Raw genomic sequence first — 57,671 nt, 5'->3', positions numbered from 1 at the left:
CTATTATCAGGCAAATAATTATACGTTGAATAGCCTAGGTTCAAACTAGCTTTGAAAATTGCGTCATAAACCGCTTGATTTGGGTCTTTCATTAGTGATTCACCAACCTGTCGATTTCATCAACAAAATCCTGGGATTGAAACATAAATGCCGGTCTAATATGCGGTGTACCGCTCATGAACCGCGTGCCATATTCTTGGTAAGAATCGTAAGGTGCCGTTCCGTCCATCACAGCACTAAATTGTTGCCCTTTATTTGTAAAATTCAATGTAATGGCACGTTTCAAATAACCGGTGCGGACTGGAGCATACTCTTGGGCTTTTTGCTGCATTTTTCCGCCGTTACGTTTCACGACTTCCGCAGCTTTGAAGCCAATAGTTTCTGGAATTTTCAAAAAGTTTTCAAAGGCTTCACCGCCAGTGATTGACACTTTCACATCCAATTAACCATCTCCTTTTAAAGCAATTATTTGCCGACGATTAACGATTTTTTGAGTCACAAAAAAATACTTTCGGTTATTGATTCGGCAATAATCAAAAGTATCTAAATATGGTTGCTTCAAATGAATCAAAATATCGGTAGTCTTTAAATCACCAAATACTAGCGTTGATTTAGCCATGCTTGGGCTAGAAACATGCGCCAACTTAGTGATTTGACTACTCTCACCACCTACTTCTTCGCCTAAATCAGGATCATAATGCGTTTGCGACTGCTTAACAAACGTCACTTGGCTTTCGTATTTCAATAGAAATGAAACGTTGAACTGGCTTCAGTCTCTTCATGATTAGCTAACCAATCTTCAATATCTTTGGCAAATGGCGCCAAGTCATCAGTCTGATAGGTTGCCGAAACATCACTTTCCGAAGCCGTCGTTTTCCCTTCGTCGTTAATTCGATTAAATCTTGAGATACTTGCCTCAATCACAATATAGTCCAGTTCAGGTGGTACCGCAGTCTGATTGAGCTTAGCTTTTAAGCGGGCAATAATTAATTCAATAACAGTCGTGAGTGTCGCATCACTTTCAGCGTTATCAATGCCAATTACTTGTTTAATTTGACCTAAATAATCAGTCATTTAAAATCATCTACTTTGCAGCTTTAGATTGTGCGCCACCAATAGTACCAACTACTACCTTGGTGTCGTCAAACAAGTAAGGTGCATAATGCTCAGTTGCATAGATTTCAGTTGAAGCGGTATTGGCAACACGTTGAGTTTCAACCAAAGCACTGCGTTTCATTACTAACTTCAAAGCACCCTGTTTAACGAATAACGCATCACTATCGGACAATTTACGTGAGCGAACAATTTGCACGCCTAAAATATCAGCATAGGTACCATTAATTAATTCTTTGGCACCAACATCAGAACCAATCTTCTGTTTAACAGCATCGGTACGCAAAGCACTAGCGGTCTTTGGTGAAACTACCAAGACTACTTGCGCAGTGTCTTCATCGTTAAATACATCCAATGCTGATTGAATACCAGCAACAGTAGCTGCAATTGAGACAGTTTGTGTACCTGTCTTTACTGCTGCTAACAAATCATTATCAACCTTATTGGCTAAGGCTAAGCCTAACTGATTGGTTGACTCTTTAACGGGGTCGCCATAGCCACTTAAAACAGCTTCATCGGTAATTGAAGTACCCAAACCAGCTTTTTTAACCTTGACTGATTTATTAGTGGTACCCAATTTGTTAACCGGAATAGGTTGCCCTTCAGGAACATCTTGCGCGTCACCAATGTAGCCAAAAGCGGGCATTGTTAAGGTGTCACCCGGCACACCTGATAAAGTGTTATCAATCGTTGCTAATGGTGTAAACCGCAACGCATTCTTTAAATTATAAGAAATAATTGGTGATAAAACCTGTGGATCGACTAAATCCGCTAACATTGTTTGAACATCTGCCATATTTTTAAATTCCTCCTGTTAATTTACTGAACGTCTCAGGGTCCTTTTTAAACAACTCTGAACGTTCTTGACTACTCATCTGATTGAATTGTTCAATCGTTACTGTTGATTTTGAACTTGCACTCTTTGGCGTGGAACCCTTTAATAACTCATCTTTAACTTGGCCCGATAATCGTTCAACCATGCCTTTGATTACCTCAATATTCTGATTAGTCGTGTTTTCATCAGCACCAACTACTAACTCCAATTCATCAGCGGTTAAATCAATGTTGGACTCTTTCAAAGTTGAACGTGCTTCATCTAGCAAATTGATATGAGCAAGCTTAGTTTCAGCTTCATTTTTAGCATCAGTCAACTTCTTTAACTCAGCGTCTCGCTTTTGGTCCGCTGTCATCTTAGCTTCCTTTTTTGCTTGTTCTAAAGCGTCTTGCTTAGCTTTTTCAATCGCCTCTGCCTGTTCTTCCTTTTCACGAGCTAACCGAGTCTTAACAATTTGGTCTACTTCGGCATCAGAATATTTTTTCTCTGGTTTCTCAGGCTTCGAATCATCTTTTGGTTCGTTAGGTTCCGCGAAATACTGCAAATTCATTTTTAAATCTTTATCCATAATTAAAACTCCTTCCCATTGCTTTTTTAAGTGGCTCAATGCTTGCACTATCCATAGCTTTTAAAGACTTCAATGCTTGGTCAAATTTTGCGCATAATAAAAACGCCTTAATTTGCGTTTTAAGACGTTTTAGTTAATTTAATATAATTATTCAGACTAGTTACTAAAATTAAATCTACCCACCAGAAATACATTTTTAGGTGTGACTTTATTTCTTATCTTTAATCTCATTACCATTTTCATCCAAATGCCAAATTTTACGTAATTGCTTCATGAATTTATCATGCTTTTTTTTAGACTCAACCGTAGGTTTACTATTATCAATAGCTTTCCATTCATTCGGATAGGCATTCCAGCGATCATCAGAATAAAGTTTCTTGTTAACCATTATATCTCCTCCAGAATTACAATTGGCTTATTATCATCAAGATATATATCAAGAACTTTAAATTTTGTTCCACGTTTAAATAGTACTTCCTGTTCACCATCATTATAACCTTTTAAATCTCTTCCGCTATGTGATTTTTTAATAATCATTCTAAGCACGTCATTTTTATCATACGTATCTTTACTAGCTGATATATAAGATTTAGGAGCATATACTTTATCGGTATATAACTGATTCAATAATTTATACATATCATCTTTATGCGTAAAATTAGGAAATGACCGTTTTAAAATTGTATTAGAACCATCAAATAATGGCAACTTGTCTAAAGCGCGATCTAAATTAGTAGTCCATTGCTTTTGTTCATCAGTTAATTCAATATCATTTCTCAAAGAATAATTTACGTAATAAGATTTAAATCCCTTGTAATCGTACAATGCTTTAAGCTCGTCATCATCTAAACCAACGGGGTTACGTTCATCAATTATCTTATCAGGTACATACGCTGCTTTAGAGCATCGACAATTGGCATGAACCGGAATACCTGGGGCCTTAGTTAACTTATAAATACCGTCATGAGCTTCACCAATTTCAACACATTGCGCGCAGGCAGTCGGTTCATAGACCCATTTTACATATTCAATCCCGTAACGTTTGAAACTATCATTTTGCGCTTGGTCTTGAACCCGAGCGGTTTCTGTCCGAGCTAATCTTTGCGCGACATACGTCGCATTTTTAACATTAGATTTCAGTTGATCCTTAATTTTACAAGCTAAATCATCAATGCTTAAACCTTGAATCAAACTTTGCGTTAGTAATGTATCTAATTTAGATTTTAATGCGTCATTATTCGCCCACAACCTTTGTGACCAAGTTGCCCCGTGAAAATCCGCATTAGCTACACTCTCAGCTTTATTTTTAACGTCCGTGACTTGATTGTGATAACCAAGAATACCCGACTGGCGTTTAACTTCCGCACGATAAGCATCGGTTAAATGGTCACCTAACTGTTGTTCAATATCTGAATTAGTCTTAACTAGTTCCAAACCAATCTCAGACTTCAAATACTCCAGCCGATTAATTTTCATAGTAGCGTTGTAAAGCTTTAATTTAGCATTGGCATAATCACTAAAGTCCTTAGCTTTAACCATCTTAGCCGCAGTCTTTTCAAATGACTTCACATCAAATTGTGATACACGCTTAATAGCTTCACTCATCGTAACGTGCTCCACGTTAGCATACTTGATATAGAACTCTTTAATTTGCTTATCAATTGAATTAATCATCTTTTGATATTGCTGTTCAATCTGCTGGGCAAACTCTTGATCATCAGCTAAGTTTTGATTAATCCAAGCTTTCTCGCGGTCTAACCAATAATCATTATTCTTCGTCATCGCTAGAATCTACTTTCGATGATTGAGTGAAGTCATAATTAGCCGGATTAGTGTTCAACGCGCTTAAAGTTTTATCTTTAACCTCGTCTTCCATCTGCTTAATTTCAGCCTTTGGGTCGTTGACAATTGATAAAACTGATAATTGGGTTTCTTTAGACACAATGCCTTCTAAAGTTTGTGCGGTATTGGCTTCATCACTAATATTCTTCGGTAAGTTTCGTGTGAATTTAAATACTAAGTCGTTCACTGGATCATTTGATTGATGAGTAACGGCATTCTTCACACGGCCAATTAAACTTGGAACCGCATTACCTTTTTCGTTAAACCAAATACGATACAAATTTCTTAATGAGTTAGTAAATTTGCGTTCCTTATTAGCAGCCAAACCACGCATGGCTTGCATTCTTAACTCAATGGCATAACCACTAGTTGCCGAACTTGCTCCCGAATCCAAGTTATTTAAATTGGTAACCATTGAAGTCGCAAATAACTTATCTTCCAAGCGATCAATTAAATGTTCTTGAGTCCCATCACCATTTGGACGTTCTAAGAACTTGGCATCAGCATCGGGGTCACTATTACTAAATACTCGCTGGTCCTTTAATTGAGCCAATGTTTTATCATCAAAATCGCCGCCTTTTAAAAACAAATATGCGTCGGCAATGGCTTCAACGTCATTTGCTTTTTGACTCACAGCACTATTAATTGCATTCATGATTGATTTAACCGAGTCAAAGGCCCCTTGACGTTCTTCATTTTCAATAAACTCAACCGCTGGCACACCATTAAACATATGAGTTCCGTTATCAATTAATTTAAAGTCATCATCGTACACCGAATAATTATTAGCATCATAAACCGTAGTCGTGGTTTGTTGATTAGCCACGACATAACGTACAAAATATAAGGGTTCTTGCGCCACGGTGTCATCGTAAATAATAAATGAACTTTGTGGACTTGAAACCGCAACTTTTGTCTGGGCATTCTCATCATGGTACAAAAAAAGATAGCTGCGACCGTAAATACTGGTCTGCTTAGCTATCTCATTTAATTTATCAGCAAATGAATTTGAATTGTTGAAGTCTTGCAATCTCTGATTAACTGAATCGTTGGTGCTAGTAATCTGTGGCGGTATGCCAATAAAGAACCCGTTAAAAATATCTACGATGTACTTTGCAAAATTGATTGTAATTCGATTATCAGGCTTATTTAAAGGTTTCGCAGGTTCATCTTGAATTGGGTAATGACCTTTATACATCTTAATGTTTTCGGTATAACCGCTATTAAGTGAACCTTGGTTCTGTTTAACAAAGCTCTTTAACTCTTGGCTAGTTAATGTTTGATCCCGCGGATAAATGAACAAATTATTATCCGTAATACTTCCAATTTCCATTAAAACACTTCCTTAAATTTGAACGTTATAAACTTTGAATTTAGCTGCTGCTTTCCCATTAATCTCTTCAACTGCGTAACGTGTCGCATCAATGACGTGGTTGTAACTGTCTATCGGCTTATTTAGGTACTCTCCTGTGCTTTTATCCTTTTGATAGGTATAATTGTCCAGTTCTTCAATCAGCTTCACACAACGGTCGTCTACGACCCATTTGAACTGTTGCAAGAATGAGACACCTTGAATGATTGAATCAGGACCTTTTTTTGCGGGCCTAATTCTATCTATTCCATCGCGGCGCATTTCTTCGATAGACTTCTTTTCAGCAGCATCTGCTGTGATAATTTCTTTTGAATAGCCAAGCTCTTTAATCACATCAGCCAGTTGATCATTCAGTAAACCACGCTTCGTGTATTCTTCAATTGCGTAAAGTATCTTATTTTGAGTATCTACTTTCACATGGATAAAAGCACTCGGGTCGTTAACGTAACCAAAGTCTAAACCAAACATCGAAGGCAAATCTTTGAGTTCCTTGGAGTACATATTTAAACGTCTAATTTCATAGTGCGGGAAAACTAATTTATCTAATGTGGCGAAGTCGCCTAAAGCGTAAATCTTGTAATACGCCGGATTAGTTTTCTCAAGGTCTTCAATGACCTGCCGGTTCTCTTTATCTAAGAACTTGTTGTCTCTATATGTTGATTGATAAATAGCAACCTTAGACTTGTCTATTACAACGTCTTCGGCAAAGAACTGTTTGTAGACCCAATTCAATTTGCTAACCGGATTGAACATTAAGAATATTTGCCGCTGCTTATGTTTCGGTTCACGTAGTCGCAAGGTTAATTGCGTGTAATCATCACGGTTAAACTCAGTGGCTTCTTCCATTACTACATCGGATAATCCTTTAATAGACTTAATCTTTTCAGGGTCATCTGTGCCTTTAAATAAAAATACGCTACCATTTGGTAACGTGATCGTGTAATCGGATTTATTAACTTTGCAAAATTGAATGATTTTAAAGTTGGACAAGCAATCCAGCACATCAGTAAAGATTGAATCTTTAATCGACCGTCCAACTTTACGTGTGAACAATATCTTGCGGGGATATTTCCAAGACATCAGTGCTTTTAATACTACTTTTTGCACCACGCCATGACTCTTACCGCTTGATGCACCACCGTACCATATTTCCGTGAAGTGAGAATAGTCTTGCAAATGGTCAAATATTTGGCGATTGAACACATTGGCTGGTTTGGGAAAGTTCAAGTTAATTGTCTTCATAACTATCGCCAACCCCAATGCTAATATTCAAATCACCATCAACTTGATGTTTTTCAACCCAAGTACCATATCGCTTACCTAAAAGTTCAGCTGCCTTAATTCGGTCTTTGCCACCAAGTGGCACGGTAATCACTTCGCCTTTATTAGTTACAACCTGTTCAGTAATCTCACCTTTTCGAACAGCAGTTAAAAATTCAAGCACATCTTTTTGACTATCAATCTTATCTGATTCTAGTTTTTTCAGCTTAGAGTTAATGTAGTCCTTGATATACGGTTTTTTAAGGTTCTCAGCACCCATTTGATAAGCAGTCTTTTCTGAATATCCAGCTTTCCTTGCAGCTTCACCTGCGTTGCCAGAGATAATATATTCATTAGCAAATTTCTGCTGTTTAACTGTCAATTTCATAACTTCATCAACTCACCACCTTAAATTGTTAATCCTTTAGCCTTTAATATTTTATTTGAACTAAGCAAGAAATAATAGTTAATGAAGCCCAAATAGCACTAATTACTTTTCCAAATATAATAGATAAAATTAAAAATATAAAGCTTAAAACTAATAATATACAATTAAAGTATTTCAATTATATTTCTCCTATGGCATTTAATATTTTATCGGCACTAACTTGGTCAATGTAATACGCTAATCGACCACCATTTAGCACCATACTAAAATAGCCATTATTCTCACCATTCAAAACTTCAATTACTGCTACTTGACTAGGTTCAACCATTGCTTCCACTGCAGTAGAAGCATCAACGACGTCATCACCATCATCAAAAACATCATATGTTGTAATCTTAATCATTTTATTTACCTAACAAAAAAGCCAGTCAATTAAATTGACCAGCTCTTAAATCTTTCGATACTACTAATATACGCCTAATAACTAGATATGGTAGTGATCAAATAGTGATGTGATAGTGAACAAATAGTGAACTAATTAATCTTACAAGCTTTAACGCCGTCAATATAAAGTTGAGTAACATAACGATAACTGTAGTTAAGTTCAGTAGATATTTCGTACAAGGTTAATCGTTCTAAAAAATACATATCAAGTACAGTAGCTTGCTTGGGATTTTTCAACTCATCAAAAATATCTTCAATCTGATTTCTTAGTTCAACTGCATATTTTAAATGGTTATTGATGCGTTTATTAGTTGATTCACTTTGAATCATTAAATCTTGTAAAGTAATTGCTTGTCCCCCTTTGGGCATTCCAGAAATTTGACCCGCACTGATTGAAATCTTACGGTCATCAATCCGTGCTAATTTTTCTTCAAGTCGATCTACCTTATCCATTGTTATTTGATACTGGAGTAAAAATTTCTTCTTACGTTTAAAAATTGGATCATTCACTAAATCACCTCTAATTTGTCGAAAATAACAAAATCCCAAAATCTTTTCCAACTTCTATATAACTACATACATAATCCCGTTATTACTATATATACTCTATATATATTCTTAAAAAGTAAAAAAAATATAGAGATAGTGTTAAAAAGATTATGTTAACCGTTGGGGCTCAGGGGGTTAGGTCTACAACAAAATCATCCCACAATCTTTTTTATAATATCATAAGATTACATCTGAGTCTTACGCCCCCAAGGGATTTACCCCACAACAAAAAGATAACAAAATCTTTTTTAGCGGTCGGACTTTTTGTTATTTTTAGCTTAAATCCGACAAACTGTTGTACTTTAAATTTTTAGTCAATTAACAAAATCTTTTTATGAAAGCGCATTCTGTTATCTTTTTGTTATACATTCTGGGATAAATCTCTTCCTATTTAATAGGTCCATTTTAATAGGTCCATTTTTTATACTTTTTTACTGAAGTCGAATCCTCATCTATTGATTTACGAATTGAGTTATCATTTTCTACCCAATGTTTAGCAAACACGATAAACATCCAAATAAATACAGCAGCAATTACAATTAGAATAATGACAAATATCACCGCCACCACCGATAATAAAATTCCTAGAAACAATGACCAGTTCATTTAAAAGGCTCCTCTCTCAAATTATTAATTGCTCGTTTAATTTTGTTCAAAACGATTTTTCGGTCTTGAACATTTTCAACAAAATCATACTTGTTTCCATCAATCTCAATTCGTGGGCTTGCATCGTAATCAGCAAACCACTGGTTATAGCGTTGATTTAATTCTTTATAATACTCATATAAAGTCTCATCGTATTCGATTTGCTCATAGTCGCGACCACGTTTTTCAATGCGTTCAAGCATCTTGTCGAAACTCACATGAATCCAAACTAGTAGATCTGGTGCTTTTTTATGAGCTGCGTAAGGCAGTTCTTGCATCATATTTTTCAATAAAGAATCATAGACTTCTACTTCTTGAAACGTACATCTACCTAAATCAGCATTAAGATGAAATAATAAACTGTCTTCATAGATTGAACGATCTAAAACATTATTATCGTCACTAAATGCTTGCTTGATTAAATCGAAACGTTGATTTAAAAAGTATATTTGAAGTAAGAACGCATAGCGCTTTGGTTCCTTATAAAACAACGGTAAAACTGGGTTGTTATCCACTGGTTCATAAAATGCTTTAGTGCCTAAATCTTCACTTAAATATTTGGCCAAGCTGGACTTGCCAGCACCAATAGTTCCTGCCATCACTATCACTGTCATTTTGCCCCCTCGTTTAATTTATTCATTTGTTTAGCAGCTTCTAAAGTCGTTGAACCAAAGTTTTCAAAATCGATTAATCTATCTAAATAGACACGTGCCTTTTTTAAGTCTTCAACACCATTTTTAGAATGATAGCGCGTCAAATACTTAAAAATGTTTCCTCTTAGAAAACCAACATATTGTTCATCGTTAAACATTAAATGCAAATGATCAATTAAATCTCGACCGTCATCTAACTTGTAATAGTTAGGTTTTAGATTAGACTTATTCCATTCTGTGCTCATCTTCATACTCCTTTGATTCTGTATCTGTAATCTCGTAATAACCCCACTCCAAAGCTTCATCGAATGCGTAGTTTTCGCACTCAGTCTCAACTTGTTTTTTAGTTAAATTATCTGGCAATTCAAGAATTCCAACTACATCGTCATCATCGTTATAGTGAAATCTTGAATCAGTTAGCCAAACCATATAGTTTTTACTCATTGAATGTTCTTCCTTCATCACCGTAATCGCTTCGATAATCTCTTTCTGGATCTTGCATATACATTTTCCTGAAAATTTCATCTGGAATAACCCAACGCTCACAAGATTCAGGGTCGGTAATAATCCAATCTCCCTCGTTAACCTTCACCATTCTTCTATTATCATCCCTAGTTGGTAGTAGCATTTCTAAAGGATCATAATGATTTTTTTGTATATGATAGAACTTTCGTACTACTTCACTATCGTCAAATCGCTCAGCTACGATAGGTTTGGGAACATAATATTCCTTTCCATCGTACATAATTCACTCTCCTTCCTTTTCTACCAACTCAGCGAATGGCTTGAATTGCGGGAAATGTTCTTCAATCTCGTCCATGGTAAATTGAGTCCTGTCATCGCCCCAATGCGTCTCATCATCAATTGACCAATTCAAAGAATCCCACGGATTCTCATGAGAAACATTCAAATAGCTGTCACTATCATCTTTGAGAAAGTGAATATAATATTTTTTCTCTTTATTAACTTTCCAGCCAAATTGATAGGCAGCAAGAAAATCCATAAAATTATAGTAAGAATGGTTAATCCATTGAACAGCCTTTACACATTGAGTAGGTGGTGCACCTAACCAGTGAACCATTCGTTCAGCTTCTGAGCAATTTGAATTTAATTCCCTCATAGGATCGAGTAAAAAACTTAAAAATTTAGCAATATAATCTGGCACCTCGATTGGCTCTGGTTTTGCATCAATCGTCACTTCAAATTCTGATTGTGTCTTTTTATCTGTATCAGCTAAATGTTTGGCTAATTCTTCAGCCCACCCTCTAGTTTCGCGATAGGCTTCAAACGTATCTTCATTAGATAGTGCAAACTTATGGTCTAAGTCATTAAATTTAAGCTCCATCTTAGAAGCTAATTCGTTAAAATCAATTTTTACTTTCATTTCTGTACCTCCTCATAGGTTTTTTTAAAAATCTGATTCTGAATTATCCAGTGTTCACCTTCTACGCCTGTGGCAATCCAATTTCCCTCGTAAACCTTCATATTGCCCTCTGGCGTTGCTAAATAGCTTGGAGTGAATACAGGATTGTCACATTGGATATGGTATTTTTCTCGCATTTCTTTTGATCCATTAAATTGCTCGGCTTGAATAGTTGCAATCTTTCGGTAGGTTTTAATCATTTTTACCCTCCAACAATTCAGGGTTTTCAAAAATATTGCCAATAACCTCACCATACTGAGTTAACAAATCCCAGCGAATACCGGTATCAATATCACCATATTTAACGTCATAATGAACCACTTGCAAAAGATACCTTTCGCCATAAATAGGGGCGTGATAGTTAATAATATCTCCAACATAAATATCCTGTTCTTTGCAATCCTTGCAACCGGTATATTGCAGTAATTCAAAATTAGTTGTAGTCATTGATTGACCATTAAAATAATAACCAACCACAGTAGGATCAAATCCATCCCAATCAATATTGTGAACTTGTCCCATCTGTTGTTTATCTTTGTCCCAAACCCGAAAGTTTAGGTTTAAAACATCAAATTGCTTTTCCATTTCTACATCTCCTACAATCCAACTATGAAATATCGTTTGTGATCACTGCGTTGCTTCTGCTTGCTATCAAAATCAAACTTTTCAATTAACTCTTTATTGAAGATTTTCTTGCCGGTGACGTTACTGGCTTTAATTCCGCTCTCTTTACACCAGCTAACAAATTCAGAATATAAGTCACTGCTGGCTTTACTCAATAAATACTCAGCGCTAATATCTTGATCGTCTACCCAACTTAGAACTGTTGAATTATCGGTCTTATACTCGTTCATCATCTCTTGAACTTTAGTCGGTCGTGTAAATTCACCGTTAGCCATCAACCGTTGCGCACCAGCTAATGCGATATTCAAAAGATAACTCATAGCGTTATCGGTCGTTAGTTTATCTTCGATGTTCGGGTCAAAACCAGGATCATCAGCACTAAACTTAGCGTTAAAAGGTATGAACATTAACCGACTGTAAAACCCGTCTGTTTTGTCATAACTACGCGGTATCTGATTAGCTGAAAATATCATTTTTGCATAAGGTTCAAGCTCAAATGGTCGCTCACCTTTTCGCTCAACCATGATTGAATCACCAGTGAATATTTTCTTGATTGTGCCAGTTTCTTTCATGGGTATGTTGTTAATATCATCACCAATGTTCGCCAACTTATGTTCCAATTCAGCAGTGGCAAACCGATCAGTTAACTTATCTAAACCAATGGTCGAGTAATTTCTTCTGCCCAGAAAGTTTTTAATCATATCAAGAACGGTAGATTTACCATTGCGTCCGTTACCAACGAACATGAAACCGGCACGATAGCGGTTATTTTTGATTAAGCAATAGCCAAGGATTTCTTCAAATAAAGCTCGTATCTCATCATCATTTTCAAAGACATTTTTTAACATCTGATCGACCGACTGGTCATAGGCGTCTCGGTTGTACGTTACGGGAATTCGGTCAAACTCAATTGCATTAGGCGTAAAGTCCAATAGTTCACCAGTTCGAACATCTAGCCGTGTGTTATTTAAATTGATAATATACGGGTTCACTTTAATATCGGCTTGATTTTTGTGTGTTTCAATTCGGATATAGGCTAGGACTTCGGCCCGTTGGTTCTGCTTAATCGACGGGAACATATCAATCATTTTGCGTTCGACAATTTTGTCATCTTGCTGATAGTAGCCCTCGTCGTAAACATACAGTTGATTATTGGTAGTGACGATATGATATTGCTTGATTAGCTCATTACCAAAGTCATTGTGTTTGAAACCGCCACTAATCTTTTTTGGCTGCCTTTCAACTTCATCATCGGGCTTAAAAGCTTCGTCACGAAGAATCATTCTTAACTCTGAATCTGGTAATGGATCATTAAACACGTAGTCGTTAATCACTTCAATAGTTGGTTTAATCTCATCTTTTTTGAAGCTCTGTCCTTGCAAAAATACAATGTAGCTATAAAGTTGTTGATTTCTGCCATCGCCATCAACCATGCCTTTAAAATTAAACTTATCGTTCGGCGCGGATACTGGTTTTAAAAAGGCTGGCACTTCATCTAAATCTTTGAGTGGTACATTTTTAACGACTTTGCGTTTAACGCCATCTTTTTTGAGAACTACATACGCTCGTCGATCCTTATTAGTTCCACTTCGGCAATCTGAAACTAAACCGCAAGCCAATCGTGCTTTAACAAAATTCTTAAATGGCTCATTAGCTTTGAACCAGAAATGATAGCCTCGCTTAGTTTTGTAAACTCGGGTTTTTAGTCCTAGCCCAACTACTATTTGAAGCATTAGTTCAGCATCATCGGTGGTATCAAAATCTAAAACTATAAAGCCTTTCGGTACTACCACGGCATAATTATCGTAATCTTTAACTTCAGCAGCCGTTTTAGTTTCTGTCTTTTGTTTCCATTTGTGAGCTGGTCTTTTTTTATCGTTGAGAATAATAAACTCCAACGCATCAGCCCCCTAACCTTTGAATGATTGATTTAAATTCTTCAATTGAACGTGGCGTATAATGCTTACCACCACTAGCTAAAATTCGTTTTCTGTGAATCACTTGATCGGGTTGCATCTGGTTAGTTCCCACTTTTAACTCAAATGCCACGAATTGACCATTGATACAAGCTAGAATATCAGGCGTACCTTTTCCCGTTCGTCCCGATCCGTAAACATTCACGCAGTAGATATGCTTTGACTTTAGATACTTCAAGCACTTGGTTTGAAGCGCTGCTTCACGACCCATTACAGATCGTCCAAATCATCTAAATCATCATCGTCATCAGGCTCTTCAGTAGTTGGTGTTGCCGATTCACTACCAAATCCGGTAGCACTTTTCATACTTTCAAGCTGGATATTTACATACGGTTTACCAGTTTTTTCATTAATTTGATCAGACTCTACATGTTTTACATCTGCTTCTAAATATTTGCCAACCAAATCTTCAGTATCAGCTTCACCTGCGCCCCACTTGTTCAGCAATGTGCCAACCCAGAAACTCCAAGCCTTTTGGGCACCTTCGTTTAATTTGCCATTATTAGTCGTTAAACTGAACCGTTCAATATGCTTGTGACCATCTTGGGTTACAAGATTAATTGCTAACTTACCAAACTCTTCATATTTTGAGTCATCGACTGATTCAACTTGAAAAATATAATGACCTTCTGGAATTAATCCGTGTCCAACTGCTACTGTGTCAATTTTTACCATTTTAAATACTCTCCTTTAGTTAATACCTACAATTTCTTTAGCTTCTTCTAACGACTCACAAAGCCACAACTGATTTTTCTTTTCGTTATATTTATGTTCAATAGCAGCCTTATCCGACTCATATTTTTTATATTCAGAACTTTCAAAATCAAACATATCATTATCCCAAAAATCATAAACTGATATTGAATTGCGGTAAAAACGCGGCAATAAAACATTTCGTCCAATAACTAATTTATTTAACTTATTACTCAAATCATTGTGTTTAATTACAATCTTTTGAATATCAATACCTAAGTCTAAATACCAGTGTGTAATGAACTTATATTTTTCTTCATCTGAATTTGGATATGGATCATGCAAAGAATTAATCTCTTCTTGACATTGTTTATCCAAAATGACTTGCAATGCTTCGACTCGTTTAGCACCTAAAATTGATAATTTACCCATAACAACTAATCCTCCTTAACCTTTTCACGTAACGTGTAACTCTCACTGGTCTTGCTGTAATCATCAAACAGACCATCAGCTTTTAACTTCTTGGTATCTACTGTATGCCGAACCGACTTGGTTACATCGAAATTAAAATGTTCACTCTCAAAATGGCTGTACTTTGAGTCGCCCTTGAATTGAGCTATCGTTTTAGTCTTAATAGCATCTTTTAACGCTTTTTGCCGATCTATTAACGGTTGAACATTTTCCATCGCAGAATCTATTTTCAACTGGTTAGTGTCATATTCATCTAGCAGCTCATCTAATTCGCCATCAGTCTGAACATCAACCGTCCTTAGTGCTTTTAACGGTTCAGCATCGTGATTCTCATCAAAATTAGGACTAATTCCAGTAACGACATATTTTTTCCAAAATTGAATGACTTTGTCGACATAATCACGCTTAAAGTGTGGGTATTCTCTTGCTAAACTGAACGGATAAATCTTTGTATTTTGTGCATTAGCTACAAATTTTTCTGGGTGGTCGTAATCCTTTGGTTCCAAAAATGTTCCCGTTACATAAAACTGATCTAATCCACTTAAATAGGTGTACAGCGCAGCTTGCAATTTGTAATATTCTGGAACACCATCTATCCAATCTTCAGCCCGTTTAGTCGTCTTAATTTCAAGAATGTAATCTTCGCCGGTTTCGTCATCGTGTCCTAAGCCATCCCACATGCCACCTAAAATCTTTTTCTCTTTGAAGAAATCACCATACGTTTTACGAAAAGCTGAACCCGCTGTGCCATCGCCAAACACATCATCCGGATTATCAACATCCCAAAACAGTTTGTTCCTTAAATAATCTTCTCGGATTTTGGGTTCAATCACCTTGCCTGCGCGGGTGTATTGATTCTCAGTAAATGGTTCTTCCCATGTTCTAGTTAACGCGCACCAAATTTGAAATGGTGTTGTCCAGCTATTGAGTCCCAGAACACCAGCAAATCTCGTCGCCGTAATCTTTTTAAACCTTTTTGGAATTGTATCTAAAACAATCCTGTTTGTATCAAAATGATACTTATTTTTTGTACTCATTTTTACTCAGCCACCTTTGCACCAATCTTTTCTAGCAAGTGCTCGCCTTGGCTCTGTGTTAAGCCGCCTTTAATTTTTTCTTTTGCCTTTCCAATGAACACTTCATAGTTGCCGTCTTTGGCTCGTAACTTTTTAAGTCCCTTAATTGCGGCTTTCTTAATAGAGTCATCCATTGGACCATCAGCGTTAGTAATCTTCTCTTTGTCTGATTTCCGTTCGGTTGAAGTTGCCGGTTTTTTAGCAACTGGCTTAGTTTCAACCTTAGTTGATTTCTTAACATCATCAGCTGGTTTATCAGCGTCGATTGAATCGTGCTCAACGACATCAAATAATAAGAAATACAAGTACCGTCGTTGGTAAGTCTCAACTGCTCCCATGGCTTGAATAGCGTTCATACCTTTTACAGTGAGTTCAACCATTGGTGACGTAAAATCTTCAAAGTCAACGCTCTTAATCACGCCATTCTCATCACGTACAATGCTATCTTGATCAATCAACCGTAACTTAGCTTGTTCACTGGTAAATGTAATATTAGCGGTCAAATGATACTTAGCTAAAATTTGATTGCATAATGGTACTAAATCTTCAAGTTCAAAATACTCATATTCGGCATAGTTATTTTTCCCTGATTTTTTAATCTCACTTTGCAAAAACTCTAACCGTGCTTGAGTCAATTTTTGATAGATGTTTAATTTAGAAATCTCATCTACTTTTTTACTCGCCTTTTTAACTGGCGTTGTTTTAGTTGCTACCATCTTATTAATTCCTTTCTTACCTAAATAGTCTTGAATCCGTTTATTAGCCAATTCAATATAGAACCCTTTATCAATCTGATTAATATCAATTGAATTAGTGTTATCAATTTCACAGTGCTCCGGTAGATTAGCCAGTTTATCGCGCCGACCATCTTGTTTAATCTTGAATAGTGAACCCTTAGACTCATCATTTGAGGCGTAAACTCTGTTAACTTTCTGAACTTCAACATCATAACCATCAACCACTTGGACCGTTTTTAAATATGTTGAACCCGTCTTTGCAATCATTTGAAAGTCATTCGGATTATTGTCATCCAAAATAGTCTGCTTCGGATCATCACCTTTAATGAAGTAATTAACCAGTGCCTTGTTCAAAACCACCAATGACTTATTTTCAAAGCTTCCACCCTTGAAAAGTGAGACATAACCGCCCTTGGTTTTTACTACGTTATGGTCCTCATCAATTACTACTTTTTTACCGTTCTCGTAAATGTAGGACTCACCTTTAGTCATCACATAATTGTTGACATCTTTTTGAGCTATCACTTTCATTACTGTGCGTTCCATGTTCATGCCCGTACGGGCTTCCCACTCATGCAACGCGGCTTCAATCTCAGGTTCAACACCATTTTTAAAACGAATAATAATGCCATCAGTGTTAGTTTGAATTAACTCAAAACTCTCAATATCTTGCAGCTTATCAATCAAATCAGTTAACAGTAGTTGACCATTAACACATATGGCGTTCGCCTGTCGTGGATCAAACAACGGGTTATAGTGATTTTTCGAAGCGCCGTACGTGGTATTTAAAACTAACTTCAATGCCTTAGCCGTAGAACTGTCACCACTATTTTTAGCAGCTATCCTTTGGTCGTAAACTTCTTTGAACAACTCAGGATTAGGAACATTGCGTGAAAGATACTGATACTTAATCATTAGACTGGGGTAATAGCTCGATACGTCGCACGTTAGAATTTTGTGTTCATCATCGGCTTGCACAAAATAATTCTTAACCGCACCATGCAATCCGCCCCAAGCGTAAGTGTGTGACACACCAGCGACTTTCAAATCTAAACTGGTTTGATAAATATTAGTTAATTCTTTTAACTGCCGTTCAATTGACCGCTTACTACGCTTTGATTTAGTAGCCGTTAACTTAGCTTTTAAACGTTGCTTGGTAAATTCAACGGGCTGTTTAAAAAACTCTAGAACGTCCTTATAACGCCCAATTTGCAAGTTCTCGTTAATCGGATAATCAAACTCATCTGTGTGATTTTGCGGTTCGGCATCTAAATACAAAGCCGTTAGCTTCGCATTGGTTAAACTCAACGCTAATCGTGGTTCTATGCCTTTTAACTTAGCTAAAGTCAATTTAGCTTCTAAATACTTTTTGCGTTCGTTAAACAGTCGAACCGTGTTTAGAACATCACTCTTGCAATACTTAATTTCTAGCTTTAACTCTTGATCAGTTAACTTACGCTCGATATCAAATGCGACACCAGTTTCAACAATTGACTGATTTAAATTAGCTTCAATAGCTTTCAAAGATAAATTAATTGGCAAATCATCTCTTAAATCACTGCTAAAGAATGGTTTAGATTGATATTGAATAAATGGAAACTCCCACGGGTTTTTGCCACCGATAATCCAGTCATTGTGTTCTTTAATGACTTTATTTGAAGCCCCGTTTAACATTGAAAGAATAATGTAGTCATCGTAGTGCTTATTATTAAAACCCACGAAAATACGATTATCTTTCTTAGTAAATAGTTGTTTAATAGCTTTCAAATCATTGTGGATTACTTGAGTTTGCTCGGATGATAAATCGTGAATTACTACTAGCCAATCGGCTTTAAAAACTTCAATATCGTAGATTAAATACTTAATTTCACTCATTGAATCAGTCCGCTAGCCCATAAAACACACACCACGATTATTCCAAAATACCAAGTAAAGAACGTGGCAAGTTTTGAGTGCGGTTTAACGCCGAAAAAGTAACAAACATGTTCGTAAATCTCTTCCATTATGGCTATCCTTTCCGTTTGTAGAATCCTTTTTGATAATGGTCAATCGTTTCTACAAACAATTTTTCACTAAAGTCCTCAAAATTAGAAAGTGCCTTGTAAATCTGCTGTTCAACAGTGCCCTTAGTGATGAAATGTATATAAGAACACTTGTTTTTTTGACCACTGCGATGCGTTCGATCCCGACTCTGTTCTAACGTGGTGCTTCTCAATGTTGGCTCAAAGTAAATTGTTGTATCTGCGGCGTAAAGGTCAATTCCTGCCGAACCGCTTTGATATTGAACTACTATTACTTGAATAGATTGATCACTCTGAAATTTGCGCCAAATTAATTTATCTTTTTGCTCACCATCAAGCCGTACATATTTGATTTTTCGTTTAGTCAACAGCTTACAAATTGCTTCTATCGAATAACTAAATTCAGCAAATATTACTAACTTCTTGCCAAATCCCTCAAGAAAGTCATCCAAAGCTTGCAGTTTGTTTGACTTCAATTTATGAAGTTCAAATTCATTGTCGGTAATAAACCCAGAACATATTTGCCGCAATTTCAGCATTCGACTCAACGGGTTATCAGCAATAATCTCTAGCTTACTGATTACCGAATCTTTGGCCATTTGCTTGTAATTAGTCTTCTCAGCCAACTCAATCGGTAAAATCTCATCTGGTAATTTTTCAGGAAGGTCTAAACACTCGGCTTTAGTAATCCGATAAGAATATTCATCAATTACCTCTTGCAAATCGCTAACATTATGATATTTGAAAGGCTGCCAATATTGATTTAGTAATGCGTACTTGTCCAACCAGTCGTAATAACTACCAAATATTTCTGAATGAATCCGCCCCTTAACCACTTTCGGTTTTAAAAAAGTAAACTGGGACCAAATATTTTCTAATTGACCATTACTGATAGGAGTACCAGTCAAGATATACCGGTAAGTGCTTTGCGTAGCTAAATGCAGTAAGAACTTAGCACGTTGAGAAGTTCGATTTTTGATGAAATGCGACTCATCCAAAACTATTACGTCCCAATAGCGGTCCATCTTTGATTTCTGCGACTTGCGCCACACCCGATCGTAATTGATTAATGTTACATGTTTATTGAGAATTAACTGTTCATCTCGTGTAAATAGTTCAATATCTCTCTCCCACGCACCTAACGCCGACTTGGGTGCAACAATCAAACAGTTCTTAGCTCGTCCATTTTTCAATAGTTCTAAGACTCTAACCAAAGTGGGAACTGTCTTCCCAGTGCCTTGTTCCATAAATAATGCAAACTGATCATTTAACCGCAAGTAAGTTAACGCTAACTTTTGATGCTGATATAATTTCAGTGACATAGCACTCTTAACATCTTTTCACCGTGAGCATCAACATACTTTTTAAACTCATCTCTCAAAAAGTAATATTGACTGCCCTGCGACCAATACATCACGCAACCGCCATGATCAACGTCTAGTTCCTTTTTAATATCAGGATCGTAAATTATTTTTAAAAAATTGTCTCGTGAAAGTCCCATATAATCTCGGGCTTGTTTCAATGACCACAGAACTGGCTGATTATCAACCGCTTCTCGCAATTCTTTATATTCACGTTTAGAAATAATGACCTTGTCTGCTGGGATAGTAATTTGCACATCACTTAAATTAATTTGTTGCACTGTTCGGTCAATTTCATCAATTTCGACCATTTAAATCACCAACTTACTTTTTATATTTACGACTTCTCAACCAACTTTTTAAATCTAGAATTTGATTGATAGCAGCTGATAACACCCAGAGAATAAAGAACAAAATTAATAAAATCCCTGAAATGTGTATCATCAAGTGATTATTAATCAATAAACCAATCAAGCTCAAGGCAATTGAAAACAGCAATAAATCCATTCCTAACCAATCTAAAAAATTCACTTTAATCCCCTTTCGAATATTCCCCGTAATAACTACCACGCTCATAGCTTTTAACTTCGCGTAAATTAGCTTCCATAAACTCATCACATTCACGCTTACTAATCTTTCGAATACCGCCAATAGTAATGACCTTTAATCCATGAGCCATGAAATAGTAAAGCGTTTGATAACTGCCAATTCCTAAATATTTCATAGCCTGTTTATAATTCATATAGTTAGATTCAATCATTCTTTAAATTCATCCCCCACTGTTTGTAATTCAATGCATCCTGCAAAGTTAGTTCAGTAGGTTCTCTAAACCAATCTAATTCCAAATAACAAGTACCATATGGTCTATTTTCAAGTTCGTAAATTAACCATTCGATATGATCTAAAAACTTAGTAATATCACCTTGAGGTAATTTCAATTAGTCTCATCTCTTTTGCTATAATCACCAATAGAAAGGTGGTGATTTAAATGTTACGCGATAGATATTTTCAACTTTATAAATTAGTTCTAAAAATTGTATCTGATAAAAATCCATCAAATGCCAATGAATTAATTCAATACATGCAAACTGAAGATTTAATAACTTCAATTTTAAAAAGTGGTATATCTGGTACTAATCTTGGTAAAGAAGTAATACAAATTCTTCAAAACCTAATAGATGATGAATTGATTAAAGGTAATTACACAATGACAAAAGATGGTACTCTTTATTTAATCCAAGGGTTAACAACTAACGGATATACATTTTTAGAACAATCCAAAAAATCAAAATTTAAAGACAAACTATTTAACATTTTAAAAAATGATGGATTACCACTAACTGCTTCTAGTTTGTCTAAAGCTTTCTTCAAGCTTATTCTTTAGTAACCTTTTTATAAGACTTAGCCATAAAACTAACAGTTACTACTGTTTGATTATTGCTAAGTTTTTCTGTTTTAACTGAATCCTGTAAAACAAAATTCAACGGTTTTTTGCCATCTACATAAAAATCATCTGGTGTTTCAATTACTTCTTGAAACTCAGGAAGATTAACCTTATCTTTTGGATCAAAGGAATATCCTTTAAAGTTCATACTTAACTCTCCTTATTCAGTTTTCAAAGAACGAAAAATCTTTAAACTAATTCTTCAATTGTTGGATAAATGTTGTCTGCCTTGAGCAAGTCATAAATGAACTTACGACCTTTTTGCGTCCATTTAAGATTGTTGTGCATTCCTTGCTGTCCGCTATCTTTTTCAAAAGCAAACGGTTCATACTGCGTGTAACCTTGACTGCAATATTTCTGATACGGCACCCAATGCTTACCTTGTTTAAAAATCACACCACGCTCGTGTAACTCTTTATTCAATCGCCGTGCCGACCACCCGTAATCCTTAGCAATTTCGGTAGTAGTCATCAGCCCCGGATTACGCATTTGTGAATCGTAATACTCAACCTTAGGTTTCTGTTTATGAATAATCGCATCTTTTTCATTTAACTGATCAGCTGCTTCTTGTAACAAATTAGCTAATGCCTCACGATTATGCGTGATGTTAAAAGCTGTTTCATCCGTTAAATAAGAACCATGTTGCCTAATAGATGGTAAAACTTCTGAGGTTACCCAGTGTTTAAATCTTTTAGCGGTTGGCAATTGACTAGACATAATAAGTGAATACAAACCACTTTCATTTATTACTGTTTTATCCGAAAAATCATTGTTTGACCAAAGTCCCAAATTAGGACAAGCCTTATAGAACAACGTTTCTTGGTCTTCTAAATCTACTAAATCTTTAATTGCTTTTTGCGGACGTGCATAACCTAATATAGAAGCAACATCTTTGCCAACAAAATATGGTTCATCATTGATTACCATTGTTCTAACTTCATGACTATCAAAAACAAATAATTCGATATCACCATTCATTTAGCCAACCTCCTTAGCTTTGTTCAAAATAAATTGACTTGTAACACCTAGATAATCTGCTACCAATTGCAATTTATCCGCTCCAGGCATTTGATTATTCCATTTACAAATTGAGCCATTAGAAATATCTACATTACGTTCAATTCGCGAAATTGAAACATTCTGCTGATCTGCCAGTGTTCTAATAACGCTATAAAGCTTCATTTCTTTACTCCTTTCTTAGATTTTTTACTTAGAAATAAGAATGAGCTATTGACTTTTCACTGAATATAATCTAAATTAGAAGCATAATAAATAAACAGAAGCGGGCAACTTCCTTATTTGTTACTACTAATAATAGTACATTGGTATTTCTTTGATATTTTTTGTACCCTTTTATTTGAGTACACTTGAATAATATCATCGATTATATGCCGTGTCAATTAAAATATTAGAAAATGTGCGGTGAATTATTGATGAATACTTTATATCTGCGAATTAAAGAACTTGCTTTAGAAAAAAAAGTATCACTAGCCCAAATAGAAAGAGATTTAAATTTAGGTAATGGTACTATTTCTAATTGGAAAACCAAAAAAGCCAGTTCAGACAAGGTGGTGAAGTTAGCTAATTACTTTCATACATCAACTGATTATCTATTAGGATTGACCAAGAATAGATTCTCATTGAGCGACGATGAAGAAAAAGATGTTGGTCAATTAGTAGATGACCTGTTAAATGGTGTAGCTACTGATGCGTCGGTTAATTTCTATGGCGAACCAATGACTAAAGAACAAAAGTTATCCATGCGTGCAGCTTTAAAAACTGCTGTTGAGATAGCTAAGATTGAATCTAAAAAGGACGATTTGCAAGATCATAAATTATAAACGGATGTGAGTTTTGGGTGAATAAAGTTACTAAATTAGTTCGAAAAGTAGTTAATGACTACGAAACTAATAATCCATTTGATATTATTAAAGGTATAGGAGGTAAATTGGATTTCCAGAATTATGATACTTGTAATCTCGGAACAACTTTTCACGGCTACAATAATAAGATAGTAGTCTTGATTAACACAGCTGTTCCTGAGTCTCAACAAACATTTGTTGCAGCGCATGAGCTGGGACATATTGTAAGCGGTACCCGTGAATCAGTACCCTTTTTAAGGGAGCATATGTATGGCATTGGTGTTTCTGACGATGAAGCTAATGCCAATCGCTTTGCTTTTCAATTGTTAATGTACAATTATGAGCCAAACGAATGCACCACCATTTACAATATTTTAGACTTTTTCCACTTGCCATATCATATGGCTAACTATATGGATTTTTTGTTTGACCCAACAAAATAACAAAATCCCAGAATCTTTTGTATTTTCTATATAATACCTTTTAACATAATCTTTATATATTACTCTATATATTATTCTTAAAAGTAAAAGAAAATATAGAGATTGTGGTACAACATTCTGTTATCGTTGGTCTAATAGGCTTTTGCTATCCCAGAATGTATCCCACAATCATAACAGAATCCCAGAATCTTTTTGAAATTAATTTGATTTTCAAAATAACTCAGTGAAATTATTTGTTAGCTTTCGAACTAAAACGAAAAATTTAGACTTTTTGTTATGATTTTGGGATAGATTTCGGGATAAAATTAAAGCATCTTGAGAGGTGAATAATTTTAAATGTTTGAAAGCTGGAAAAAAGAACAAGCTGAAATAAAAGACTTTAGCAAAGAATTAGGTCCTAGTTGGAGTAATATAACAACTCCTGAAATTGGTTTTCTCAAAAATACATTATTTAATAACGAACAAGTAATTAACATTATTAGATGTTCTATTCAAAATTTTGATGATAGAAGCAAAGGTATTTTAGCATTAACTAATATGCGAGTTATAGCTATGAAAAAAGGCAAGGGAATAAACTTAGAGGAATTGTTTTTACCATTAAATCGAATTCAAAGTGTTCAATCAAAAGATGGTACAGGTTCCAAAATAGTAATTAATTCAATTGGATGCCAATTTATAGCTACTAATGTGGTTGCTGGAAGTAATATGGCACAACAAATTATTGCTAGAATACTATAAAATTACTTGAAGGGAGTGTGATACGTATTGAATTTCATTATAGGTGTAATAACCCTTAGTCTAATGGCGGTTATTTTGGGCGGTTTGTCTGGGGACTTCTCCTCGAAAAGTACAGTAACTCTTTACCATAGTAAGTTAAATGACAAAAATTACAAAAATATAATATTAACTAAACCTGATGTAAAGTCTGATAATACTCTCTATAGAATTAGGGTCAAATCAGATAGTCAAAATTTAACGAAATTTTTATCCTCTGATTTTATTTTATATAATTACAAAGAAAAAGGCGGTGGTGAAAACATTATGGAGGTTCACCCTGCTGAAGATATTATCAAGCCAAAGCATGGTGTGAGTAGATCTATCGTAGGTGGTGTAATTGCGGGAGCGCCTGGAGCTATTGTAGGTGCAGCCACGTCAAAACAAAAAGTTAAACATAAAGATGCATTAACAATATCAAGTCATACACCACCTATTGTTATTTTAACTTTTCAAAATATTCAAAATGGATTATTAATTGATCTTCAATGTAACTTCAATACTATGAATCAGTATCACCATTTAGAAAAGTTTGTCGGCAATCCTAATAACTTTAGTGATATTTAAGTAAGAGAATAGTAAAAATGATTAAAGATATATTTATCAAAAATCAAAATAAGACAAAATAAAAAAGCCATATCTCTCAACTTTGGCGGGTCGAAGATATGACTTAAAAGGAAATGAAGCAGCGTCTAAGGTTAGTAGACACGCTCTTTGTGTATTTTAACATAAAAATGGAGGTAATAACATGGCTCAAATTTATAAACGCAATAATAAGTGGGCGTTTAAAGTATCTTGGTATGACCAAGAAAAAAAGCGCCATTGGTCTAGTAAATCAGGATTTAACACGAAACGAGAAGCAACTGCTGCTGCCACTAAGGTTGAAAATAAGAAAGTAACCATCGGGTTATCCAATCAAGAAAATATTAGCCTAACCGATTACTATCAAAATTGGATAGAAACCTATAAACTTGGGAGAATCAAGCATGGTACAGAATTACCATATATTCGTACGGGCAAATATTTAGAAGACTGGTTTGGTGATACACCTCTTAAAAATGTTACGCGTAGCGAATATCAGAAATTTATTGATCATTACGCTGCTACCCACGTCCGTGAGGTTACCGTTAGGTTAAATAGCTTTGTCCGTAAATCAGTTCAATATGCTATTGATGATGGAATTATTTATAAGGATTTTACGCTTGATGTAAATATACCAGCTGGTAAAAAATCAAAGTCCTCTTCACTTAAATATTTAGAACTTGATGAAGCTGAAAAATTGAAAAAATCATGTATTGAAAAAGCCAATTTTAACGGCGTTAATTACTATTTAATTCTCGCTGGTCTACTAACTGGTGCAAGAATTGGAGAACTATTGGCATTAAGTTGGGATAATATTGATTTTAAGAACAAAACTATTCAAATTAAACACTCATTTGATTATCAATTTACGCATCAAGTATCTGATACCAAAACTGAATCATCAAAGCGAACGATTATTGTTGACGATGAATTACTAAAAATGTTGGCCCAATTAAAAGCCGAACAAGCCACCTACTTTTTAAGTACAGGTTATCGGGATCATGAAAATCTAGTTTTTAGAAATAAGTTATTTAAAATATCTAGTCCAATGGCGGCTAATAAATTACTTCATAAGTTATTAATTGAAATTAACGCTAAAAATCAAATTAGCTTTCACGGCTTGCGCCACACGCATGCTTCAATTTTAATTGCCAAAGGCGTAAGTATTGATTATATTGCCGAGCGCTTAGGTCATTCAACACCGCGAACTACTTTAAATGTTTACTCACATCTGCTTGATTCACGTCGAAAAGCCGATGATACCAAGGTTACACAAATTCTTAAAAATCTTTAATAAAGTTCACCGTTTTGTTCTCTAAGAACAAATGTTCTCCGATTTGTTCACTAATTTTTCGTTCTATTTCATATGTATATTCAACTAAAAATGTTGATTTAATAACATTTAATACTTAATCGTTTATATTCTGTAAGTAAATTTGCGATAAAATCAATATAACAACTATCTAAAACCGATTTTTTATAATCTAATTTTAATTTAGCTACTAATACCAATCAACGAGATCATCATCGATGTAGTATAATTGCACTCCCTGCGGGATTTTCAATAAATCAGGAGTCGCAAACTCTACGACAATTAAAGTTAAATTTAACTCATTAATTAATTGATTTATTTCAGATAGCTCCTGTAATTCTAAGTAATTAGCGAGGTTACAGATTACAGGAATTGTTTTCAGATGACACATCTCATGAATTTTTAAAACAGTCTTTATTATAGCACACGGATCAAGTAATATTTTTTGATCCAGATGTAGTTCCACCATTTTTAATAACTTTTTGAGATCTTCATCAAAATTAATTTCTAATGGCAAATCTTCTAGTAACAATGAATCTTGCAAAATTGTTTCCAAATTATGAAAAGCGGTTAATATTTTGTTGCGATTAATTTCATCTAAATTATCCATGTAGCTTTTAACTATCTGCGTTAGATATTTTTTAGTAACATCACCACTTAATAATGGATCCCCGATGAAATCAAAAGTTTTAGGAATTTCTAACTGATCATATTGATCATTAGTACAAAGCAGCAGTTCATTTTGATTTTGAAAACCTTGAACTATATCACGATAGGCAATGGGACTATTAGTGACAATCATTTTTAAACCATTATTCTGCCACTGCCATTGCTTATGCGTTAAATAAGACAAAATCATAAAATCACCGTCCGATCCGAAGTGTTTCGAACATCTGTTAATGGTTTCCCTACCAGAAAATGCATATCATTATATTGCTTCTCTGTCACCATTAATGACTGCACAACTCCGCCTTGCGGTAGAAAGTTTCGCACCCGATTTTCCAAAAAAGTGGCCGTTTGGCGTGTTACACAAACACGTTCATAAACAGAATATTGAATCATTAAAAATCCTTCGTTAATTAATTTTTTCCGAAATTGGCGATATTCTCTTTTTTCTGCTGCTGTTTCCATGGGTAAATCAAACATTATCATTAAGCGCATTATTCGGTACCTCATCTGTCACACTCATTTCCATCTTAATTTCATCAATCTCACCACTTAAATACTTCAAACAATCACGTGTATAAATGGTGATGGCATTCTTTAATAGCGTTGTTTTGCCGTTGTAAATTACTTCCAGACTCAACAATTCTACTAATCCGTATTTAATATCTGGTGTAAACTCAGTGATCTGATCATGAGCTTTCATCCAATAGTCCACCAATGGTCGAAAAGGTTCCATCAAATCTGAACCCAGATTAAATTCATTTTCATCCGAATGATGATGAATACCAAAGTAAGTTAAATAACCGTTCACTGCAATCTACCGATCAAAACTAGCCAACAATATTCCGTAGCCATAATTTAATGCAGCATTAATCGCGTCGAAGCTCCGACGCACAAAATGTTGACCAAATAATGCCATAAAATATTTACGAGCGACTACCGCTTCCCGATTAGTTATATCGTCCAGTTCTAAAGCATCTAATTCGGTCTGTAACTCATGCGAGTCGATTTGATAATTATCTAAAACTGCAATTTGATTTCTAATTTTCCAATTAACAATTTTTGTCCACAAAATTTGCCGTCGCTGCTCCGGCCAAGTAAATTGCTGTTGTAATTTTTGTAAACTCCGACTACCAGGATAATAATCCATCGTTTCCGTTACTGGTTGATAATGATCATCAACAAAAATAACTTTTGTTTGATTTTGGGCCAGCTTACTAATTAACGCACTCGTTATCACCGCCTGTGAAGTGGAGACTAACAATAACTGAATATCAGCAATGGGAATTTGATTAATTCCGTCACGTGTTTGGACAATCATCATATTCATTGAGTACGTCAATTTTGCATGTTGAGTAATAATTACTGAACGCCACGCCATATTTCAATTTCTCCTTGTCTTTTAATTTTATTAATGCTATATTTATCTTGTTGGGTAGCTCCCAACAATAAATCTCATTGATCTAACAACTATAGTTTAAAATCAAACAATGCATTCTTCGAATGCAAAGTTTCAACACTTATCCCTAACCCTATGGCTGGGATTTTTTTATTGTTCAAAAATAGAGAATCCAATCGCGGATTCTCTATTTTCTTGCTTATAAATCAGATATCTTAATCCGCTTTTCAAATAAGCCTGATGGTGATTGATAGATTAATTTAGCATCGGGAGATAAGGTTATACCAGCAGTCAATTCAGTCTTACCAAAGTCCTTAATGCCTAAGAAGCTGGAGCTAACCGAATTATCATGTAATCCCTGCAAAATTTGATGAATGACGTTTAGCTTGTCTTCAACCGATATATTAATAAATTTATCCCTCACATCATGAAGTTTTTTTCTAAAGCCTCTAGTATCAAATAATGTTAAATATTGATCAACTTTAGACACAATTTCATCAAACGTTGCAATTAATAGCTGATTTTCGTCATCATTAGTCATAAAGTTTTTTGTAATAACCCGCATGGCTTTATTAGACAAAGTCAGTTGCTTTGCATTATACATATAAACAGAAGATCCTACCATGAACTTTTTATCGCCATCTACAACAACTTGTTTATATGGAACTTTACCCTTAACAATCGAAAAATCTTTAACGCCTCGTTTACTTAAAATCGAATTCGCTAATTCTCGCTTCAAAAGAGCGTCATGTTCTGCTGTATTACGAGCCTGTTTTAACTTTTCTAAAGTCCGCATTGGAACCCCAACCACTTTATAAGTTGATTCTTTAGCTTTATCAATTTTGACAATAGCCATATAAGCTTTTGTATTATTTGAATAACCGCCATAAATTTTAGGATCCATTCCTTGAGCTTTTGAAATTAAACTCCGCGATTTAGCTGTATCACGCTCCAGCCTTGGGTAAAGCGTCATCTTGAACATTTCTTGATCTTGAACGTAAGTTTCCCGCGAAATCAGCATATGTTTAAAACTATAAGCTCGCCGTAAGGGATCAAAAATATCAGGATGCTTTTGAAAAAGTATTTCACCTGTATCTTTGCGACACAGCTGCTCTGGTGCTGGCTGATTAGGTTTGTCTTTTTGCAATAACAAGTAAATAAAGTTAAAACTACTCAACTCTTTAATACTTTGGCGTTCTTGTTCCGGATCAGAATTAATTTTTTTAAACTTGTTATAAACGAACAGTGGGCGAAGTTTCGGATACATTTGATACAAATAATTACCACAAACTGCAGTTAAATAAGCATCAATTGCATGATGGTAATCATTAACCGAGCGACTCTTGTATAAATTTAGACGTTTTCTTAACTCATGATTATAGCTAGCCTTAACGGTAATAACTTCAGTATTGGGATATTTCGTCTGTAAAATGATGGTAACTAACTTAATCACTTGGTTAGTTTCGACTAATTGTCGATTCACGAAGCCAGAACGTTGATATTTATTTAAGTTATCTGGATCTAATAATAGATTATTCAATTTAAATTTACTAATCATACCGGCTTTTTGCCACTGCTTCCACATAGCTACAACACTCATCTGCAAATCAGGAACAAAATTTGAACCAAAAAGCTTCAATGGAACATTATCCGATTTAGCATTGTTATTTGCTGAAGCTGTCAAAACTCGATTATTTAAAGAATCATCTTTAATAAATGACTGAGGCAAGATATGATCAATCTGATAACCCGTAGTAATTTCATCAATATTAATTCGTTGACCAGTGTAAGCATCCCGGCCACCTTGCATAAAGTACAGATAATATTTATCTTTCACTAGTTGCTTATTAGAAGTGGCTTGCTTTAAACTCTCGGCTAAGCCTGGTTCCACCAATTGACCGGCAGTCTTTTGATAAGCTTCCTGTAATTGTTTGCCCCGTTGCTTAGACAACTGCGGATTCTTCTCTGGCTCACGAGTAAATTCAATTGCAAATTGCTTAGGCGTCTTGCCACCAGCGGCTTTCACAATATCGGCTACTACTTTCATAACTTGGCGAATTGCTTTCTTATTGGCAGGCGAAGTATAAGCATCTGCTAACACATCTTCAATGGCATCAGTTTGATTATCCTGGATCAAATTAGCATTAGCTTGTTCCGTTGCAACTTTGAAATCAGGTTGCTTAACAATCTGCATGAAGTTTTGTTGGCTATCCCACAGTTGCTCCATGATATTTTGCCCATTTTGATCATGAAGACCGACTAACAACTTCCGTGACAAGCGTCCCCAGCCCTGATAACGTAAACTAGATAAAGCTTTAACTTGTTCATCTGTTAACCAGGCAATTTCTGATTGTTGAGCTTGTTTTAACTTAGCTTGATAAATTTCACGATCTTCAAAAATTGTTGCCCATTCAATAATTTTTTCCAAGTCCAATTGATAATTCTGATCATCTAGCTTATCACCTAAAACACCTAGCTTATTAAGCTGGTAGTAAGTCGCTAAACTGGAATTAAATTTGGTTGGGTCTGCCACACCTTCAATTTTAACAGTTGGTAAGTGATAATTCTGCTGTAAATAATCAGACAATCTCTTCTTAGAAATTGTTTTATGTTGCTTAAATAAATGATTATAAATATCTTGTTTAATATAAGGTTTTAACCGTTGGCCATTAACTCTAATATTATTTAATTCGTTTAACACCGTGAACTTTTGATACAACAAACTATTGGCGGGTAAAACATCCTCACCTAGTAAATAAGTGTCTTTAGTGGTCATACGCTTAATAAATTGATTAGCGGTAGCCATGCGATCCACTTTTTGATCAAAGTTCCACGGTGTAATGGCTTCATTCGGATTAGGATCTTGGCTATTACGAATCATCCACGCAAAATTTGCTCCTGAACTTTTTTGTTGTTCTTGATTGGTAATCATTGGTCCTACATAATAGGGCACGCGAAAACGCACTAGTTCGTCTAATTTATAAGGAGCTTGGTTCAAATGCTCAGTTACGGGATTAGGTTCCTTTAAAAATGAGTAATATTTGCTTTGATTTTGAATAATCCGATCCAGTTCAATCTGATGTAATTGATACGGAATGACTCCATTAGCATTAGTGCGTTGCTTAGGCATAAAAGTATCTAAATCTATTTCCGTCGAGATTTGTTTAGATTCGTCAGAATCGTCCAAGTTAGCTTTAACATTTTTATAAAATTCGTCTTTGCTTAATTCCTTAGTTGTGTTAAATTCTTTTTTGGCTTCTAATAACTTGCCGTGTCGATTATTTACATATAAGTCATAAGCTAAACTTAATTTTTTAGCCTTTTGGGAATCCGAATGATTAGCGATTACCTTTTTTAACAAACTAAGGTCTTTTTTATGATCTTCATACTTTCTAACCATTGTTTCCGATAAAGTCTTGCCTTCATCGACTAAAGTACTTAAAGTTACGGCCCCAAATAATTGCTTAATCTCTGTAATAATAGCCTGTTGTTGGTCGTCCAACTGATCAACAATAGCTGCCAATTTATCATCAGCATCTGTATCAATTAATTTAAATTCCCATTCCTTTTTTGCATCCGTATCTATCTCTTGACCTAAAATCACTTCAAAAGAAGCTTTATAACCCAAAATAGCATTTACAATTTGCTTAGCAATTGCTTTATTGGTTTTAATAGTTTCCTTAGTGTCATCTGGGTTATTAGTTATCAACAGTGCGGTGATTTCTTTTAACTTATCTGCTTTAAATTTTTTTGAATCTCGTAGTACATCTTCAATGGCTGCAGCATTCTCAATGGCTAATTGTAGTGGGTGCTCTACATTAATTGCTGCAAAAATATTATTCAAATGTTCTAAAGTTGATTGCACATCAATTTTGGAAGCATTAAAGCTCTGCACGGATGTGTTTTGTAAGAAATTTCCCCGATATTTTACAATATGATGAATTACTAAATAAACCAGACGCAAATCAAATTTGCGATCTTGAGTCATTAGAGCTTGCCGTAAATGATAAATTGTTGGATATTCGTGATAAAATGCATGATCTTCCTTAGGCGTTGGGAAAATAATCGCCTGGGCACTTTTTCTAGAATCTAAGGGTGACAACCCTGATTCTTTCAGTCGTGCAAAAAAATATGGATCCACTTGCGTCATTTCAGTAGCAAACAATTCTTCTAACAATCCTAAGCGCCATTTGCGCCGTTTCAACCGGCGGCGCGTCGTACGAAAACTACGACGATCTGCCGCAGAGATTCCTTCTTCAAACAGTCTTGCACCAATGGCTGTCTTACCCTGTAAATGTAATAATTGGTTTTTAGAATCTGTTACGGCATAACCACAGGAATTAGTTCCGATATCTAAGCCTATTATGTAGTCTTGTTTAACTTTGGTCATTAATCTATCTCCCTTTATATCTAGAATTAAATGAAAATACTTCAACATTTTATATTATAGTATTTTAATGTAAAGAAAGACAATTAATTTTGAATGAATTAATTTCTAAAGTTTTTACTTGTCTGTAACCATCTGATAATGACTTAGGTGAAGTACTGAATTTACTCTTACTTAAAATTTTAGTTGCAGATTGAATAAAATTATTTTTCGACAATCTAGTTAAAATTAATTCATTAGCTCCCTTTTCATCCACAAAGCATAACTTATTTTTTATTACAAAAATTTTTAGTTTTCAAATTAAAGCTTAAGGTTACATGAATAAGACTGTCCAAGAAGAATTTTAGTTTTTTAATTATTCAAGTTGAAATCGCAAAAAAAAGATGCCGAAAGTTCTATCATCGACATCTTCAAATTCAAAATTTATTTTTATTACTTATGGCCGCAATCGATTGATCATCCGTGGAAACGGAATAGCCTCACGCAAATGATCTAAATGACAAATCCACGTAATAGCCCGTTCTAAGCCCATGCCAAAACCAGAATGCGGCACAGAACCGTACTTGCGTAAATCTAGATACCAATCATAATCATCCAGATTCATGCCTTCTTTTTCCATCTCAGCTTTCATTTTGTCATAATCAACTGCCCGTTCAGAACCACCAATAATTTCGCCATAACCTTCCGGTGCTAATAAATCGGCACAAACGTAAACATCATCACGATCTTGCGCTTCTTTCATATAAAATGGCTTAATAGTTTTGGGATAGTTTAAAACAAAGACTGGTTGTTCAAATTGGTCAGAAATATAAGTTTCTTCGGGCGAGCCAAAATCGTCGCCCCATTTAATATCAAAACCACCCTTTTGACACATTTCTACTGCTTCATCGTAAGAAATCCGCGGATAAGGTAATTTAGTATAGCGTTCCAAGATTTTCGGATCACGATCCAATAACTTTAATTCATACTGACAATGGTCTAAGACCGCTTGAACCAAATAACTAATATAGCGTTCTTGTACCTGTAAACTTTCTTCTTGATGCATGAAAGCCATCTCCGGCTCAATCATCCAAAATTCGGTTAAATGCCGCCGCGTTTTGGATTTTTCCGCCCGAAAAGTTGGTCCAAAAGAAAAGACCTTGCCATAAGCCATGGCCCCAGCTTCCATATATAATTGACCACTTTGTGAAAGATAAGCTGGATTATCAAAATAATCCGTTTCAAATAATTCCGTCGTTCCTTCGGGTGCCGTTCCCGTCAAAATCGGCGGATCCATTTTAATGAAGCCTTCCTGCTTGAAGAAGCGGTAAGTGGCATCAATAATTTCATTACGAATTTGCATAATAGCAAAGGGCCGCCGTGAGCGTAACCACAAATGGCGATGGTCCAATAAAAATTCAATACCGTGTTCTTTCGGCGTAATGGGAAAATCTTCACTTTCACCAATAACTTCTAAATTAGAAACTTCAATTTCATAACCAAAATGTGAACGATCATCTTGATGAATAACTCCAGTAACATAAAAACTGGTTTCTTGACGTAACTTTTTAGCAACATCAAATAATTCTTCACCAACATCATTCTTCACCACAACACCTTGAAAGAAGGCTGTACCGTCACGCAATTGCAAAAAAGCAATCTTACCTGATGAACGCTTATCAGTTAACCAGACACCAATCTTCACTTCTTCATTAACATGATCCTTGGCATCAATAATTCGAATTGTTTCCACTACTTAGCCTCCAGTAATCTTTTGTTCATTACTTATAATTAATGATTAAAATTTATTCGTCTATTAAAAATTATAGCAGATCTTGACCAGATTGGTTAGGTGCATTGTTCATTTTACAGCTGGGGGAAAATTTTCCATTTTCTTTACAGTGCTCCCAAGATCAGCAGTTTGAACCAACATTGCTTTTCCAAGACAAGCTACAAATTATTAATTACTTGTAAAATTTTCGTATTTTTAAAATTGATCAAATAATAGCCTAACGTATGATTCTTATTCCGATAGGTTACTTCCCACACCAGCCGCTTTTTATCATAACCCAGGGCCACCTTATTAATTTTTTGGGGATGTTGATGCTCCTGAACCGTTTGTTGGACTTGCTGTACCAAATGAGGACTACCAGCAATGCTTTTAACAGCACCCGTTTGACCATTAATCAAAACATAAAAATATTGCTGTTGGCGATTTTTACCACCGACAGTAAAATATTGCTTTTGGCGGTCAAATTCGGAGTAAAAATTAACTTGTTCAATTCCGACCTGGGTTTGCGCTACTTTAATGGCTTGCTTTTTAGCAGAACTATGTGGCAGCACCATTAAGTATAAACTACCAATTAAGATAGCAATTACTACAATAATTCCGCCCCAAATTAACGAACTTTTCCATTGTCGTTTCATTTTTTCACCACACTTAGTTGTTGACTGATTTGTGCAACAGTTAAATCTGTCCGTAATAGCGGTAAATCTAACTCTTGATAAATTAGTTTACCATAATGTGCCGTCTGCAAGCGTTGATCTAGAAAAATTAACGTACCTTGATCTTTGGGACCGCGAATTAAACGTCCTACTTGTTGCTTCAAGCGACGCACAGCCGTCGGCAAACTTTCCACTTGAAAGGCATTATGACCTTGACGTTGCCAATATTGATTTTTAGCTTTCACAAACGGATCATCCGGTGCTTCAAATGGCAATTGCGTAATAATCACTAATTTTAAATGTTGCGGAGCTAAATTTAAGCCCGTACCAAAACTAGTTGTCGCTAATAAAATCGCTGTAGGATTTAAAGCAAAGCGTTTCTGTAACCGCCGGTTAGAACCCGAAATTGATTGTGCTAAAACCTCACGTTCATCAGTTAACCCGCTTATTTGCACAGCTTGATAAACTGCTTGCAAAGTCCGCAGAGAATTAAATAAAATCAACGTCTGCGTAGTCTGTGAGCGTAGCAATTCTACCAATTGCTGACCTAAAGTTGCAGCAAAATCAGTTTTGGCGGGGGCGCTAGCATCACTTGGCAGATAAACCTTTAAACGCGTTGCTACGGGAAAATCAGCTTGTAAACTTAACTTATTTTTTTGAGCAATGGGCGCTGTATAACCTAATTGCTGCAAAAAGTTTTGAAAACTATGTTGATATTTTAAGCCTGCTCCTAACAAAATGACCGTAGCAAACCGGTCCTTTAATGCGTCCATCACTGCTCGTTGATTAAAAACTTGCGTCGCTAATGTTAAACTATCCCAATTATGATAATCAACCATCGTGATAATAACCCCGCCTGTCTGCTGCTTGGTCAACTGCTGGATGATTGATTCTAATTGTTGTAGCTGCTGTTGCAATAATAAATACTCATTAGTAATTTGCTGTAACAAACGGTCAACAGCTAGTAAAGAATTACGTTTCGTTGCTTGATATAATCTGAGCAACGGCAAAACGACCGCTAATAAAGCTTGAAGAGCTTGTGAACATTGCTGCAAATAAGTGATTGTCGTCGCCTGAATTTCCGTCTGTGAAATTCCTAGTTGCACAGACCCACTTCTCTGCTGCAAAGTTAGCTTTTGTTTGACATAATTAGTCATTAAATCTGCACTTAAGCGGTGCAAACTAGCTGTTAATTCGCCAAACTTTTGTTCAAACTCGGTCAAATTCGTATAACGCCACGATTGCCAGCGATTTTGTTGAAAAAATTGCCGTAATAGAACCCGGTTTTGGTACAATAAATCACTCAAATGTTTCAGTGCTGTTTGCGTCGTTGCCAAATTGAATTGCGCTTGCGGTTGTAAAGTTTGTTGTAATAAATTAGCTGCCTCATCAACAATCACGCTCTGAGCAGTTTGCCAAACATCTAAATCCAAATGCCGTAATAAATAATTTTGGTTGGTCACAATTAAAGAACTTTGTCGGGCTGTTTGTAATTGGCGGTGCCAAAAATCATATTCCATAAATAAACCACTAGTGCGGTGACCCGAACTGCGTAATAAACGAAAAATTTCCGTTTGATCATTTGTAATATTTAATTCTTGTAAATTACCACTGGTCGTTTGGGTCAACCACACCAAAATTTTCAGCAATAATAATTTAGTTTGCCGACCTTTTGTCGTTTGGGTTAATAACCGATAAAAATTATCTAAATCTAAATAATCCTGTGCACTAGATAACTGCGCCACTTCATAATGACGCTGTCGCAATTGTTCAATTTGCGGCCAGTCCTTTGTTAAAATTTGTTGTTGCAACAACTTTGTTGAAGTGGCAACGACTATTTTTTGACCTTGATCTAACTGATAACTAACTGGCAATAAATAACCCAAAGTTTTGCCTAACCCCGTCGGGGCATCTATTAGTGCCAAAGGCGCTTCTTGCGTCAATTTACGTTGAACAAAGTTCATCAATTTAGCCTGTTGTGGACGCCATTGTAATTGTTCTTTAAACAATGCTAATTTCTGTTTTTTAGTCACCGGAAAAGTAGCGGACGACAAGAAACTTGCACTCGTGCTCAACGGTTTTTGTAAAACAATCTGGTGGCTCATCACTAAATTGTTCGGTAGGCTTTGCTTCTCATTCAATAACGGCTGGGCCACTTGCGTAATAAAGTCCCCAGTCTGTCGTAAAAAGTTTGGTGCTGCTTTGACCAACCATCTTAAAGTGGGCGCTGGTAATTTTAACAAGCGCTCGCGTAACTTTAAAAATAAAATGGCTGTTGCTAAGGCATCACTGTCAGCTTGATGCGGTGCTAAATGATCAATCTCTAAATAACGTGTCAAATCAACTAATTTAAAACTAGGCGCCTGCGGTAACAACACTTGCGCCAATTCCACCGTATCAATCGCCGCACAATTAAGTTGAGGTAAATTGGCCGCAGTTAATTCAGACTGTAAAAAGGGCAAGTCAAAATTAACATTATGCGCCACAAAAGTGGCATCCTTTAATAATTCAAAAATGGACTGGGCATGTTTTTGAAAAACCGCTTGCTGTTGCAGTTGCTCGTTAGTTATTCCGGTTAAATTACTAATTCGTTTAGTTATTGGTTGCTCTGGATTAATTAAAAAAGTAATCTGATCTTGGATTTGCCAATTTTCAATCACAACCGCTGCAAACTGAATAATTCGATCATTATCTTGACGACTAGTTCCCGTGGTTTCTAAATCAACCACAACATACTTTTTATTCTTCATACAGTCTAGTTTACCTTAATTATTTGATTAACGGACAATAAACAAAGGAATTTATCTACTACCGGTAAGTGCAAAATTTGTTGGGCTGCTTGTTGATACAAATTGAGCTGCCCCGAATATTTCTGTACAATTTGTTGGACTGAGTGTTCCCCTGTAGCTTGCCGTAAATTAACGTGATCAGTTTTATAATCAAATAACACTACTTGTTGGGCTTGATTAACAAATAAACCATCAATGATTCCGTGGACTAGAATTTGATCATCACCTAGTTGTTGTTGGGGAAAAATTTGTTGGGCCGGCAAAACCATCGAAAAAGTCCATTCTCGGTGTAAGGTTTTTTGATTTTCAATAATCTGCTGTCCTAAAGTAGAAGCATAGAAGTTTTCTAAGCTGACAAAGTCAATCTGTTGCGCCACATTGGCACTCAACGCCTTTTGTGCCACTAATTGTTGGGCCAAAGCCTGAAAATCTTGCTGCGTGGGGGTCTGCGTTAAAGTGATTTTTTGCAATAACAAATGCGTAGCACTCCCCACATCAACTGGTGTCACCTGGGATTTATCCTGACTTAAAAACCTCGGCCGCTTAAAATCATTTAAGACATAACGTTGACCGGAAGTTGACTGGGCTTGTAAATCTAAAGTGGGTAAAGTTTGATCATCGGGATTCGCAAATAAATGCTTGATTTCGGAGACGGATTGATAAGCAGTCGTGGTGGTGGCAATCTGTTGAGGATATTGAAAGCCTAAAATTTGCCGCGCAGTTTTCAGAAAAAGATCATCCATTACTGGTGCACTAGTCGCAGGTGTTTGATCATTGGGGGGTGTTAGTAGCGGCTTTTTCTTTTCTAATGGAACTGCCATAAAGCGGGCCACAAACTGAAAATTACTATTTTTTTTAGGTTCAATCACTATGGTTTCAGCTTGCTGTTTCAACGTGCCGGCTAAGGCCAAAATGGGCTGGATCATCTCTTGAAACGAATGAAAATTGGTCCGCAAACCAATATCTAAAACGGTTGTTTCGCCAGTTAGTCCTAGGTGCCATTTTTCAAACGCCACTTCCGGATCATCTTTAACTGACCCCACCAAAATCAACTTTTGTTGAGCTCGGGTTAATGCTACATAAAGCAAGCGAATTTCTTCTGACAAAACCTTATTTTTTTGATTAGCTTTTAAAGCGGTCATCGGCAAGGTTTCATAAAAGATACGGTTTTTTGTATCTAAATACTTAATTCCCATGCCCTGCTGGGCATCTAATAAATACCCTTTTCTAACATCCATCAAATTAAAACTATGATCCAGATTTAAAACAAAGACAAGCGGAAATTCCAAGCCTTTACTACCATGAATCGTTAAGGCCTGCACTTCATCTTGTTGTCCATGGTGTTCAACTGGTTGACTCAAATCTTGATCGTTATCTTCAATGTGTTCAATAAAATGAATAAACTGAAACAGTCCCTTAAATCCTTGCTGCTCAAATTCATCAGCTCGTTGGTACAAAGCGTGCAAATTGCTGACCCGTTGGGAACCGTTAGGCATTCCTTGCACATAAGACAAATATCCCGTCTTTAAATAAACCTGCCAAATTAAGGCGGCCAAACTAATTTTCGGTGCTAATCTGCGAAAACTGGTTAATTGCTCCATAAAAGTCGTCACTTTTTGCGTTAAGCGCTGCGCAAAAGCATTTTTTTGGTTATACTCTCGATCTTTTAAATAATGTTCTACTCGTTGATAGTAATTATCGCCACGTTGATTAATCCGTAAATACGCTAATTCATTTTCATCTAAACCAACAATGGCCGAACGCAAGACTGCTACTAAAGCAATATCTTGTTGAGGGTTATCAATAATTTTTAACATCGACAACATGACTTGCACTTCGGTTGCCTGAAAATAATTAGCAGCATCATGAACGACAATCGGAATTTGTGCTTGATTAAATTGTTCAATTAAATCATTATTCAAACTTTTTACCCGCGTCAAGATAGCAATATCACTATAACGGAGGGAACGTAATTTTTGCGTTTGCCGATCATAAACTTGAAAATTAGCCGCTTTTAACTCTTGAATGCGTTGAATAATCAATTGAATTTGTGCTTGTTCATTCGTCAAATGGCTCGCAGTCAAGGAAGATTGCTGTAAGAACAACACCTCGCTAGTAGCATCACACTTGGCGGGAAACTGACTACCAGCTTGCAACTGCGCCGTTTGGTCATAGTCGACCTCCCCTAAGGTTTGATCCATAATATGACGGAAGATTTCATTGACTGTGGCTAAAACATTGGGATGTGAGCGAAAATTAGTCGTTAAATTAATCAATTGACCAACAGTTGGGTCTTGTTGCATGGCTTGAAATTTATGCGTGAATAAAAATGGTGCTGCCTGCCGAAAACCATAGATTGACTGTTTAACATCGCCCACCATAAATAAATTACCGGGATTTGACTGTTTGATTTGTTGAATAATTGCTTCTTGTAATGGATTAGTATCCTGATACTCATCTACTAAAATTTCGTGAAATAAAGTTTGATAATATTCTCGGGCAACTTGTTGTCCTTGATAATCCACCTGCAAGATTTTTAAACAATAATGTTCCAAATCATTAAAGTCTAGGCTATGTTGACGCTGCTTTTGTTTTTGAAAAGCCGTTAAAAAGCACTCTTCAACTTCTACCACTTTATCAATTAAATGTTCACTAGCTTGTAAAATTTGGCACCATTGATTGTTATCTAAAACACAATACTTATATTGCCATTCCTGGATTAATTGACTCACGATTTTTTTCTTAGCTTTAAACGGCTCCACAATGCTACTATCACTTTTAGCTTTAGCCCGTCCCTTGATCGGTGTTAATGCTAAAACGCGTTGGCGCAACTGATCCCACTTTAATTGCTTGAGATCAGTTAATAACGCATTAACTTGCTGTAACAACGTCTCAACACTGGTTTGATAACCATTTAGCTCCGTAAAATTAGTAGCTTGTTCGGCTAAATCACTGACTTGTACAATTAGATAATGCAATTGTTGTTCCAAAAAATCTAAAAAATATTTTTGATAAAAATTGGCGGCACTCACGTCACCAACTACTTGATAATCCGCGGCTAATTGGTGCAACCACTGTTGGGGATTTTCATTAGTTAACGCAAAGTCGGTTAATTTAAAAAATAAATTTTCCACTTCACTATCGTCATTACCCGTGGCAAAATTATTTTCTAATGCTAGAAAGTCACTATCGGCGGCTTGGTAATACGCACTGCGAACGTGCTGCCAAGCCCGTTCTTGGAGCAAAAAGCGTTCATTAGAGTCACTTAACAAACGAAAAACTGGATCTAAGTCGATTAAATAATAAAATTTACGAATTACTTGTAAACAAAAGGCATGCAAAGTGCTGATAGAAGCGCCCGGAATTTTAGCTAATTGGGCGCGTAAGTGCTGCACTAATTGTGGCTTGGTAGCTTGTTGAGCCGCCAGCTGAACTTGTTGTAATAAGCGCTGCTTCATTTCTTGAGCCGCTGCTTCAGTAAAAGTGACAATTAATAAGTGCTCAATCTGTTCACCCTGTTGCAATTGCCGAACAATACGTTCCACTAAGATTTTAGTTTTGCCGGCCCCAGCAGACGCTGAAACCAAAATATCACTGCCCGTAGCCATTAGTGCTTGGCGTTGATCTGCAGTCGGACTAAATTCTGTCATTACTTTTGCTCCTTTTCGTGCTGCAACAACTCAAAGAATTTTTTCTTATTCAATTTGGTTAAATTTCGATATTGATTTTCCGGTAACATGGCATCAAATTGCATAATTGGCAAATAATCACTATATTGCAAAGTGGTTTGTTGCCGGTTTAAACGTAAGGGACTGATGGCGTCAACACCTTGAAAAATTTGGCGAGCTGCTTGCTTAATCAACTTTTGATTAAAATCGACCATCTGTTGAAATTGGGTCGGACTCACCACTTTACTAGCTAAAACCCGATGTTTTTTTCCAATTTGAAAAACTTGTGACGCTGTCTCATCAATTGATGGATCTAACGCTAAGGCACTCTTGCCATCGTCAATAATCAAACCTTTATACTGATACTGTTTAAACCACAAATTAGCCGCTTGACTCAAATCGCCTTTCAAATCTTCAACATTGACTGCGGGATTTTGTAAATGAAAATAAAAACCACCAACCGGTAACATTGCGCCATTAAATAATGACGAATCATTTAATAAACTGGTTAAATAAGTCATCATCTGCAAATCTAAACCGGCATAAAACTTTTTAAAATCAAAATCTCGAGCGCTAGATTTATAATCAACCACAAAATAATAGTTCGGGGCACTTTCCAATTGATCAATCCGATCAATCCGCCCCCGCACAATAATTTGGTGCTCATCCGCTAATTCTAGGCGCAAAGGTTGCAAATCATGTTGCGCCCCAACTTGCCCAAAAGTTACCTCGGTTTTCCACGGGGTAAATTGTGCATCCTGAGCTTGTTGCCGTAAAACTTCCAGCGATTGTTGAACCGTCATCACCATCCGTTGCTGGATGAATTGTTCATTGTGCGAAAAGATTTGGTAAGCTGGCTGCGCCAAGACTTGTTCAATAACTTGTTGGGCAATTGTCTGTAACTGTTTTGCTTGCAATTCACTCCACGCAATACCTTTCATTTGTAATTGCTTCACCGTTAAGTCCATCACCTCATGAAAAAATGTTCCTTGATTAGCTGGCGTAATTTTAAATTCTGGACGCGGCTTTAATCCTAGACCATATTTCAAAAAATATTCGTAAGGATTCTGATAAAACGTTTCAAGTTGAGAAATGGAGACTGTCAATTCTTGACCGTATAATTGTTGACTAATTTGGGCTGTTAACGGAACGGCAATATTTTGATAAGATAAGCCGGACCAAATTTTAGACAAGTACTGCTGAGCGGCACCATCAGATTGAAAAAGTAAGTCTTTAATGGCCTGCCAAGCTGGGGCGACAGGAATTTGTTGGGTTTTACTATGACGATAAACAGCTAACAAATGATCCGCTGTCAAAACGGGACTACCTAATAATTGTAAAACCGCAGTCGGTGAAGTAGGTTCCACAAAGTCCACCACTTGTTCAGTAATTTGAAAATGCTGCTTTAAGATTCGCACATAGGGTGATAATTGGACGGCAGCTTCATTTTTAGTTTGCGCATAAGTAAAAATTAATCTTTGGCTGCTACTTAAAAAGGCCAGATCATGTAAATATGGTTCAAAACTATTTAACTGTTCTTTAGTGGGTGGCAGTGTTTCATCACTAGCCAGTAAAGGTTGTAAGGCCGCTAAATCATCATCACTAAACAAACTCACCGCTTCATTAACTTGTGGCATATCCTGGTCATTAGCGCTTAAAATAATGGTAATTTTTCGTTGTGCGACTTGCTGTGCTCCTAAACCCGAGATTTGGACAGCATCTAACGCCGCCGGAATAGTTAAATACTGAGCTTCATCAAAACCATTATCCAAAACAATTAAGAACTCAGTAGCCGCAAACTTCTGAGTACCAAATAAGTCGACAAATTCGTCTAAAATCTGTACGAAAGTATTCACTACTTGCTCTGGCTGTTGACTCAACGCTAAATTTCCTTGATCAATGGCAGCTGTTTCCCATTGTTTGAGGTTAGCAAAGACTTGTAAATCAACTAGTAATTGATATAACTGGCTGCAAGCTTGTTGGACAGTGATTTCTTGTTGCACTAGTTGTTGTACTTGGTGATAAATATGGGCCACCAAATGCTTAATCGTATTAATTTGTTTAAATTGATGCTGAATTTCTGTTGTCGGATGCTGCCCTAACGCCGCAAAGTCTTTAGCCGCAAGCCAATCCCTGGCTTGTAAGCCATGTGCTAAACAGTAATTATCTGTGAGGTCAACTGCCTGACGATACTGTTCTAAGGTCAAATTTTGCGGTACTACTAATTCCGTCCGCAATAAGCGCATAATATCAGCGTATTGCAGATTATTTTGCACTAAAGCAAATAAACTATCAATAACATCTTTAAATGCATGATCACGCATCGAATGTGGTAAATCCACAAAATAACTCAGGCCTTGATTTTGAAAATACGGATCAATTATTTGTTGATAATCCGTTAAATTCCGTGCTAAAACCAAAAAGTCACGGTAGCGGTAACCTTGAGTCGCCACCAACTGTCGAATATAAGTAGTCACTGCTAATAACTCTTGTTGCTGCGTGCTAGCTTGCCAAATTTGTACTGAACTATCATCCTGCAATTGTTCCGGTTGTGGATGCGTTAATTGAGTATTTTGGGCGATCCAAAAGTCTTCCACGCAAGCTAAATCCGCCGTTACTCGTCGAGTTTGAGCCACTTGTGTTGTATAAGCAACGCCACTTTGGCGACAAGTCTGCGTCAACCATTGAAAGACTTGTTGGGGGCGTTGAAAAAAAGGCGTTGTTTGTTGATCATTAACCGGATGATCTAAGGTCAGGCTTATTTCGACAGTCGCAGCATGAGTCAAAATAGCCTGTAAAACTAATAATTCCTCTGCCGAAAATTGTGTAAAGTCACTAATAAAATAATGTAACTGCTGTTGTTGGGGATCAGCCCGTAAAAACTGGGTTAACAATGTTAATAACTGGTGCTCATCATTATAATTCGTCGTGATCTTTTGCCAGTATTGCTCGTAAATTAAACTTAAATCTAATAGCTTTAAATGCAAATCACCAGTTTGTGAGATATCTTGTGCCATCATCTGTAAGCGTTGCGGCGTAATATGATTTTTGATGAAATTATCTAGTTGTTGTTGTAAATCTTGAATAAAACCAATATGTTTAACCTCACCGCCGTACAAATGTAATTGTCCAGCTTGTTGTTGCACAATATCAGCTAATAACATCACTTGCGTTGTCTGGGTTAACTGCGGACTTTGGTAAATGGGATCGTTGCGTAAAAAATACCACGCCAAGCGGGAAAAAGAAAAAACTTGTAGCCGATTGGTTGCAATAATCTGTTGGGGAGCGGATTTTAATTGCGTTAAAATCTGCACTTCCCGTTCAAACTTCACATGATCTGGCACTAACCAAATAAAATTATCTTGCGGATACTGTTTTAGTTGCTGCTTTAAGTCTTTTAACATTAAAGCGTGCTTGTCTTTTTGCATCGTACCCAAAACTAATTTTAATGACATGAAAACCTCCTGGATAAACTTTTAACGATGAAAAGGTGCGTTTTAAGTCTAAATTGTGTAAAATAAAAGACTATGAGAAAGGTGATTTTATGACGAATTGTGGTCAAGCCCACGGTAAAATAATTTTAATCGGTGAACACGCGGTGGTCTACGGCCAACCAGCCATCACTATTCCGCTCTTGGATATTCCCACCACAGTAACGGTTCAACCCATAACAACTGAAACAACTATTGCTTCTCAATATTATCACGGTTCATTAACCAATGTTTTACCAGAATTACAAGGAATTGCGACCTTAATTAAATTATTAATGCGCGATTTACCCATTACCCAGCACCTGCAAATAACCATTGCTAGTCAGTTGCCCATTGAACGTGGAATGGGCTCCTCCGCCGCCACTGGAGCGGCCATTACTAAGGCACTCTTTAATTATACACATACGCCTTTAGAACAGGCTACATTACTTCATTATACTAATTTTTCTGAGAAAATTATCCATGGTACTCCGAGTGGTGTCGATGCCGTCACCGTCAACTCCAAGCAACCGATCTATTTTATTAAAGATCAATTAATTCAGCCGTTTACCATGAATCTCTGTGCCTACTTAGTTATTATTGACTCTGGAATTACCGGGAACACGGGCCAAGCGGTGCATGACTTACGCGTGTTGAAACAGCAACAACCACAACTGGTCAATCAAAAATTAGCTACATTAGGACAATTGACTAAGCAAGCACAAACCTGTTTACAACAACAACAAGTCACGCAACTCGGCCACATTTTTACACAAGCCCAAACGATTTTACATGACTTAAAAATCAGTTTGCCTTTTCTCGATCAATTAATTAAAGTTGCTAATCAAGCAGGCGCGCTCGGCACTAAAATCACTGGCGGTGGTCGTGGCGGTTGTTTGATTGCCCTAGCTTCAGATCAAACTAACGCTCAAATCATCAGCCAGGCTGTCATGAATGCCGGTGCTCACCAAACTTGGATTCAATCACTTCAACAAAGATAGGAATTAATCAATGTCCACAACTACCACAGCTCATACCAATATCGCCCTCATCAAGTATTGGGGCAAAAAAGACCAGCAATTACGCTTACCATATACTGATAGTTTATCGTTAACTTTAGATGGCTATTATACGACGACAACAACTAAATTTATTGACGGTCCTCAAGATCAAATTTGGCTCAATCAAGAAATTGCGCCGGCCAAATTTTTCCAACGTACGCATCACTTCTTAGATTATGTTCGACATTTAAATCACTCCCACCGCGCCATTTGTGTGCAAACTGATAATCATGTGCCCACTGCTGCTGGCTTAGCCTCCTCAGCTTCGGGGTTTGCCGCTTTGGCTGGTTCTCTTAATAACTTATTTCAAATGAATTTAGACAAAACCGCGCTCTCACGCTTAGCCCGTATGGGCTCGGGTTCTGCTACGCGGTCAATCTTTGGGGGCTTTGTCCAATGGCATCATGGCACAGACGATCAAAGTTCTTTTTCAGAACCCATCCAACCACCTAACCAAATTCATATTCGCATCGTGAGCGTGGTTTTTAATCAACAACCTAAAAAAATTTCCTCAACTCAAGGTATGAAACACGCGGTGCAAACCTCACCTTTTTACAAAGATTGGCCCCAAATTGTCCAAACAGATCTGAATGCTATGCTTAATGCCATTGCCAACCAAGATTTGGAACAAATTGGCCTGATCTCGCAAAATAATGCTTTAGCAATGCACGCTTTAAATTGGACGGCTCGTCCTGGTTTTTCTTATTTTTCGGCAGATACCATAAGCCTCATCAATTTTTTGGCAAAATTAAGACAGCAAGGTTGCTTAGCCTATGCCACCATTGATGCCGGTCCGAATGTCAAAGTCATTACTTCTGATAATGATGTGGTAACGGTACAACAACAAATTCAAACCAATTTTCCGCAAGCCACTACGACAATTCTCAAACCGGGACCGGGAATTCAATAAAATTATGCTATAATATTTTTTTGGTGTTTTACAACACAGACAGATAGTACAAACAATGAAAGGGTTTGATGAATTGATAACTGTGAAAGCTCCAGGTAAATTATATATTGCGGGGGAGTATGCCGTAGTAGAGCCTGGGTATCCAGCAATTGTGGTGTCTTTGGATCAATTCGTGACGGTCTCCATTAATCGTGCGCACGATCATGGTACAATTAATTCGAAACAATATGAAGAAATGCCCGTCATTTGGCAAAGAGAAGGCAATCAATTAGTTATTGATAATCGTGATAATCCATTTGAATACATTTTATCCTCCATCAAATATACAGAGTTATATGCGTTGGAACAAAATCATTCATTAGAATTATTTGATGTCAATGTGAATAGTCAGTTAGATGCTGACGATGGAAAAAAGTACGGTTTGGGCTCTTCAGCAGCGGTAACTGTCGCAACAGTCAGCGCTTTAGCACAATTTTACCAACTAAACTTATCTAAAGAAGAAATTTTTAAATTAGCAGCTATTTCTCACTTTATGGTCCAAAATAATGGTTCTTTCGGCGACATTGCCGCCAGTGTCTATGGTGGTTGGATTGCTTATCAATCACCGGATCGTCAATGGCTCACCCAGCAACTAAAAACCAACTCCTTAGTTCAAGTCATTCAACAGCCATGGCCGCAACTCAAAATTGAATCATTAACTTGTCCGCCCAATCTCAAATTATTAATCGGTTGGAGTGGTAGTCCTGCTTCAACGCCGGTATTAGTCGATAAAATTGCCGCCGCTCGGGCACACCAAAAGCAAAATTACCAAAAGTTTTTAACTGCTTCCAAGCAGTGTTTAAAAACCATGATTCAAGGTTTTAAAGAAAACAATGCGCAACTGATTTTACAGCAGTTAACAATTAATCGTCGCATTCTACAAAAATTAGCCGACTTTAGTGGTGTGATTATTGAAACAGCCCGCTTAGATAAGCTTTGTGAATTAGCACAACAATTTCATGCGGCTGCTAAAAGTTCGGGCGCCGGTGGTGGTGATTGTGGTATTGCCATGATTCAAGACGATCAACAAACTAAGCAACTATTAAAAGCTTGGCAGGAAAACGGTATTCAGCCGTTGAACTTTAATGTCTATACCCCTTTTAATTAATCTGGGAGGTCTTTATGCCCAAACAACCTTATGATCTACAACGTAAGAATGAACACATTTTTTTATCCGAAAAATTTTATCAGTCTGCTAATGCCGACTTTCAACAATTCCGGGTCGTTGCCCCAATCATCCCAGATGTAACCAGCCAACAAATTGATTCTACTTTTACTTGGCCTTCTACTAAAAAAGTGACAGCAGCACCATTGTATATTAATGCAATGACAGGTGGCGCTCCGCAAGTAACCCAATTAAATCAGCAATTGGCGCAAGTCGCGAACCAATTAAATTTGGCCATGGCTGTCGGTTCGATGAGTAATTATTTACGCTATCCTGATAATGCCGCTGTCCGCCAATCGTACCAAATTGTGCGGCAAACCAATCCCGAAGGTGTCATTTTGGCTAACGTTTCCGCTGCTACTACTTGGCAGGATGCCCAAAAGTGCATTGACTTAATTCAAGCTGATTATTTACAGGTACACGTTAATGCCGCTCAAGAAGTGGTCATGCCTGAAGGCCAAACTAATTTTTGTTGGAGTCAAAACTTAAAAGACCTTATCACACAAGTGAGTGTGCCTGTTATTATTAAAGAGGTCGGTTGTGGCATGAGTGTGTCTGGCATTCAGCAGTTGCAGCAATTGGGCGTGCAAAACATTGATGTTGGTGGTCGTGGAGGCACTAATTTTGTCCAAATTGAAAGTGAACGTAATCATCAGACTGATTATCAGTTCTTACAAAATTGGGGACTGACCACTTTAGAATCTTTATTAGCGATCAATCAAGCTAAATTAACAGATTTGAATTTCTGGGCTTCCGGTGGTGTTCGTAATCCCTTAGATGCTATCAAATGTTTAATTTTGGGTGCAAAAGCTGTGGGCATAGCAGCCCCCGTTTTGCATAGTTTAAAGCATTCAGGCTTAGAACAGACCATCAATGCTGGACAAGAATTCATTCAACAATTACAACAAATCATGCTATTGTTAGGGTGTCAGAACATCACAGAATTAACCCAGGTGCACTATGTTTTAAGTTCCGAATTAGTCAACTTCTTACAACAAATTTAATACAGAAGATTAACCTCCAAGTCCAAAGTTAAATACCAACTTTGGAAGTTTCATAACAAAAAACGCAGGACAATCAAAAAATTCAAGATTGTCTTGCGTTTTTGTTATGAGCCGAAATTTTGCCCCAGTTTCTTTTATATCTATAAAAAAAACTAAGTTGGCAGCTTTCAGGCTAGTCCGCAGTTAAACCTAAAAACATTATGATAAAAACCTCAGTTAAGGTTCAAGCCCTTCTAACTTCTCTCAAATATCCGATTTGTGATTGATTTTAGACTGTAATTCATCCTGTTCTGCCAAAGCATTATTCCTGACTGATCTATAATCTTGAATCTTGCCTCACCATTGTCCGTGAATAGTCCGTTCCCCAAGTTTCCAGAGCTTCAATCACAAAAGAGAGGGTTTGTCCAAATTCTGAAACTCGATATTCAGTCTTCACCGGGACAACCGGGTAAATTGTTTTATCAATGATCCCATCACTTTCTAGTTCATTTAACTGCTTAATCAACATTCTTTTAGATACATAAGGCAGCTTTCTCTCTAATTCAGAAAAGCGCAAGACACTATTTTTAAATAAGTGATATAAAATCACACATTTCCATTTACCCGATATGAATTGCAAGGTATTTTGTACCGGACATCCTAAGTCGCAATTATAATTCTTTCGCATTTTAAAATTCACCTGTTGTTAATTAAAAATTCTCTGTAAAACACTCAACTCAGCCACTTTAAATTTTTTTCACTTTCATTAATCAATAAAATATATTATACATTTTAAGTGAAATGATACTAGAGGTGAATTTAAATTCACCTAATGCTTTTAAATTCACTTCTTCCAATATTTTGAAATTGTATTAGTATCTTCATTACTGAGAGGTAATAAAGATGACTAAAAAAATTCACGCTGTCGGTTTTTATCAACACCTACCAATTTCTGACGCGAACAGTTTCGAAGACTTAACCATTCTAGAACCTACTATTAGAGCTCATGACTTACTAGTTAAGGTGGAGGGCGTTTCTGTTAACCCAGTGGATATTGGTGTTCGCAAATCAGGAAGTACTACTAAATTAACAGTTCCGCAAATCATTGGTTGGGATGCTGTCGGAACAGTTATCAAAACCGGTCCTCAAGTCTCCTTATTTGCTACTGGTGATCGGGTTTGGTATGCCGGCGATTTCACTAGATCTGGTAGTAATTCCCAATACCAAGCAGTTGACGAGCGAATTGTCGGATGGGCCCCAACTAATTTAAAAAACGAAGCCGCCGCCGCAGTTCCTTTAGTAGGCTTAACCGCATACGAAGCTTTATTTGAGAAGTTAAAGATTGACCCTACCATTAAGAGCCACCAAACTATATTAATTATCAATGGTGCTGGCGGTGTGGGATCTATCGCTATCCAACTGGCCAAACTAGCTAATCTTACAGTGATCGCAACCGCAGCTCAAGACAGTGCGATTCAATGGGTTAAACAATTAGGGGCCGATTATGTAGTCGATCATCACCAAAATTTAATTAAGCAAATCCGTCAGTTAAACTTTCAATACGTAGATTATATTTTAAATCTCAACAATCTGGACGCTCATTGGGATGAAATTGCGGAAATCATCAAACCTGACGGTCAAGTAGTCGCAACTACCGAAAATCAGCGTTTAATTGACCTCCAAAAACTGACCAAAAAACGCATCACTTTTTCGTGGGAATGGATGTACAGCAAATCATATTATCAAACTAAAGACATGATTTCCCAACACAAAATTTTAAATACAATCGCGCAATTATATGAAGAAAACAAACTGCAACCAATTAACAAAATTAATTACGCCCCCATCAACGCTGCAAACATGAAAAAAGCGCACGCTGATGTGGAAACGGGACATATGAAGGGCAAAGTTGTCCTAACAGGATGGCAACCTTAACTAGCTGATAAATATCTGCAAAATCTTGCAGTAGCTGGCAATTGATTAAGGATCAGCCAACACTTCAAAAAATCTCCGACATCACGCTGTTAATTAGCAAGTGGCGCAATCATTTCAACACGTGATAATCAATTGCTCTGGAAATTTACAAGCTTTTGTAACCATTACACCCAAACTTCTGCTTTGGAGAAGTACTAAAAAATGTTCGTATCCATAATTGATGTAAACCCCAAAATAAAAAAAACTTTGGAAGTTTCATCATCAATCAAATACGAACATTTTTTGTGTTTCACCTTAGGTTATCATTTCGCTACTAATTGCGATTGACATATTCTTTAAACGAAACGATAAACACGGTTAATTTTTGAATTTACCGGCTAAGCTTACTGTCTTAAACCCTTCGGATAAAAATTTTTCAATTGTTGCTGAACCAATTTGCCCCATGAAAAAATCTTATGTTCAAAACTAACTGCCACAAATCCTTGATAGTCATAACGTTGTTGCAAAGTTAAAGCCTCACCATGCACAAAATGCTGGAATTGCTCCGCAGTTAACTCAATGACTTGTTGAAATTGCTCCGGTGCTAACGCCAATACTAAGGCATGATTGGGTTCAAAGCGATTTTTCTTAAACGTGCCCAATTTCAAACCATTACGTAAAACGTGCAGTGTTGGTACCGCCTGACCATCAATCACACTACTATATAATTCAGTACCTTGTACCAGCGGTTTAATGTCCAAGGACTGCGTCAATGTTTGCTGGACAAACTGTTGCCAAGTCGTTAAGTCTAAGGAAGTCCGTTTTTTGGTTTTCGAATGTTTTAAAACAGCAGCTGGAGCCGATAAATCGGCAGCTTGGGTTCCATTTTTTTGCAGCGCACAAATAAAATGTCCCTCACCTGCATAATGCTGGGGAAACAAGCGTACAGCCTTGGTTAAATCAGCATGACCATTGCCCCATTCAGGATAGCCATGATCCATCTGCGCGGTAGTTGGTAAATCAATAATTTTCACCGGATAATGCTCAACTAACCAGGCAATGTTTTGCTCATCTTCTTCCGGAGCAAATGTGCAAGTTGAATAAATCAAACGGCCTCCTGGCTTTAACATTGTCACGGCTGAATCTAGAATCTGACGTTGTAATTTGGCACATTGCAAGACATAATCCAAAGACCAATACTTCATGGCTTCTGGGTCTTTACGAAACAAACCTTCCCCTGAACAAGGTGCATCCACTACAATACAGTCGAAATATTGCGGCCAAACCTTGGCCAATTGCGCTGGTGAATTATTGGTCACTATTGCATTAGTAATCCCCCAACGTTCAATATTTGAGGATAAAGTCCTCGCTCTCGCTGAATTTATCTCGTTAGCTACTAGTAAGCCCTTCCCCTGTAAAAAAGCTGCTAATTGCGTACTTTTGCCTCCGGGAGCTGCGCATAAATCTAAAACTCGCTCCCCCGGTTGCGGCTGAGCAAATTGGGCCACATTCATGGCACTCGGATCTTGCGAATAAACCCACCCCGCTAAATGATCAATCGCTTTACCACTAACTTGACCGTAATAACCATTATCCACGCCCAAGACCGGTTGACTTAAGTCCTCATTGACTAAGGCAGTTGAACTTTTAGCAGGATTTAAACGAAAACCGTGCGTTGCGGGTCGTTGAAAACTAGCTAAGAAAGGCGTTGCTTGAGCGCCCAATAACTGTTGATACTTTGCGACAAATGTTGCCGGTAACTCATTTTTCATGAAGAGCCTCATTTTTATTCTTATGATTAATTAATAATTGAAACGCTGCTAATAAAATGACTGCAATAAATAAAAAGATTAAGTACAGCATAAAGTATTTCCAACTAACAATTTGAATTTTAGCAAAAATAATGATTAACGCGACACCAAAAGTCACCATTTCGGTAATCACAAATTTCAACCAATTGCCAAATTGAAAGTCTAAAAGTAAATCACCATTGAGTAAGGAGCGTTTCAATAACTGTACCGCAGGAATTTGCACAAAAAAGCTTAAAAATAGAACTAACAACGCAATTCCTGACAAAATCAGCAACGTCCACCCCCAACGTAGCCACCAGCTTTGCTTAATATTATTAATTTGATTTGCTGAACGATAAGGATAACTAGCATGCAAGATAGTTTGAACTTTTTTAAGTTTTTGCGGATGATTTAATAATTGTCCATCAATCACAATTTGATAATGTCGAATCTGAGTATGATTATGTTGTTTGGGCGAAGTTGAAATAAAGATATGTTGATTGAGTTTCGAGGTATTGCTCAAGCCAGTATAACCAATCACAGAATAGTAGTTATGGTTTAATTGATAATAAGCTTGATACTGAGGTTTATACGTCTTTTGACCAAGATCACGACCTAAAACCACAAACGGGATTGGCGATTGAAAATCACTTGGTGAAAAAAAGCGACCATTGGTCATGGGTAAAGCTTTGACATTATGTGACATATACACATAACTTAAATTGGGGTTCTTTTTCTGAATAAAATTAATTTGATAATGTTTCACATTGTTTCGTTCAAATTTTCGTAAAACCGTTGGAATTGATTGGCGTGAACGTGACGGAAAAATTAGTGCATTTTCTCGAATATTCCCCCGATCCATCAGTGTTTGGTAATTGCGTAAATCATTTTTGGAAACCACAACTCCTGCTAACACTAATAAGCATATCATTAAAATATTTAAAACAATTGTTCTTTTCATAATTCACCTGACTACAAATAAATGATCTTTAACTAAATCAAAGGTTGGGTAAAATTGATTAATTTTAGCAATTCTGGCATCGTAATGTAAATGGGCCCCTTGCCAAAAGCGTAAACTATTCGTAGCCCCACGATATTCACCAATGACCCATAATTGTGGACGAGTTGTCCAAGAGCGTAACTCTTTTAAAATTTGCCAATCAATTTCCTCGCGGTCAGGACTCCAAGCAAGTAAAATTACATCGACTTGCGAGCCGTAACGCTGCAAGGCCGTTAGTGCATCAGCTTGCTGAACTGGTAACCACGGCTGATGTCCGGTGCGACTTTGCTTAGACCAAGACAAATCATCGGTCGCAATAACTGATTGTTTTCTTTGTTGTAGTCCCCAACTCAAACTGGCATTGCCTGCCATTAATTCTAAGTACGACTGTTGTGGGAAACATTGTACCCAACAATTTAACATTGCTTGATTGAGTAAGGCCCAAACACCATACTGCTGTTGCAGAAATTGGCGAAAATCATCAATAAATCGTGCTAAATTTTCTAAATACTTAACTTTTTGTTGCCATGTCAAACCAGACATAACTTGAGTATTAAGTAATAATCTTTGCAAATCTTGGGCATCCAAAATCAAAGGTGGTAAACTTTGAAAGGGCAAGGTTTGTTTTTGATAAGCTTGTAGTGTTAATTGCATTTGCTGTAAACGATAGCTAAGTTCTTTATCGGCTTGCAATTGTGCTTGATATCGTTGTAATTGTTGGGGATATGATAGATTTTGCATAGTTGACCTTAAATTATTGTTATTTAAAAAGTTTATCATAATTAAGAAGTCGAGACAAAATTGAATCTTAACAAAGTTTTTAAAGATATCAATTCCATAAAAGTGTATCATATTAATTAATAGAGTTATTAATCATTGGTAAGTGAGGTTTAAGTATGAGTAAAGAAAGCAACTCTAACGAAACTAGTAGCTTAAAGGATTGGGGCATTTGGCTGTTACAAACCCTTTTATTAGCTGCTGTTTTATTTGGCATTATCACGTTATTAAATCGTTTTGTCTTTGATAATGCCCGGGTTTCTGGTACATCAATGCAGCCAACGTTTGAAGACGGTGATCGCTTAATTGCTTATCGTCATAGTCAATTAAAGCGTGGTGAAGTGGTCGTCATTGATGCTCCCGACGAGCCAGGACAGTTCTATATCAAACGAATTATCGCCACACCAGGAGAAAAGGTCGTCGCTAAAAATAATGAAATTTATATTAACGGCAAAAAAATATCCCAGAATTATTTGAAGCCAGGTTTCAAATTAGTTGATGATGGCAGCAATGGTGTTTATGGAACACGCTATGCTGATACGGGTAATTTTTCGATTAGTTCGTTAGCTAAAACATCAAACTATATGCAGATTTATTCTAAAAAACAGTTACAGCAAATGAAAAAGACCAATCGGGTGCCCAAAGATTCGTACTTTGTAATGGGTGATCATCGCAGTGTCTCTAAGGACAGCCGCTATATCGGTTTTATTAAAAAGAATAAAGTGGTCGGCGTTGTTAAATGGCGTTATTGGCCATTAAATCATATGAAAACATTTTAACCGAGGAGAGGATTGATTAGTATGCAGTACAATTTATCGGAATTAATTATCGAATATCAAAAGAAAGCTCACAAAAATGACGCACAATTTGCATTTGAAAGCCATTTTTCGGTGGAAAAAATCCACGCTATCAAGGCTGGCAAAGCGGATTATACTCCAGAAGATGAACAACGCATTATGCAATACATCAGTGATCATTCTTAATTTGAGATTATCAAAAAGACTGGGATTTTAAGCTAGTTTGAAGTTAACAGTATAATCATTGTCAACTTTAACTAGCTTGATAGTCCCAGTCTTTTTATTTAATTTATTTTCAATTATTTACTTTTTACGCAAAAAATAGGTTAACAAACCGATGATCACCCAAGCTCCTAGAATGACGTATTCATAAGGCCAAACCAAGGAAACCGGTGTTCCTGGAATAATCGTCCCTAAAGTAATCAAAATAGCCGCTACGCCACCTAAAATTGGCCAAAATAGCGATTTGTTATAAAAGCCACCCCGCAAATCTGGATTCTTACGCCGAATTTTCAGTAAATTTAACGTATTAAAACTCCAGGCTAGTGCCGTCAATAATCCGCCCGTATCCAAAAAATACGTCAAGGCCCCTTTACCTAACCAACCAATCGCTAAAACCAAAACTAAAGTTAAGGTTAAAGCCCGATAAGGCGTACCAAACCGCGGATGTACCTTTGCAAAATAACGCGGTAAAATATCCTTTTCTGCTAGCGAAAACAACAACCGGGGGGCGGCTGAAAACAGCGTCAGAAAACTAGTTCCTAACCCTAAAAAAGAAATAAGGTACGCTAATGCACTCAAGAGCGGATAACCAGCTTTTTTAAAAGCATCAATCGTGCCCATTGAAAGATGAGCCGTCTTTTGCCACGGATAAATCCAAGCCGAAGATAACAATACTGCAATATAATATCCTGCCGCCAAGCTAATCGCTCCAATGACAATCCAACCAATTTTTTTGGGTGGTGTTTGAGACTCACCGGCTAAAATTCCAATTGATTCCCAGCCCGTTAAAAAAGTCATTGCGGGTAAAATAAAGCGAAAAACTTCCGGTAATGGATGTTGTTTCGGATAAAAAGCTGGCCAAAAATTAGTAACTTTACCCTGACTAAAGCCAACGACTACTAAAACTGCCCCCAAAATTAATAGCAAAAAAAAGAGGGTTGCTTGTACATGACTCGTTAATTTGGCCCCCAAATAATTCAAACCATAAACAACCAAAGTTATCCCAATTCCCAAAATCAATTCGCGATAATGGACTGCTACTCCGGCAAAATGGTAACTGGGACCACTCGCCACCTGTGGAAAAATACGTGCAATCAATAAACTAGAGGCTGTTACAAAAAAGCCTAAAATACTTAAGTACGCGCCTAACAGTGCCCAACCAGCAAATAAAGCACCTTTCTTACCAAAAGCTTGATAACCATAAATTACCTCACCACCAGCTTCTGGATAAATAGTTGACAGTTCTGCAAACGACAATGAAATTAAAATTGCCAAACCCGCGGCAACAATTAATCCAAAAATCTCGCCACCAGCGCCATATTGGTGAAAAAATTGGCTGTTGGTATAGATCCAACTACTACCTATTACTCCTCCAGCACCTAATGATAATAAACCGACGGTACTAATTTTCGGTTTCAGTTGTTGGTCCATGAACCTTCCTCATGCTTTCTTATTTGATAATTTTTCACATAAATAAAAAAAGTAGGACAAAGATTAATTAGTAAGGATTTCTGAACAACATTCCAAATTCTCGTCATTACCATCCCTTTGTCCTGCCCTAAAAAGAAATTTTTCGCTTAAATTGACGAAAAATTCTTTTGGTTTCAATCTCTATTAAGCATACCCGTCTGACTTATTTTTGTTCCGATCTTAAAACGCCACCGACACTATAATGATCCGGTTGCATCTCATCTAAAATAATATGAATATGTTCCGCAGGTGCGCCCGTATTTTTACTAATG

Annotated in this window: 62 protein-coding genes and 1 pseudogene (2 of these 63 only partly in view); 13 read left to right on the top strand and 50 right to left on the bottom strand. The window is 36.6% G+C overall.

All coding sequences use genetic code 11. The features are described 5' to 3' along the window. From AC3B6Y_RS08860 to AC3B6Y_RS08705, 32 genes are all read right to left on the bottom strand, one after another. Positions 1-92 carry the 5' portion of a hypothetical protein gene (locus AC3B6Y_RS08860; RefSeq protein ID WP_489791039.1) on the bottom strand. 307 nt of this gene lie to the left of the window's left edge, so 92 of the gene's 399 nt are visible here — the first part of the coding sequence; it begins with the start codon at positions 90-92; the stop codon falls past the left edge of the window. After that, positions 92-436, bottom strand: coding sequence for an HK97-gp10 family putative phage morphogenesis protein (locus AC3B6Y_RS08855; RefSeq protein WP_489791521.1), 345 nt, complete (start codon positions 434-436; stop codon positions 92-94). Before AC3B6Y_RS08855 ends, AC3B6Y_RS08860 begins: the two co-directional genes overlap by 1 nt. A gap of 6 nt (positions 437-442) precedes the next feature. Continuing rightward, positions 443-745 (bottom strand): hypothetical protein, encoded by a 303-nt coding sequence (locus tag AC3B6Y_RS08850; protein ID WP_489791038.1) that lies wholly within the window; start codon positions 743-745, stop codon positions 443-445. Further along, positions 742-1,074 (bottom strand): phage head-tail connector protein, encoded by a 333-nt coding sequence (locus AC3B6Y_RS08845; protein ID WP_489791037.1) that lies wholly within the window; start codon positions 1,072-1,074, stop codon positions 742-744. The genes AC3B6Y_RS08850 and AC3B6Y_RS08845 overlap by 4 nt, the downstream gene beginning before the upstream one ends. Positions 1,075-1,084: 10 nt before the next feature. Further along, on the bottom strand, positions 1,085-1,909 hold the full coding sequence (locus AC3B6Y_RS08840; protein WP_489791036.1) for a N4-gp56 family major capsid protein: 825 nt from the start codon (positions 1,907-1,909) through the stop codon (positions 1,085-1,087). A gap of 4 nt (positions 1,910-1,913) precedes the next feature. After that, positions 1,914-2,516: a DUF4355 domain-containing protein gene (locus AC3B6Y_RS08835; protein WP_489791035.1), complete on the bottom strand. Its 603-nt coding sequence runs from the start codon at positions 2,514-2,516 to the stop codon at positions 1,914-1,916. A gap of 208 nt (positions 2,517-2,724) precedes the next feature. After that, a complete protein-coding gene (locus AC3B6Y_RS08830; protein WP_489791034.1) occupies positions 2,725-2,904 on the bottom strand; it encodes a hypothetical protein in 180 nt (59 codons plus the stop codon). Beyond that, positions 2,904-4,298: a minor capsid protein gene (locus AC3B6Y_RS08825; protein ID WP_489791033.1), complete on the bottom strand. Its 1,395-nt coding sequence runs from the start codon at positions 4,296-4,298 to the stop codon at positions 2,904-2,906. The genes AC3B6Y_RS08830 and AC3B6Y_RS08825 overlap by 1 nt, the downstream gene beginning before the upstream one ends. Further along, positions 4,285-5,691: a phage portal protein gene (locus AC3B6Y_RS08820; RefSeq protein WP_489791032.1), complete on the bottom strand. Its 1,407-nt coding sequence runs from the start codon at positions 5,689-5,691 to the stop codon at positions 4,285-4,287. The genes AC3B6Y_RS08825 and AC3B6Y_RS08820 overlap by 14 nt, the downstream gene beginning before the upstream one ends. A gap of 12 nt (positions 5,692-5,703) precedes the next feature. After that, complete coding sequence (locus tag AC3B6Y_RS08815; protein WP_489791031.1) at positions 5,704-6,972, bottom strand: PBSX family phage terminase large subunit; 1,269 nt, start codon at positions 6,970-6,972, stop codon at positions 5,704-5,706. Next, on the bottom strand, positions 6,959-7,378 hold the full coding sequence (locus AC3B6Y_RS08810) for a terminase small subunit (RefSeq protein ID WP_489791030.1): 420 nt from the start codon (positions 7,376-7,378) through the stop codon (positions 6,959-6,961). The genes AC3B6Y_RS08815 and AC3B6Y_RS08810 overlap by 14 nt, the downstream gene beginning before the upstream one ends. Before the next feature lie 178 nt (positions 7,379-7,556). Continuing rightward, on the bottom strand, positions 7,557-7,781 hold the full coding sequence (locus AC3B6Y_RS08805; RefSeq protein WP_489791029.1) for a hypothetical protein: 225 nt from the start codon (positions 7,779-7,781) through the stop codon (positions 7,557-7,559). Between the two features lie 131 nt (positions 7,782-7,912). Then, complete coding sequence (locus AC3B6Y_RS08800; protein ID WP_489791028.1) at positions 7,913-8,332, bottom strand: DUF1492 domain-containing protein; 420 nt, start codon at positions 8,330-8,332, stop codon at positions 7,913-7,915. A gap of 444 nt (positions 8,333-8,776) precedes the next feature. Beyond that, positions 8,777-8,977, bottom strand: coding sequence for a hypothetical protein (locus AC3B6Y_RS08795; protein WP_489791027.1), 201 nt, complete (start codon positions 8,975-8,977; stop codon positions 8,777-8,779). After that, positions 8,974-9,630: a deoxynucleoside kinase gene (locus AC3B6Y_RS08790; protein ID WP_489791026.1), complete on the bottom strand. Its 657-nt coding sequence runs from the start codon at positions 9,628-9,630 to the stop codon at positions 8,974-8,976. The genes AC3B6Y_RS08795 and AC3B6Y_RS08790 overlap by 4 nt, the downstream gene beginning before the upstream one ends. Next, positions 9,627-9,914, bottom strand: coding sequence for a DUF3310 domain-containing protein (locus AC3B6Y_RS08785; protein ID WP_489791025.1), 288 nt, complete (start codon positions 9,912-9,914; stop codon positions 9,627-9,629). Before AC3B6Y_RS08785 ends, AC3B6Y_RS08790 begins: the two co-directional genes overlap by 4 nt. Then, complete coding sequence (locus tag AC3B6Y_RS08780; protein WP_489791024.1) at positions 9,895-10,113, bottom strand: hypothetical protein; 219 nt, start codon at positions 10,111-10,113, stop codon at positions 9,895-9,897. Before AC3B6Y_RS08780 ends, AC3B6Y_RS08785 begins: the two co-directional genes overlap by 20 nt. Further along, the gene (locus AC3B6Y_RS08775) at positions 10,106-10,414 is read right to left on the bottom strand and encodes a hypothetical protein (RefSeq protein WP_489791023.1); all 309 of its coding nucleotides are present in this window, start codon (positions 10,412-10,414) and stop codon (positions 10,106-10,108) included. Before AC3B6Y_RS08775 ends, AC3B6Y_RS08780 begins: the two co-directional genes overlap by 8 nt. A gap of 3 nt (positions 10,415-10,417) precedes the next feature. Then, positions 10,418-11,053 carry a DUF1642 domain-containing protein gene (locus tag AC3B6Y_RS08770; RefSeq protein WP_489791022.1) on the bottom strand — a complete coding sequence of 212 codons (636 nt, stop codon included), beginning with the start codon at positions 11,051-11,053 and terminating at the stop codon, positions 10,418-10,420. Then, a complete protein-coding gene (locus AC3B6Y_RS08765) occupies positions 11,050-11,292 on the bottom strand; it encodes a hypothetical protein (protein WP_489791021.1) in 243 nt (80 codons plus the stop codon). Before AC3B6Y_RS08765 ends, AC3B6Y_RS08770 begins: the two co-directional genes overlap by 4 nt. Continuing rightward, positions 11,285-11,677 (bottom strand): YopX family protein, encoded by a 393-nt coding sequence (locus AC3B6Y_RS08760; protein WP_489791020.1) that lies wholly within the window; start codon positions 11,675-11,677, stop codon positions 11,285-11,287. The genes AC3B6Y_RS08765 and AC3B6Y_RS08760 overlap by 8 nt, the downstream gene beginning before the upstream one ends. An 11-nt stretch (positions 11,678-11,688) precedes the next feature. Then, positions 11,689-13,614 carry a phage/plasmid primase, P4 family gene (locus AC3B6Y_RS08755; RefSeq protein WP_489791019.1) on the bottom strand — a complete coding sequence of 642 codons (1,926 nt, stop codon included), beginning with the start codon at positions 13,612-13,614 and terminating at the stop codon, positions 11,689-11,691. A 4-nt stretch (positions 13,615-13,618) separates the two neighbouring features. After that, positions 13,619-13,837, bottom strand: a complete 219-nt coding sequence (locus tag AC3B6Y_RS08750) for a hypothetical protein (protein WP_489791018.1) — start codon at positions 13,835-13,837, stop codon at positions 13,619-13,621. A gap of 65 nt (positions 13,838-13,902) precedes the next feature. Then, the gene (locus tag AC3B6Y_RS08745; RefSeq protein WP_489791017.1) at positions 13,903-14,367 is read right to left on the bottom strand and encodes a hypothetical protein; all 465 of its coding nucleotides are present in this window, start codon (positions 14,365-14,367) and stop codon (positions 13,903-13,905) included. Between the two features lie 15 nt (positions 14,368-14,382). Then, on the bottom strand, positions 14,383-14,817 hold the full coding sequence (locus AC3B6Y_RS08740) for a hypothetical protein (protein WP_489791016.1): 435 nt from the start codon (positions 14,815-14,817) through the stop codon (positions 14,383-14,385). Positions 14,818-14,822: 5 nt separating this feature from the next. Beyond that, complete coding sequence (locus tag AC3B6Y_RS08735; protein ID WP_489791015.1) at positions 14,823-15,893, bottom strand: YqaJ viral recombinase family protein; 1,071 nt, start codon at positions 15,891-15,893, stop codon at positions 14,823-14,825. A gap of 2 nt (positions 15,894-15,895) precedes the next feature. Next, positions 15,896-18,544, bottom strand: a complete 2,649-nt coding sequence (locus AC3B6Y_RS08730) for an ERF family protein (RefSeq protein ID WP_489791014.1) — start codon at positions 18,542-18,544, stop codon at positions 15,896-15,898. 133 nt (positions 18,545-18,677) lie between these two features. Continuing rightward, entirely contained in the window at positions 18,678-20,012 is a 1,335-nt protein-coding gene (locus tag AC3B6Y_RS08725; RefSeq protein ID WP_489791013.1) for a DEAD/DEAH box helicase, read from the bottom strand. Next, positions 20,003-20,362, bottom strand: coding sequence for a DUF771 domain-containing protein (locus AC3B6Y_RS08720; protein ID WP_489791012.1), 360 nt, complete (start codon positions 20,360-20,362; stop codon positions 20,003-20,005). Before AC3B6Y_RS08720 ends, AC3B6Y_RS08725 begins: the two co-directional genes overlap by 10 nt. Before the next feature lie 13 nt (positions 20,363-20,375). Continuing rightward, entirely contained in the window at positions 20,376-20,582 is a 207-nt protein-coding gene (locus AC3B6Y_RS08715) for a hypothetical protein (RefSeq protein WP_489791011.1), read from the bottom strand. Between the two features lies 1 nt (position 20,583). Then, the gene (locus AC3B6Y_RS08710; protein WP_489791010.1) at positions 20,584-20,793 is read right to left on the bottom strand and encodes a DNA-binding protein; all 210 of its coding nucleotides are present in this window, start codon (positions 20,791-20,793) and stop codon (positions 20,584-20,586) included. Positions 20,794-20,803: 10 nt separating this feature from the next. Then, complete coding sequence (locus AC3B6Y_RS08705; protein WP_489791009.1) at positions 20,804-20,989, bottom strand: hypothetical protein; 186 nt, start codon at positions 20,987-20,989, stop codon at positions 20,804-20,806. 50 nt (positions 20,990-21,039) lie between these two features. On the opposite strand from AC3B6Y_RS08705, the gene AC3B6Y_RS08700 reads away from it, so the two are divergent. After that, complete coding sequence (locus tag AC3B6Y_RS08700) at positions 21,040-21,435, top strand: hypothetical protein (protein ID WP_489791008.1); 396 nt, start codon at positions 21,040-21,042, stop codon at positions 21,433-21,435. On the opposite strand, the gene AC3B6Y_RS08695 is transcribed toward AC3B6Y_RS08700, so the two are convergent. The 3 genes from AC3B6Y_RS08695 to AC3B6Y_RS08685 are packed head-to-tail and all read right to left on the bottom strand — an operon-like array spanning position 21,425 to position 22,677. Further along, entirely contained in the window at positions 21,425-21,643 is a 219-nt protein-coding gene (locus tag AC3B6Y_RS08695; protein ID WP_489791007.1) for a hypothetical protein, read from the bottom strand. The two genes, AC3B6Y_RS08700 and AC3B6Y_RS08695, sit on opposite strands and share 11 nt — an antisense overlap. 41 nt (positions 21,644-21,684) lie before the next feature. After that, complete coding sequence (locus AC3B6Y_RS08690; protein WP_489791006.1) at positions 21,685-22,473, bottom strand: phage antirepressor; 789 nt, start codon at positions 22,471-22,473, stop codon at positions 21,685-21,687. Further along, positions 22,474-22,677: a helix-turn-helix domain-containing protein gene (locus tag AC3B6Y_RS08685; RefSeq protein WP_489791005.1), complete on the bottom strand. Its 204-nt coding sequence runs from the start codon at positions 22,675-22,677 to the stop codon at positions 22,474-22,476. 251 nt (positions 22,678-22,928) lie between these two features. Between AC3B6Y_RS08685 and AC3B6Y_RS08680 the strand changes: the two genes are divergently transcribed. The 5 genes from AC3B6Y_RS08680 (at position 22,929) to AC3B6Y_RS08660 (ending at position 26,450) form a co-directional block, all read left to right on the top strand. Beyond that, positions 22,929-23,336 (top strand): helix-turn-helix domain-containing protein, encoded by a 408-nt coding sequence (locus AC3B6Y_RS08680; RefSeq protein ID WP_489791004.1) that lies wholly within the window; start codon positions 22,929-22,931, stop codon positions 23,334-23,336. 107 nt (positions 23,337-23,443) lie between these two features. After that, positions 23,444-23,800 carry an ImmA/IrrE family metallo-endopeptidase gene (locus AC3B6Y_RS08675; protein ID WP_489791003.1) on the top strand — a complete coding sequence of 119 codons (357 nt, stop codon included), beginning with the start codon at positions 23,444-23,446 and terminating at the stop codon, positions 23,798-23,800. Positions 23,801-24,136: 336 nt separating this feature from the next. Next, positions 24,137-24,538: a PH domain-containing protein gene (locus AC3B6Y_RS08670; protein ID WP_489791002.1), complete on the top strand. Its 402-nt coding sequence runs from the start codon at positions 24,137-24,139 to the stop codon at positions 24,536-24,538. Positions 24,539-24,601: 63 nt separating this feature from the next. Continuing rightward, positions 24,602-25,141, top strand: a complete 540-nt coding sequence (locus AC3B6Y_RS08665; RefSeq protein ID WP_489791001.1) for a hypothetical protein — start codon at positions 24,602-24,604, stop codon at positions 25,139-25,141. 181 nt (positions 25,142-25,322) lie between these two features. Continuing rightward, positions 25,323-26,450, top strand: coding sequence for a site-specific integrase (locus tag AC3B6Y_RS08660; protein WP_489791000.1), 1,128 nt, complete (start codon positions 25,323-25,325; stop codon positions 26,448-26,450). 208 nt (positions 26,451-26,658) lie between these two features. On the opposite strand, the gene csn2 is transcribed toward AC3B6Y_RS08660, so the two are convergent. The 9 genes and pseudogenes from csn2 to AC3B6Y_RS08615 form a co-directional block, all read right to left on the bottom strand. Then, entirely contained in the window at positions 26,659-27,327 is a 669-nt protein-coding gene (gene csn2, locus AC3B6Y_RS08655; protein WP_489775554.1) for a type II-A CRISPR-associated protein Csn2, read from the bottom strand. Beyond that, a complete protein-coding gene (cas2, locus tag AC3B6Y_RS08650) occupies positions 27,324-27,629 on the bottom strand; it encodes a CRISPR-associated endonuclease Cas2 (protein ID WP_489757658.1) in 306 nt (101 codons plus the stop codon). The genes csn2 and cas2 overlap by 4 nt, the downstream gene beginning before the upstream one ends. Next, a pseudogene (gene cas1, locus AC3B6Y_RS08645) lies at positions 27,607-28,515 on the bottom strand (type II CRISPR-associated endonuclease Cas1). The gene cas2 and the pseudogene cas1 overlap by 23 nt, the downstream one beginning before the upstream one ends. A 217-nt stretch (positions 28,516-28,732) precedes the next feature. Continuing rightward, entirely contained in the window at positions 28,733-32,923 is a 4,191-nt protein-coding gene (gene cas9 / locus AC3B6Y_RS08640; RefSeq protein WP_489790999.1) for a type II CRISPR RNA-guided endonuclease Cas9, read from the bottom strand. 433 nt (positions 32,924-33,356) lie between these two features. Beyond that, a complete protein-coding gene (gene asnS, locus AC3B6Y_RS08635) occupies positions 33,357-34,652 on the bottom strand; it encodes an asparagine--tRNA ligase (protein WP_489790998.1) in 1,296 nt (431 codons plus the stop codon). Positions 34,653-34,849: 197 nt separating this feature from the next. Continuing rightward, positions 34,850-35,326 (bottom strand): cell wall elongation regulator TseB-like domain-containing protein, encoded by a 477-nt coding sequence (locus tag AC3B6Y_RS08630; RefSeq protein WP_489757653.1) that lies wholly within the window; start codon positions 35,324-35,326, stop codon positions 34,850-34,852. Then, positions 35,323-38,094, bottom strand: a complete 2,772-nt coding sequence (locus AC3B6Y_RS08625) for a helicase C-terminal domain-containing protein (protein ID WP_489757652.1) — start codon at positions 38,092-38,094, stop codon at positions 35,323-35,325. The genes AC3B6Y_RS08630 and AC3B6Y_RS08625 overlap by 4 nt, the downstream gene beginning before the upstream one ends. Positions 38,095-38,099: 5 nt before the next feature. Further along, on the bottom strand, positions 38,100-41,783 hold the full coding sequence (addA, locus tag AC3B6Y_RS08620) for a helicase-exonuclease AddAB subunit AddA (RefSeq protein ID WP_489790997.1): 3,684 nt from the start codon (positions 41,781-41,783) through the stop codon (positions 38,100-38,102). Then, a complete protein-coding gene (locus AC3B6Y_RS08615; RefSeq protein WP_489790996.1) occupies positions 41,783-45,256 on the bottom strand; it encodes a PD-(D/E)XK nuclease family protein in 3,474 nt (1,157 codons plus the stop codon). Before AC3B6Y_RS08615 ends, addA begins: the two co-directional genes overlap by 1 nt. Positions 45,257-45,345: 89 nt before the next feature. On the opposite strand from AC3B6Y_RS08615, the gene mvk reads away from it, so the two are divergent. The 4 genes from mvk (at position 45,346) to fni (ending at position 49,450) form a co-directional block, all read left to right on the top strand. Then, positions 45,346-46,272: a mevalonate kinase gene (mvk, locus tag AC3B6Y_RS08610; protein WP_489790995.1), complete on the top strand. Its 927-nt coding sequence runs from the start codon at positions 45,346-45,348 to the stop codon at positions 46,270-46,272. A 10-nt stretch (positions 46,273-46,282) separates the two neighbouring features. Continuing rightward, entirely contained in the window at positions 46,283-47,242 is a 960-nt protein-coding gene (mvaD, locus tag AC3B6Y_RS08605; RefSeq protein ID WP_489790994.1) for a diphosphomevalonate decarboxylase, read from the top strand. 73 nt (positions 47,243-47,315) lie between these two features. Continuing rightward, positions 47,316-48,389: a phosphomevalonate kinase gene (locus tag AC3B6Y_RS08600; protein WP_489775000.1), complete on the top strand. Its 1,074-nt coding sequence runs from the start codon at positions 47,316-47,318 to the stop codon at positions 48,387-48,389. A gap of 14 nt (positions 48,390-48,403) precedes the next feature. Further along, positions 48,404-49,450, top strand: a complete 1,047-nt coding sequence (gene fni, locus AC3B6Y_RS08595; RefSeq protein ID WP_489757647.1) for a type 2 isopentenyl-diphosphate Delta-isomerase — start codon at positions 48,404-48,406, stop codon at positions 49,448-49,450. 316 nt (positions 49,451-49,766) lie between these two features. On the opposite strand, the gene AC3B6Y_RS08590 is transcribed toward fni, so the two are convergent. After that, positions 49,767-50,117, bottom strand: coding sequence for a winged helix-turn-helix transcriptional regulator (locus AC3B6Y_RS08590; protein WP_489757646.1), 351 nt, complete (start codon positions 50,115-50,117; stop codon positions 49,767-49,769). Between the two features lie 215 nt (positions 50,118-50,332). Between AC3B6Y_RS08590 and AC3B6Y_RS08585 the strand changes: the two genes are divergently transcribed. After that, positions 50,333-51,364 carry a zinc-binding alcohol dehydrogenase family protein gene (locus AC3B6Y_RS08585; RefSeq protein WP_489774986.1) on the top strand — a complete coding sequence of 344 codons (1,032 nt, stop codon included), beginning with the start codon at positions 50,333-50,335 and terminating at the stop codon, positions 51,362-51,364. A 383-nt stretch (positions 51,365-51,747) separates the two neighbouring features. Here the strand turns inward: AC3B6Y_RS08585 and AC3B6Y_RS08580 are convergent, their stop codons facing one another. Genes AC3B6Y_RS08580 through AC3B6Y_RS08570 form a run of 3 tightly spaced genes read right to left on the bottom strand, consistent with a single transcriptional unit; the run spans position 51,748 to position 54,874 of the window. Continuing rightward, positions 51,748-53,115, bottom strand: a complete 1,368-nt coding sequence (locus AC3B6Y_RS08580; protein WP_489757644.1) for an RsmB/NOP family class I SAM-dependent RNA methyltransferase — start codon at positions 53,113-53,115, stop codon at positions 51,748-51,750. Then, positions 53,105-54,094 carry a hypothetical protein gene (locus AC3B6Y_RS08575; protein ID WP_489789899.1) on the bottom strand — a complete coding sequence of 330 codons (990 nt, stop codon included), beginning with the start codon at positions 54,092-54,094 and terminating at the stop codon, positions 53,105-53,107. The genes AC3B6Y_RS08580 and AC3B6Y_RS08575 overlap by 11 nt, the downstream gene beginning before the upstream one ends. Positions 54,095-54,097: 3 nt before the next feature. Then, complete coding sequence (locus AC3B6Y_RS08570; protein ID WP_489790993.1) at positions 54,098-54,874, bottom strand: hypothetical protein; 777 nt, start codon at positions 54,872-54,874, stop codon at positions 54,098-54,100. A gap of 155 nt (positions 54,875-55,029) precedes the next feature. On the opposite strand from AC3B6Y_RS08570, the gene lepB reads away from it, so the two are divergent. Beyond that, the gene (gene lepB, locus AC3B6Y_RS08565; RefSeq protein ID WP_489757641.1) at positions 55,030-55,689 is read left to right on the top strand and encodes a signal peptidase I; all 660 of its coding nucleotides are present in this window, start codon (positions 55,030-55,032) and stop codon (positions 55,687-55,689) included. Between the two features lie 21 nt (positions 55,690-55,710). Then, a complete protein-coding gene (locus tag AC3B6Y_RS08560; RefSeq protein ID WP_489757640.1) occupies positions 55,711-55,893 on the top strand; it encodes an LBP_cg2779 family protein in 183 nt (60 codons plus the stop codon). Between the two features lie 117 nt (positions 55,894-56,010). On the opposite strand, the gene AC3B6Y_RS08555 is transcribed toward AC3B6Y_RS08560, so the two are convergent. Then, entirely contained in the window at positions 56,011-57,360 is a 1,350-nt protein-coding gene (locus tag AC3B6Y_RS08555; protein WP_489774983.1) for an APC family permease, read from the bottom strand. 202 nt (positions 57,361-57,562) lie between these two features. Next, positions 57,563-57,671, bottom strand: partial view of a 2-hydroxymuconate tautomerase gene (gene thmT, locus AC3B6Y_RS08550; protein ID WP_489757638.1) — the 3' portion only. It continues 80 nt past the right edge of the window; the window shows 109 of its 189 coding nt (coding positions 81-189); its start codon lies beyond the right edge, outside the window; the stop codon is at positions 57,563-57,565.

The organism is Bombilactobacillus sp. ESL1092, from assembly GCF_058107465.1.
This window is presented reverse-complemented; position numbering and strand designations above follow the sequence as displayed.

What these genes read in the sequence shown, in the direction of transcription:
- AC3B6Y_RS08845 (WP_489791037.1), bottom strand. Translation starts at nt 1,074, where the DNA reads ATGACTGATTATTTAGGTCAAATTAAACAAGTAATTGGCATTGATAAC.
- AC3B6Y_RS08840 (WP_489791036.1), bottom strand. Translation starts at nt 1,909, where the DNA reads ATGGCAGATGTTCAAACAATGTTAGCGGATTTAGTCGATCCACAGGTT.
- AC3B6Y_RS08835 (WP_489791035.1), bottom strand. Translation starts at nt 2,516, where the DNA reads ATGGATAAAGATTTAAAAATGAATTTGCAGTATTTCGCGGAACCTAAC.
- AC3B6Y_RS08830 (WP_489791034.1), bottom strand. Translation starts at nt 2,904, where the DNA reads ATGGTTAACAAGAAACTTTATTCTGATGATCGCTGGAATGCCTATCCG.
- AC3B6Y_RS08825 (WP_489791033.1), bottom strand. Translation starts at nt 4,298, where the DNA reads ATGACGAAGAATAATGATTATTGGTTAGACCGCGAGAAAGCTTGGATT.
- AC3B6Y_RS08820 (WP_489791032.1), bottom strand. Translation starts at nt 5,691, where the DNA reads ATGGAAATTGGAAGTATTACGGATAATAATTTGTTCATTTATCCGCGG.
- AC3B6Y_RS08815 (WP_489791031.1), bottom strand. Translation starts at nt 6,972, where the DNA reads ATGAAGACAATTAACTTGAACTTTCCCAAACCAGCCAATGTGTTCAAT.
- AC3B6Y_RS08810 (WP_489791030.1), bottom strand. Translation starts at nt 7,378, where the DNA reads ATGAAATTGACAGTTAAACAGCAGAAATTTGCTAATGAATATATTATC.
- AC3B6Y_RS08805 (WP_489791029.1), bottom strand. Translation starts at nt 7,781, where the DNA reads ATGATTAAGATTACAACATATGATGTTTTTGATGATGGTGATGACGTC.
- AC3B6Y_RS08795 (WP_489791027.1), bottom strand. Translation starts at nt 8,977, where the DNA reads ATGAACTGGTCATTGTTTCTAGGAATTTTATTATCGGTGGTGGCGGTG.
- AC3B6Y_RS08790 (WP_489791026.1), bottom strand. Translation starts at nt 9,630, where the DNA reads ATGACAGTGATAGTGATGGCAGGAACTATTGGTGCTGGCAAGTCCAGC.
- AC3B6Y_RS08785 (WP_489791025.1), bottom strand. Translation starts at nt 9,914, where the DNA reads ATGAGCACAGAATGGAATAAGTCTAATCTAAAACCTAACTATTACAAG.
- AC3B6Y_RS08780 (WP_489791024.1), bottom strand. Translation starts at nt 10,113, where the DNA reads ATGAGTAAAAACTATATGGTTTGGCTAACTGATTCAAGATTTCACTAT.
- AC3B6Y_RS08775 (WP_489791023.1), bottom strand. Translation starts at nt 10,414, where the DNA reads ATGTACGATGGAAAGGAATATTATGTTCCCAAACCTATCGTAGCTGAG.
- AC3B6Y_RS08770 (WP_489791022.1), bottom strand. Translation starts at nt 11,053, where the DNA reads ATGAAAGTAAAAATTGATTTTAACGAATTAGCTTCTAAGATGGAGCTT.
- AC3B6Y_RS08765 (WP_489791021.1), bottom strand. Translation starts at nt 11,292, where the DNA reads ATGATTAAAACCTACCGAAAGATTGCAACTATTCAAGCCGAGCAATTT.
- AC3B6Y_RS08760 (WP_489791020.1), bottom strand. Translation starts at nt 11,677, where the DNA reads ATGGAAAAGCAATTTGATGTTTTAAACCTAAACTTTCGGGTTTGGGAC.
- AC3B6Y_RS08745 (WP_489791017.1), bottom strand. Translation starts at nt 14,367, where the DNA reads ATGGTAAAAATTGACACAGTAGCAGTTGGACACGGATTAATTCCAGAA.
- AC3B6Y_RS08740 (WP_489791016.1), bottom strand. Translation starts at nt 14,817, where the DNA reads ATGGGTAAATTATCAATTTTAGGTGCTAAACGAGTCGAAGCATTGCAA.
- AC3B6Y_RS08735 (WP_489791015.1), bottom strand. Translation starts at nt 15,893, where the DNA reads ATGAGTACAAAAAATAAGTATCATTTTGATACAAACAGGATTGTTTTA.
- AC3B6Y_RS08730 (WP_489791014.1), bottom strand. Translation starts at nt 18,544, where the DNA reads ATGAGTGAAATTAAGTATTTAATCTACGATATTGAAGTTTTTAAAGCC.
- AC3B6Y_RS08725 (WP_489791013.1), bottom strand. Translation starts at nt 20,012, where the DNA reads ATGTCACTGAAATTATATCAGCATCAAAAGTTAGCGTTAACTTACTTG.
- AC3B6Y_RS08720 (WP_489791012.1), bottom strand. Translation starts at nt 20,362, where the DNA reads ATGGTCGAAATTGATGAAATTGACCGAACAGTGCAACAAATTAATTTA.
- AC3B6Y_RS08710 (WP_489791010.1), bottom strand. Translation starts at nt 20,793, where the DNA reads ATGAATTATAAACAGGCTATGAAATATTTAGGAATTGGCAGTTATCAA.
- AC3B6Y_RS08700 (WP_489791008.1), top strand. Translation starts at nt 21,040, where the DNA reads ATGTTACGCGATAGATATTTTCAACTTTATAAATTAGTTCTAAAAATT.
- AC3B6Y_RS08695 (WP_489791007.1), bottom strand. Translation starts at nt 21,643, where the DNA reads ATGAACTTTAAAGGATATTCCTTTGATCCAAAAGATAAGGTTAATCTT.
- AC3B6Y_RS08690 (WP_489791006.1), bottom strand. Translation starts at nt 22,473, where the DNA reads ATGAATGGTGATATCGAATTATTTGTTTTTGATAGTCATGAAGTTAGA.
- AC3B6Y_RS08685 (WP_489791005.1), bottom strand. Translation starts at nt 22,677, where the DNA reads ATGAAGCTTTATAGCGTTATTAGAACACTGGCAGATCAGCAGAATGTT.
- AC3B6Y_RS08680 (WP_489791004.1), top strand. Translation starts at nt 22,929, where the DNA reads ATGAATACTTTATATCTGCGAATTAAAGAACTTGCTTTAGAAAAAAAA.
- AC3B6Y_RS08670 (WP_489791002.1), top strand. Translation starts at nt 24,137, where the DNA reads ATGTTTGAAAGCTGGAAAAAAGAACAAGCTGAAATAAAAGACTTTAGC.
- AC3B6Y_RS08665 (WP_489791001.1), top strand. Translation starts at nt 24,602, where the DNA reads ATGGCGGTTATTTTGGGCGGTTTGTCTGGGGACTTCTCCTCGAAAAGT.
- AC3B6Y_RS08660 (WP_489791000.1), top strand. Translation starts at nt 25,323, where the DNA reads ATGGCTCAAATTTATAAACGCAATAATAAGTGGGCGTTTAAAGTATCT.
- csn2 (WP_489775554.1), bottom strand. Translation starts at nt 27,327, where the DNA reads ATGATTTTGTCTTATTTAACGCATAAGCAATGGCAGTGGCAGAATAAT.
- cas2 (WP_489757658.1), bottom strand. Translation starts at nt 27,629, where the DNA reads ATGCGCTTAATGATAATGTTTGATTTACCCATGGAAACAGCAGCAGAA.
- cas9 (WP_489790999.1), bottom strand. Translation starts at nt 32,923, where the DNA reads ATGACCAAAGTTAAACAAGACTACATAATAGGCTTAGATATCGGAACT.
- AC3B6Y_RS08630 (WP_489757653.1), bottom strand. Translation starts at nt 35,326, where the DNA reads ATGAAACGACAATGGAAAAGTTCGTTAATTTGGGGCGGAATTATTGTA.
- AC3B6Y_RS08625 (WP_489757652.1), bottom strand. Translation starts at nt 38,094, where the DNA reads ATGAAGAATAAAAAGTATGTTGTGGTTGATTTAGAAACCACGGGAACT.
- addA (WP_489790997.1), bottom strand. Translation starts at nt 41,783, where the DNA reads ATGACAGAATTTAGTCCGACTGCAGATCAACGCCAAGCACTAATGGCT.
- AC3B6Y_RS08615 (WP_489790996.1), bottom strand. Translation starts at nt 45,256, where the DNA reads ATGTCATTAAAATTAGTTTTGGGTACGATGCAAAAAGACAAGCACGCT.
- mvk (WP_489790995.1), top strand. Translation starts at nt 45,346, where the DNA reads ATGACGAATTGTGGTCAAGCCCACGGTAAAATAATTTTAATCGGTGAA.
- mvaD (WP_489790994.1), top strand. Translation starts at nt 46,283, where the DNA reads ATGTCCACAACTACCACAGCTCATACCAATATCGCCCTCATCAAGTAT.
- fni (WP_489757647.1), top strand. Translation starts at nt 48,404, where the DNA reads ATGCCCAAACAACCTTATGATCTACAACGTAAGAATGAACACATTTTT.
- AC3B6Y_RS08590 (WP_489757646.1), bottom strand. Translation starts at nt 50,117, where the DNA reads ATGCGAAAGAATTATAATTGCGACTTAGGATGTCCGGTACAAAATACC.
- AC3B6Y_RS08585 (WP_489774986.1), top strand. Translation starts at nt 50,333, where the DNA reads ATGACTAAAAAAATTCACGCTGTCGGTTTTTATCAACACCTACCAATT.
- AC3B6Y_RS08580 (WP_489757644.1), bottom strand. Translation starts at nt 53,115, where the DNA reads ATGAAAAATGAGTTACCGGCAACATTTGTCGCAAAGTATCAACAGTTA.
- AC3B6Y_RS08575 (WP_489789899.1), bottom strand. Translation starts at nt 54,094, where the DNA reads ATGAAAAGAACAATTGTTTTAAATATTTTAATGATATGCTTATTAGTG.
- AC3B6Y_RS08570 (WP_489790993.1), bottom strand. Translation starts at nt 54,874, where the DNA reads ATGCAAAATCTATCATATCCCCAACAATTACAACGATATCAAGCACAA.
- lepB (WP_489757641.1), top strand. Translation starts at nt 55,030, where the DNA reads ATGAGTAAAGAAAGCAACTCTAACGAAACTAGTAGCTTAAAGGATTGG.
- AC3B6Y_RS08560 (WP_489757640.1), top strand. Translation starts at nt 55,711, where the DNA reads ATGCAGTACAATTTATCGGAATTAATTATCGAATATCAAAAGAAAGCT.
- AC3B6Y_RS08555 (WP_489774983.1), bottom strand. Translation starts at nt 57,360, where the DNA reads ATGGACCAACAACTGAAACCGAAAATTAGTACCGTCGGTTTATTATCA.